The organism is Nocardia exalbida NBRC 100660 (assembly GCF_000308575.1).
In the GTDB taxonomy this organism is placed as follows: domain Bacteria; phylum Actinomycetota; class Actinomycetes; order Mycobacteriales; family Mycobacteriaceae; genus Nocardia; species Nocardia exalbida.
This window is the reverse complement of the sequence record NZ_BAFZ01000099.1, coordinates 1-56,892: the sequence shown is the minus strand read 5'-3', so window position 1 is coordinate 56,892 and position 56,892 is coordinate 1. Positions and strand designations below refer to the sequence as shown.

The following is a 56,892-nucleotide window of genomic DNA, read 5'->3' as shown; positions in this document are numbered from 1 at the left end:
CGCCATCGCGGTCCACACCATGCCGTGCTCGGCGAGGTCGGCGTCCCGCACCGCCTCGAACTGGCCGATCTCGTCGGGCACCGGCTTCTCGTTGCCGAGGTAGTTGATCCAGCCGGTGCCGGTGTATTCGTAGGCGATGTCGATCTGCCCGTGCAGCTGGGCGTCGCGCACACTATTGGAGCCCTGGATGTTGGTCAGGTCGCGGACCTCGGCGCCTGCCGCGGTCAGGGCGAACTCGATGAGATATCCGAGGATGTTCTGTTCGGTGAAGTCTTTAGAGCCCACCGTGACCGGCACACCGTCCAGTGCGGGGATCGGGCGGATGCTGCCGGGTCCCACCCGCAGCGGCACCGCGCCCCCGGATTGCAGCCCGCAGGCGGCCACCAGCGCCAACCCCAGCCCGAGAGCGAGCGCGCGCCACACCCGCGTCATTTCAGCCCCCTGGGCCCGAGGAATTCTTCGGCGAGCGCGCCGAGCCAATCCACCAGCAGGGCCAGCGCCACCGCGAGCACCGCGCCGACCACCAGGGTGACGTTGTCGCGCAATTTGTAGCCGGTGTCGATCAGAATGCCGAGCCCGCCCGCGCTCACCAGGAACGAGAGCGTCGCGGTGCCGACGGCGAGCACCAGCGAGGTGCGCAACCCGGCGAGGATGTAGGGCACCGCGAGCGGGAATTCGATGCGGCGCAACACCGTCACGGCCGACATCCCCTGACCTCGGCCCGCGTCGATGAGCGTCCGGTCGACCTGCTGGTAGCCCAGGATGGTGTTGCGCAGCACCGGAAGCAGCGAGTAGAACGCGATCGGCGCCACGCCGATCCAGAAGCCGGTGGTCCGGGTGGCCAGATAGAACAGCACGATCAGTCCGATGGCAGGAGCGGCCGCGCCGATGTTCGCGATGCCCACGAAGATCGGTGTGAGGCGCCGGAATCCCGGTCTCGTGAGCAGGGTGCCCAGCGGGACGGCCACCGCGAGCACGATCAGCACCACGGTCCCTGTGATCAGCACGTGCTGCCAGGTGACGGTCGCGACGTTGCCCGCGTTCAGGCTCGCACGCTGCGTGACGGTGAGTTCGCGGGCGAACGCCCACACCAGCACACCGGCGGTGAGCACGAGCACGAGCACGGGCTGCACGAGCAAACGGATGCGCTCGGCCCTGCGCTGCGCGGCGGGTGACGCGACGGCGGTGGTCATGGCGCCTCGTCCCGCGCTGCGCCGTCCGCTCCGTGTTCGGCGCGCAGGGCCGACAGGTGGCCGATCAGCGTGTCGATGGTGATCAGGCCGACGTACTCGCCGCGCGGTCCGGTCACCACCGCGGTCGCGTTCTGATGCGTCAGCAGGGCTTCCAGCGCGTCCTGCAGCGTCGATTTCAGCGACAACGTCTCCGGCACCGGTGATCCGAGGCCGCGCAGCGAGGCGGCGTGCGCCAGGTGCTCGGCCGAGACCCAGCGGAGCGGACGGCCCTGACCGTCCAGCACCAGCGCCCACGGCCGGTGCGGGTCCGCGAGGGCGGCGCGCAGCGTGCCGGCCGGGTCCTGCTCGGTGGCGGTGGGGCAGTCGCCGAGTTCGACGTCCCCGACCCGGGTCAAGGTGAGCTGTTTGAGCGAGGCGTCCGCGCCGACGAAGCCGGCCACCGTCTCGTCGGCGGGGTCGGCCAGGATCGCCGCGGGCGTGTCGTATTGCAGGATCCGGGACTTGTCACCGAGTACGGCGATGCGATCGCCGAGCTTGACCGCCTCGGTGAAATCGTGGGTGACGAAGACGATCGTCTTGCCGAGTTCGCCTTGCAGGCGCAGCAGCTCGTTCTGCAGCGAGCCGCGGGTGATCGGATCGACCGCGCCGAACGGCTCGTCCATCAGCAGCACGGGCGGGTCGGCCGCCAGCGCCCTGGCCACACCGACGCGCTGCTGCTGGCCGCCGGACAACCGGCGGGGATAGCGGTCGCGGAAGGTGTCCGGGTCGAGGCCGACCAGTTCCAGCATCTCGTCGACCCGTGCCGCGATGCGCCGCCGGTCCCAGCCGATCAGGCCCGGCACGGTCGCGACGTTCTTCGCGACGGTCAGATGCGGGAACAGTCCCGCCTGCTGGATCGAATAGCCGATGCCGCGGCGCAATCGGTCGGGATGGATCGTGGCCGCGTCGCGCCCATCGATCGTGATGGTGCCCGAGGTGGGTTCGATCAACCGGTTGATCATCCGCATGGTGGTGGTCTTGCCGCAGCCGGACGGTCCCACCAGGACCACGATCTCGCCGGCCGGGATGGTGAGCGAGACGTTGTCCACGGCCGGATCACGCTGTCCCGGATAGTGTTTGGTCACCGAACGCAGCACGATCTCGACGCCGGAGACGACGGATCTCGCGGAGCTGTCGTGGGTTTCGGTCTCAGTCACGGATTCCCCTCGAGGTGGTGAGCCGTCCGATCAGGACGTAGATCGCGTCGAGCACGAGTGCGAGCACGACGACGAGGAGCGTGCCGACCAGGGCCTGCGGCACCGCGTTCGGGCTGCCGAGGCGCGCGAGACCGGAGAAGATCAGGTTGCCGAGCCCGGGACCCTTGGCGTACGCGGCGAGGGCAAGAATTCCCATGATCAGTTGCGTGCTCACCCGCATTCCGGTCAGGATCGCCGGCCAGGCCAGCGGCAATTCGATCCGGGCGAGCACCCGGAGCCGGTTCATCCCGACCCCGCGGGCCGCATCGGTCACGGCCGGGTCCACCGAGGCGAGCCCGATGATGGTGTTGCGCAGAATCGGCAGCAGTGCGTACACCACGAGCGCGGTGATCGTCGGCGCGACGCCCAGGCCCAGGATCGGGATCAGCAGGCCGAGCAGCGCGAACGACGGAACGGTGAGCACCGCGCCCGCCAGCGCGGAGGCGATCGAGGAGCCGAACGGGCTGCGATAGACCAGCACCCCGATCAGCACCGAGACCACCGTGGCCAGCAGCACCGATTGCACCACGGCCGAGACGTGCAGGTAGGAGTCGACCAGCAACTGATGCCGCCGGTGCACGATGAATGTCCACAGCGTGTCCAGGGCGGTACCTCCCCATCGGCCGGCCTCCCGGGAGACTAGCGCGGTTTCGCCGGTGCCGTACGCGATTTCGGCTCGTACGGGTTGCCTCCGGCTCGGTCACCGAAAACCGGACGGATGGCGCCGGAACTGTCGCGCACCCTCGCGCGTCGAATTCCATAGGCTCGACAACAGCATCACACAAATGAACGGGGGAGCGATGGCACAGCGGCCAGAAGGGCGATCAGGGCGGTGGATCGCGCTCGCATTGGTGCTGCTCGGTGTGGTCGGCGCCGGGATCACCGGGGCCCTCTGGTGGCAGGACCGCGCCGACCGCCGAGCGGTCGTGGGTGAGCGTCTCACCGAGTTCCCCGCGCTGGACCGTTCGGCGCTGGACGCCACCCAGGCCGGAATCGTCGCGATCGCCGAGCGCGAGTTCGCCGATCCGGGCGCGGGCACGAAATACGCGGAAGGTGTCGAGGAGGCGTGGTGCGCCGATTTCGTCAGCTGGGTGCTGCGCGAGGCGGGTGTGGCACTGGCCAACCCCAATTCGGGCTCCTGGCGGATTCCGGGTGTCTACACGTTGCAGGAGTACTACGAGAGCGTCGGCCGGTTCGAACCGATCGGCTCGGGCTATCGACCGCGGACCGGTGACGTGCTGCTGTACCGGGATTCCAGTCCGTTCGGGCAGCATACGAACATCGTCCTGCGGGCCGATGGCGGCGAGGTGACCACGATCGGTGGCAACGAGTACGGCGGGATCCGGATCCACCGCTTCACGCTGGAGGACGTGACGGGAGTGGTCGGTCTCGGGCGATTGTGAAGATCACTCCCGCGGAGCGGAATCTGTCCGATATGCGGGTGAAACGGCGTGCCCGATGGTCCTACGATGGAGACGGTGGCGCCCGGCAGCGCCGCCGCCGGTCCCCGCCCTGCTTCCCCCTCATCGGCAGGACGGGGATCCCGGGCTGGCCAGCGCGTTCCGGGGCGGGACAAGATCGGTCGCGTACCGTGTCGGGTGTCCATCGAGAGGTGAGGGTTCCGGAACTACTGATGCATCCGACCGACGAATCGAGTAGTGCGCCAGCCTGGATCGACTACGCCGAGTTCGGCGAGCGTTTCGTCACGCACGCCGTGAACGCCGCTCGCATCGAATCCGCCATCTCCGGTATGACGGGCCGCGGCTTGACCATCGGCCCGGTCTCGATCGGCCCGGCCGGACTCGCGGGTTTCGTCGCCGAGGGCAAGGTCGGCGCCCCGCGCGTCCTGCACAGCGGTCCCCCGGTGACCTTCGCCGTGACCGTCCCGGTGTCGCTCACCCTCAAAGTGCTGCTCGGTGGCCGGAAACTGCGGCTGGAGGCCAGGGCCGAGATCGATCTGACGCTGCACGCCCGCACCGCCGAGCCCGTGCTCATCGTCATCGACATCCCGCCGATCACCCAGCGTGACATCAGCTTCGTCCTGCGCGCCCAAGCGGTGGAGTCGGCATGGGAATGGCTGCTCGACCCCATCGCGGGGGTGGTGCAGCGGGAGGTCGCGTCCCGGGTGAACGCCATGCTGGCCGATCCGCAGACCCGCCGGAACCTGGTGTTCGACGTCGAGGCCATGGTGGCCGGTGCACGCTCGCCGCACCGGGACCGGATCGCGTTCGACTGGATCGGTTACGGCGAGTTCGGGCATCGGTTCTTCTCCCGCATCGTGACGCGCGAACGGGTGTCCGACGTGGTCGAACGGTTGGCGGGCAGGCCGATCGAAGTCGGGCCGCTGCGGACGGGGCCGCGCGCCGGTGCCGTCGTGACCGTCCGGGGAGCGGTCCGCATGCCGCGGCTGGCTGACCGGTCGGCGGATCCGGTCGCGTTCGACCTGACGCTGCCGGTAAGCCTGGACATCACGGTGGACGTGCTGAAAGCGAATCGCTATCGCGCCGACGTCGAGGTGCCGTTGGCGCTCACCGCCCGCGCCGCCGACCCCTTGCGCGTGGTGATCGACGTGCCGCCGCCGGACCCCGCCGACATCCGGATGGAGTTCACCGCGCAAGGTGTGCGGGCGGCCGCCCTCGGTGCGCTCGCCGGGATAAAGAAACAGGTCGTCGCACAGGTGGCGGCGGTGATCCGCAGAGAACTGGCCGATCCCGCGATGCGCACCATCGACGTGGCCGCGCGGATCGACGGCGTCGCCTGACCCGATGACCTGCGGCCAGTGTGGCGAATGTGAAACGTGTTTCTCCTGGGTCTAGCGGTTCTAATGTGAATGTGGTGAAATGAGTTCACGTTCGAGGCTCCCGGCGCACGGTGATTTGGGGAAGGTGCGCCGGGCACGCTGCTCTTCCAGGTCGGGATTGCGCGAAGGAGTCGACGATGCGTTCCATTCCGGTGTCCCGGCGTGATCTGTTCGCCTACGCGGCCGCGGCGGCCGTGGTCGGCGTCACCGCGGCGGCAGCTCCCGCCGCCGCGCGGCCCTCGCTCGGCACCCTGATCGATTACGCGGGTGGCGTCCCCTCGGCCGCGGCGATCCGCGACGCCGGACATGTCGGCGTGATCCGTTACGTGTCCGACCGCAGGCCGGGCGCGGAGTGGATGGCGGGAAAACCGCTGCGATCCGCCGAAGTCGACGATCTCAAAGCGGTCGGTCTGCAGATCGTCTCGTGCTACCAGTTCGGCAAGGGCCCGACCGCGGACTGGCGCGGCGGGCTGGAGGCGGGCAAGCGGCACGCCGAGCGCGGGCTCGCGTTGCATCGCGCCGCCGGTGGTCCGGACAACGTGCCCATCTACGCGTCCATCGACGACAACCCCTCCGCGGTCGACTTCGCCACCATGATCGCGCCGTACCTGCTGGGCTGGCAGGCCGTGCTCGGTCAGGGGAACACCGGCGTCTACGCGAACGCCCCGACCATCGAGCTGGCCCGCACCGCGGGCTTGGGCGCCTGGTACTGGCAGCACAACTGGGGCACACCCAAAGGTTTCGTGCACCCGGCCGCCCACCTGCACCAGTTCGAGATCGACAAGCAGTCCATCGACGGGGTGGGGATCGATGTGAACAACGTGCTCACACCCGAGTACGGGCAGTGGTGACGCGACCGAGCGCCGCTACGTCTGGCAGTGGCTTATCGGGGTGACGCGCAGGTCGGGTTCGTCGTCCGGGACGACGCGCAGGGTAGGGCGGCTGTCCGGGGCTTCGTGGTTGCCGAGCCAGGAGAACAGCGACCACCGGGACAGGCCGGAGAACGCGGAACCGAGGCTGGCGAGCGAGAACGAGGAGATCGCCGACCCGACCGAGCCGACGGACCCGATCGACAGCACCGAACCCACGCTGCCGATGGACAGGACCGAGTAGGCCGACCCGATGGACAGGATCGACCCCTCCGAGCGGAAAGACAGGATCGAGCGATGCGAGCGTCTGCTGCGGATCGAATGTGCCGTGCGTATCGAATGATCGATGGTCGCCATACTTAGCGGTCTACCACAGTCCGGACGGCTCGTGGGGCGGCGCGGCGGATCCGTTCGAGGTTGTCGCGGGCTTCCCCGGAACGACCGCGGGCGGCGACCCCGATGGAGTCGCCGCCCGCGATCGAAAGCTCAGCCTACGGTGAAGAATCCGAGCGTCGGCAGGAACGAGCAGGTCCGCGCCTCGGCGTCACCGGACTTCGTGGTCAGCGAGCCGGAGACGACCGCGACGACGCGGCCGAAGCCCGTGTCGGCGATCGCCGACAGCGTGGCGGGGCCGTCCGGGTTGATCTTGGCCTCGTCGGTCAGCGGCAGGACGCCGGACTGACGGGTGTCCAGGTTCAGCCACTGCACCGTCATCGGCGGATTCTGCACCGGCGTCGGCGACTTGGTGCCGAGGGCGGTGAAGACGAACCCGGTCTGACCGGCGCTCGGGCCGGGCGGCGGCAGCGTGGCCGGGCCGGGGACGGCCAGGGCGGTGCCCACCGAGTCGGCGCCCGGGCCGATGCAGCCCTTGCCGATGGTCGGGTACAGGAACTGCGCGATCGCCGGGCCGTCCTGCGGCACCTCGGGACCACCGCCGCCGCTGCCGTCGAGGAAGGTGATGATCCGTTCCAGTGTCGACTTGATCTGCGGCGGCAGGTTCAAGGTGGCCAGCAGCTTGCGGGCCTGATCCAGGATGGCCGACTGCGGGCCTGCGATCCCGCCGGGGCCGGCGATATCCGCCGGGCCCGCGACGGCGCCGACGATTGCTGGGGCGAGCGCGGCCAGCGCATCCACCGGAACACCTTCGGGAACCATGGGAACGCTGTTCGTGAGCGCCGCGGGGGCGGTCGCGGGGGCCGCGATTGCTGTCGTCGGCGCGGCGAGCGTGGCGCTCGCCGCGATGGCGAGCGCGGACAATGCGATCCGCGATCCTCGGGTGCGAAGCACTGGTCTGGCCGTCCTTACCTCGGGTACATCTGGGTTCGATTGCTAAAAGCCATCGTTTCGGGGGTCACTCTAGGGACATTGCGGCTATGTGTACAGCCGCGGCGTCCGGAAGGCGCCGTGGACGATCAGTGTTAGCAGAACATACCGCGCCCTGATGTTACTGGTGTGAAATTTGATGCGAATGTTACCGATGGTTCGAGGGTGGAGCCGACCGGAAGCGCGCTGCGGTTAATCTAATCGTTGCCGTCCGCGCTGTCGCCAGAACATCCAAGTCCGGGCGTGCCGACCGACGCACCGCACTCGAACCGAAAGCCAGCGATTTGAATCGTCACCTCCGATGGGCTTTGTCGGTGCTGGGCCTGTCCGTGCTGGCCCGGTTGCTCTGGATGCTGCTGTCTCCGAACGGGATGAACCTCGTCGACCTGCACGTCTACGTCGGTGGGTCGGCCGCGCTGCTGACCGATCAGCTCTACGACTTCACCTACGCGGAGAAGACCCCGGACTTCCCGTTGCCGTTCACCTATCCGCCGTTCGCGGCGCTGGTGTTCTTCCCGCTGCACTATCTGCCGTTCACCATGGTCGCGGTGGCCTGGCTGCTGGCCATCGCCGCGGCGCTGTACGCGGTGGTGCACATCAGTCTCGAGCTGATCTTCGGTGCGCAGCGGCTGCGGACGCCGCAGTGGCGGGCCGCGACCGTCGGCTGGACCGCGCTGGGGCTGTGGCTGGAACCGGTGCGAACCACGATGGACTACGGCCAGGTCAATGTCTTCCTGGTGCTGGGTGGGATGCTCGCGGTGCGCAGTTCGCGGTGGTGGATCTCCGGCGGACTGGTCGGGATCGTCGCGGGCATCAAGTTGACGCCCGCGATCACCGGCCTCTACTTCGTCGCGCGCGGGCGCTGGGCAACCGTGGTGTGGTCGGCGGTGGTCTTCGGCGCGACGGTGGGGCTGAGCTTCTTGATCGCGCCCGCCGAGGCGCGCCGGTACTTCGGCACGCTGCTCGGGGACGCCGACCGGATCGGCCCGGTGGGTTCGGTGTGGAATCAGTCGCTGCGCGGCACACTCAGCCGGATCCTCGGCTACGACGTGGAGTCCGGTCCGTGGTGGATCGCGGCCGTGCTCGTGGTCGCGGTGCTGGCGTTGCTGGCTTGGCGCGCGCTCGGCCGGGACGACCGGCTCGGCACGCTGATCGTGGTGCAGCTGTTCGGGCTGATGGTCTCGCCGATCTCCTGGTCGCATCACTGGGTGTGGCTGCTGCCCGCGGTGCTCTGGCTGGTCTACGGGCCGCTGCGCCGGGCGCCCGGCGCGCGGATCCTGGCGGGGTACTGGCTGGTGACGATGTTGGTCGGTGTGCCGTGGGTGCTGTCGTTCTTCCAGGATTCGATCTGGACCATCTCGCGCCCCGGGGTACTCGCCTGGCTCGGCGCCGTCGACGTACTCGGCGTCGTGGTGTTCTACCTCTGGATCATCCGCTTCGGGCCCCGGCATGCCGAATCGGACGTGGATGAGGAAACGCGCGTGACAACCGAGGGCTCCGCGCGGACTACGTAGGCGCCACCGCGCGGTAGTGGCTCGGGCAAGGCCCATCCTCAACGCGACGATGGGCCGAGACTCCCGGTTTCGAGCGAAGCGAGACCGAGCATGTTCTGTTCGCGGCCCGGCTCGTGTCCGAGTGGCCGTCGCGTAGGCGACGAAGGAGCAAGCGGCGGTCGCTCGGACACGAGCCATGAGGGGGGCCGCGAACACGCAGCGCCGCAGGCGCTGCAAATTCAGCAGAGCCGATCTATCTGGTGCGCCAAGGCGACGTCCAGCGCGGTGAGCCCGCCCGCGGAGTGGGTGGACAGGCTGAAGGTGACGTTGCGCCAGCGGATATCGATGTCCGGATGGTGGTCGGCCTCCTCCGCGACTTCGGCGACCCGGCGCACGAGGTCGATGCCCGCGGGAAAGGTGGGCGCCTCGACCGTGCGGACCAGTGCGTCCCCTGATCTGGTCCAGTCCGGCAGTTCGGTGAGGGCCTCGGCGATCTCGATATCGGAGAGCAGTGTCTGCTGGGCCATAACACTCCTTACTACTCGCCTCGGGCCGCCCCGGAAAGGTGGCGGCGATGGTCAGGCCGCGCGTGCCTGCTTGAGTGCCTTCTTCAGATCCTTGCCGGTGACTCCGGCCGCTTCGCACTTCTTCATCCGCATGATGACCACGGGGCACTTCAGGCAGCGCGTCTTCTTCCGACAGCACTTCTTCTTGGGTTTCAGGCTCGAAACCTTCTTTGCTTTGACCTTGCCCACGGGGGTTAGCGTACCCTAAGTGCAAAGCCTGAAACGTTGCGCGAACGGACTGCCGGTAGGGTGTAGCTGGCCGCTATGCCCGGTGAGTTTCGATTCTCCACCTGTCTGCAAGGAGCCCGGCGTGAGCGTCAGGACCCGGAGGCGGCAACCTGCGTAACCGCGCAGGGGTCCCGCTCTCGCAGGACACCGAGCACCATCGGCTCCCACACCGAAACAGCAGGAGGATTCAGGCGTGTCGTCTGCACGCGATTTTCGCAACGTCGCCATCGTGGCCCACGTCGACCACGGCAAGACGACCCTGGTCGACGCCATGCTGCGCCAGTCCGGCGCCTTCGCCGAGCGGGCCGAGCCCGTCGATCGGGTGATGGACTCCGGCGACCTGGAGCGCGAGAAGGGCATCACCATTCTCGCCAAGAACACGGCGGTGCACCGCCACCACCCGGACGGCTCGGTCACCGTCATCAATGTCATCGATACCCCGGGTCACGCCGACTTCGGTGGTGAGGTCGAGCGCGGCCTCTCCATGGTGGACGGTGTCGTGCTGCTGGTGGACGCCTCCGAGGGCCCGCTGCCGCAGACCCGGTTCGTGCTGCGCAAGGCGCTGGCCGCGTCGTTGCCGGTGATCCTGGTCGTGAACAAGACCGACCGCCCCGACGCCCGCATCGAGGAGGTCGTCGAGGAAAGCCACGACCTGCTGCTCGATCTGGCCTCCGATCTGGACGACGCCGCCGCCGAAGCCGCCGAGCTCGCGCTCGACCTTCCGGTGCTGTACGCCTCCGGTCGAGAGGGCAAGGCGTCCAAGGAACGTCCGGAGAACGGCAACGCCCCGGCCGCGGAGAACCTCGACGCGCTGTTCGACGTGCTGCTGGAGTACATCCCGGCGCCGAAGGGTGATCCGACCGCGCCGCTGCAGGCGCACGTCACCAACCTGGACGCCTCGGCCTTCCTCGGCCGGCTGGCGCTGGTCCGCATCCACAACGGCGAACTGCGCAAGGGGCAGAACGTCGCGTGGATGCACGCCGACGGCGTCAAGCAGGTGAAGATCACCGAGCTGCTGCAGACGATCGGCGTGGAGCGTCAGCCGGGTGAGGTCGCCGTGGCCGGCGACATCGTCGCCATCGCGGGCATCCCGGAGATCATGATCGGCGACACCCTCGCCGACATCGACGATCCGGTCGCGCTGCCGCGCATCACCGTCGACGAGCCCGCCATCTCGGTCACCATCGGCACCAACACCTCGCCGCTGGTCGGCCGGGTGCAGGGCCACAAGCTGACCGCCCGCATGGTGAAATCGCGCCTGGACCAGGAACTGGTCGGCAACGTGTCGCTGCGCGTGCTCGACATCGGCCGCCCGGACGCCTGGGAGGTGCAGGGCCGCGGTGAGCTGGCGCTGGCCATCCTGGTCGAGACCATGCGCCGCGAGGGCTTCGAGCTGACCGTCGGCAAGCCGCAGGTGGTCACCAAGCAGGTCGACGGCAAGGTGCACGAGCCGTACGAAGAGCTGACCATCGACTGCCCCGACGAGTACCTGGGTGCGATCACCCAGTTGCTGGCCGCGCGCAAGGGCAAGATGGTGCAGATGAGCAACCACGCCGCGGGCTGGGTGCGGATGGAGTTCATCGTTCCCTCGCGTGGCCTGATCGGCTTCCGCACCGACTTCCTCACCGAGACCCGGGGCACCGGCATCGCCAACGCCGTGTCGCACGGTTACGCGCCATGGGCGGGCGAGATCCGCGCCCGGCACACCGGCTCGCTGGTCTCCGACCGGTCGGGCACGGTGACGCCGTTCGCCATGATCCAGCTCGCCGACCGCGGGCAGTTCTTCGTGGAGCCCGGCGCGGACACCTACGAGGGACACGTCGTCGGCCTGAACCCGCGCGCGGAGGATCTCGACATCAACGTCACGCGGGAGAAGAAGCTGACCAACATGCGCAGCTCGACCGCCGACGTGATCGAGACCCTGGCCAAGCCGTTGCAACTGGATCTCGAAGCCGCCATGGAGTTCTGCGCCGCCGACGAGTGCGTGGAGGTCACCCCGGAAGTGGTCCGGATCCGCAAGGTGACCCTCGGGCAGAACGAGCGTGCGCGGGAACTGTCCCGGCGCAAGGCGCGGGACCGCGCGGCCCTGTAATCAGCTCCGATGGAACGGGATTCGGTGTCCGCGGGACGCCGGATCCCGTTCCGGTCGGTGCGAGCCGGAAGGTGTTCGCGCTGGAGCCGCGGATTCGGCTCGCGTACACCCGAGGATTGTCGGCAATTCATCCGTGATGCAATTCGGGGTGTGCGCGGCAATCGGAATATCCTCGATACGGCTTTGTGATTGGGTTTGCGGACCGGCTCTGTTGCCGCATCTGCCTTCCGAAGGACGTCGATTATTTCTACGTCGTTCTCGGCCATTTCTCTGTGCCGTGAGAACGTGGAACGAAGTATTCGCATTCTCCGTGTAGAGAATCGCTGGCCGGCGCGCGTGTTCTGCGTGGGGGACTGGACAGAATTCAGGACGCGACTCGGATGCAGAACGTTTTGTGCCATCCAATGGAAACCGCAGACTTACGGCGTGTTCTGATTCGTCCGCGCCTCACGCTTGTGGTCACCCGGGCGGTCGAGGAGATGCCGTTCTCGGCGACCGGAGGGCTTGACGTGCAGCTCTGCCAAGCATGCGCCTCGAGCGGGCGCACCTGATCATTGCTTCGCGTAGGCGGTTTTCTTCTCCTGGTCGGTGTTTCGGTGCGATTGTTGACTTACGCGAACGAGTGAAATCAGCTCGTGCTTTCGCGAACATGGACAATCGGCAGGAGAATTGTCGGAATTCGGTGCGTCGGTACAACCCCGAGTATCGCTCCGTAGCGGGTGCGCCGAATATTTGCCGAGGCTCGGCCCGGTATGGACGGGTCGTATCATCGGCGCTGCGAAGCACTCGCGTTCGCATGTCCGCGGATATCCGATCGACCGCGTTGTTTCCCCGCTCGGCAGCAGGAATCTGGGAACGGCCTCGACCGTACGGTAGAGTTCCCGAGCGTGAAAGTGGGCGCAGGAAAACGCGCAGCGTGGCGCACGTTGTTGCCGGCCGTGGCAGTGCTGACCTTGATCAGCAGCTGTGCCGCGAATCCGCCGCCGCCCATCGAGAGCACCGACAGCCCGAAGACCACACCGGTCAAGCCTGCGGAGACGACCGTGGTCGTCGCCCTGGACACCATCGGTACCGCCTTCAATCCGCATCTGCGCTCGGACCAGTCCGCCGCCACCTCGGCGATCGCCTCCCTGGTGCTGCCGAGCCCGTTCCGGCCGGTACCCGATCCGGCGCGGCCCGGTGCGACGGCTTGGGTGCCGGATTCGTCGTTGCTGGTCTCCGCCGAAGTGACCGCGCAGGAACCCTTCACGATCACCTACAAGCTGCGCAACGAGGCGTCCTGGTCGGACGGAGCGCCGATCGCGGCCGAGGACTTCCGCTACCTGTGGCAGGAGATGATCTCCGAACCGGGAGTTGTCGATCCGGCCGGATACCGCATGATCTCGGATGTGAGCTCCTCGGCGGGGGGCAAGACGGTCACCGTCGTGATGGCGCAGCCCTACCCCGGCTGGCGCGAGTTGTTCACCGATCTGCTGCCGTCCCATCTGCTCAAGGACGCGCCCGGCGGGTTCGCCAGGGGGATGAACGGCCAGGTCAACGGGGTCCGGGTGTCCGGCGGCCCGTTCGGGATCCGTTCGGCGGACCCCGGCCGCGACGAGATGCTGCTGGAACGCAACGACCGCTTCTGGGGCACCCCGGCGATGCCGGGCCAGATCCTGCTGCGCCGCGGCGGCACGCCCGCGCAGCTGGCGGGCTCGCTGCGCACCGGAGACATCCAGATGGCGCTGGTGCATGGCGGCGTGGCGACCCAGGCGCAATTGGGGGCGATTCCCTCCGTGCGGACCGCGATCATGCCGCAGTCGCGGGTGCTGCAAATGGCGCTCAACGGGCGCAAAGGCGAACTGAGCGATCCCAGGGTCCGCTCGGGTGTGCTGGCGCTGCTCGACCCCGCCCTGCTGGCGACGGTCGGCGCCCAGACCGGCAACTGGGTGGAACCGGCTCGCGCGCAGGTGCTCGCGCCGTCCGATCCCGGTTACGCCCCGACCGCTCCGCCGCGTCCGTCGGCGGAGGAGGCTTTCGCCCTGCTCGCCGCCGCGGGTTACGGCCGGGCGCCGGAGCCGCCGCCCGCGATCTCCCCGACCTCGCCCGCCCCGCAGCCGCGCAGCCTCGGCAAGGACGGCAAGCCGCTGGCCGTGCGCATCGGCGCGGTGGATCGGGACGCCACCGCCTTGGCCGTGGCCAATACCGCTGCCGACCAGCTGCGTAGCGCGGGCATCGACGCCACTGTGCGCAGCGTCGCCGCCGACGAGCTCTACGGCAAGGAACTGATCGAGGGCACGGTCGACGCCATCGTCGGCTGGGAGGTGGCCGGATCCGATCCGGCCACCGTGCTGGCGTCCCGCTACGGATGCCCGCCCCCCGCGCTGCCGGGGGTCACCGGTCCTGCGCAGGCCATCGCCGAGGCGGCGCAACGCGCGCCCAGCAACCTGTCCGGGATATGTGATCCGACCCTGCAACCCGCGATCGACGAGGCTCTGCGGGGCGGCGACGTGGGGCGGGTGCTCGCCGAAGCGGAGCCCAAACTGTGGGCCATGGCGACGGTGCTGCCGATCGTGCAGGACAACGCCGTCGCGGCGTCCGGTCCCCGGCTGGACGGCGCCTCGCTCAGCGGCGCGATCCAGGTCGGCATCTTCGGCGACGCGTCCATGTGGCGCAGGATTCCGTGACCGCGGGGACGGGCGGGCTGCTGCTGGTGCACGCCCACCCGGACGACGAGTCCATCACCACCGGAGGCACGATCGCGCATTACCGCCGCCGCGGCGTGCCGGTCACCGTGCTCACCTGCACGCTCGGCGAGGAGGGCGAGGTGATCGGCGACGAGTGGGCGCTGCTCGCCGCGCAGCACGCCGACCAGCTCGGCGGCTATCGCGTCCTCGAGCTGACCCGTGCGCTGGCAGCGCTGAACGCGGGCTCGCCGCGCTTCCTCGGCGGCGCGGGACGATGGCGCGATTCCGGAATGGCGGGCACGCCCGCCGCGCACAAGCCCCGGGTATTCGTGCGCTCCGGGGACGAAGCGGTGCGGGCACTCACCGACGCGGTGCTCGAGCTACGGCCGCGCGTCGTGGTCGGTTACGACCCGAACGGCGGCTACGGCCACCCGGACCACATCCGAGCACACGAGATCACCACGGCCGCCGTGCAGGTGGCGGCGGGCGAGGGCTGGGACACCCCGAAGTACTACTGGACCGTCACCGACGCCGACATGCTGCGCCTGCACACCGCCGCGCTGGCCCGGCGCACGGCCGCGGGCCTGCCCGGCGCGCTGCCACCCGGTTGGCGGCTGCCCGCCGAAGGCGAGCTCGCGAGCGTGCCCAGTGACGCGGTGACCACCACGATCGACGTGTCCGACGTGCTGACGGCCAAGCGCGCCGCGCTGCGGGCACACGCCACCCAGGTCACCGTCGCGCCGTCCGGCCGGGAATTCGCCCTGTCGAACAGAGTCGCCCAGCCGGTTCTGCCCGAAGAGCACTTCATCCTGGTGCGGGGGCGGCGTGGTCCGCTCGGGCCGGACGGGCGGGAGCACGATCTGTTCGCCGGACTGGAGTGACCGGACTCCGCCGATGTTGTCGCCGGAGGGTTGCCATCCAGCGGTGTCCGCGCGGCGGGTACCGTTCGGCGTGATCTCGGGACATCGAAATGGAGGAACCGGCGTTTCATGACCGCGCGCGGCGACGAAGCTCACCTCAGCATCGAGGACCACGGTTACCACAAGAGTCTGAAGCCGCGGCAGCTGCAGATGATCGCGATCGGCGGCGCCATCGGCACCGGTCTGTTCCTCGGGGCGGGCGGACGACTGGCCAGCGCCGGACCCGGGTTGTTCCTGGTCTACGGCGTGTGCGGGTTCTTCGCGTTCCTGATCCTGCGCGCGCTGGGTGAACTCGTCCTGCACCGGCCCTCGTCGGGGTCGTTCGTCTCCTACGCGCGCGAGTTCTTCGGCGAGAAGGCCGCCTTCGTCGCGGGCTGGATGTACTTCCTGAACTGGTCGATGACCGGTATCGCCGACACCACCGCGATAGCGCAGTACTTCCACTACTGGTCCGGGTTCGCCGCCGTCCCGCAGTGGGTTCTCGCGTTGGTCGCGCTGGTCCTCGTGCTGAGCGTCAACCTGATCTCGGTGAAGTGGTTCGGCGAGATGGAATTCTGGGCCGCGCTGGTCAAGGTGTTCGCGCTCAGCGCGTTCCTGATCGTCGGCACGATCTTCCTGCTCGGTCGCTTCACCGTGCACGGTGAAGCGACCGGCCCGAGCGTGGTCGCCGATCACGGCGGCCTGTTCCCGACCGGCATCATGCCGCTGGTCGTGGTGGTGTCCGGTGTCGTTTTCGCCTACGCCGCGGTCGAATTGGTCGGCACCGCGGCGGGCGAGACGGAGCACCCGGAGAAGATCATGCCGCGGGCGATCAATTCGGTGATCGCCCGGATCGCCGTCTTCTACGTCGGTTCGCTGGTGTTGCTCGGGCTGTTGCTGCCGTACACGCGGTACACCGCCGACGAGAGCCCCTTCGTCACGTTCTTCACCATGCTCGGCGTCCCCGGGATCGGCAGCGTGATGAATCTCGTGGTGCTCACCGCGGCGTTCTCCAGCTTGAACGCAGGCCTGTACTCGACCGGCCGCATCCTGCGCTCGATGTCGATGAACGGCAGCGCGCCGAAATTCACCGGGGTGATGGGCGGCAACGGCGTCCCCTACGGCGGCATCCTGCTCACCAGCCTGATCGCGCTCGTCGGTATCGCGCTCAACGGCATCGTCCCGAATCGGGCGTTCGAGATCGTGCTGAACATGGCGTCGCTGGGCATCGTCGCCTCGTGGGCCACCATCGTGCTGTGCCAGCTGCAATTGTGGCGCTGGTCCATTCAGGGACGCATCCAGCGGCCCGCGTTCCGCATGTTCGGTGCGCCCTACACCGGCCTGCTCACGCTGGTGTTCCTGTTCTTCGTCGTCGTGCTCACCGGGTTCGACTATCCGGTGGGAACCTGGACCGTCGCGACCCTCGCCCTGATCGTCCCCGCGCTGATCGTCGGCTGGTTTGCCGCGCGGAAGCGGGTGCTGGCCATCGCGGCGGAGCGTAGCGGTCCGACCGGCGAGTTCCCCGTGGTCGCCGCGCTGCCTGCCGACCGGGAGAACTGATCATGCATCTCGCAGCGCCGGAATAGACTCGGCAGTATGTACAACTGGGAGCTCCAGAACGCGATCGCGGCGTTCGTCGAAAGCATGCGGCCGCACTGGCCCGAACAGCACGACATGTATATGACGGTGCTGTACGCGTTCGCCGATATGCAGAGCCACCTGTTGACCCTCCTCGGCTACCCGCCGGTGCCGTGACGACGAAGCTCGATGACCACGCGGGCGATCGGGCTCCTGTGGCAGCCGCGGATGCCCGCCGTCCCATGGGGGTCGTCGGCTCGGTGATTCTGCTGCTCCTGGTCCTGAACGCCCTGCTCACGCTGGCACTCGAGGCGCTGTACCTGCCGACCTACCTGGGCTCCGTCGCCTTCCCGGCGTCCGCCGTGGTGGCGGGGGTGGTGAACGTCCTGCTCGTCGTGGGCGCGCGATCGGTCACCCGGCGTCCCGCCGTGCTGGGTCTTCCGGTGGTGGCCTGGGCGTTCGGCTTCCTGGTCTGCGCGAGCGCCGGTCCGGGCGGGGACATTCTGCTGGGCAGTGATTGGCGGACGGCGCTGTTGCTGTTCGGCGGGCTGCTGCCGCCGCTGGGGTACCTCTACATCCAGGCGAACGCGAGCCTGTTCCGTCATCACTGATCTCGGTGGCCGGACCGCCGAGGGCGCGTTGCCGGCGTACGTGCCGCTGGCGTCCGATGCCGCGGCTCGGCAACCGACCAGCGACACCCGCCCGGTGGGTCAGCGCGCACCCGGTAGCCCCGGTGTGACCGCTTCGATGAGACCCCACGCGTCCTCGGCGGGCAGGTCGACCACGGCGTAGCGCTTCTTGCCCGCCGCGGTGGCCGCGACCACCGTGGCGACTCCCGCACGCCGCTGGAAGAAGGTCCGGCGCACCGTCCAGCCGATCACGCCGGGGGCCTCCAGGCAGTCGCGGTCCCGGTCCAGCGACCCGGACCGGGTGATCAGCCAGGCCGGGCCGGTGGGCGTGCGGGGCAGCACCGCGTGGCCGAGGCCGCGATAGCGGTCCTCCGCGAGCGCGAGCGCGATCGGTAGCGCGAGGCCGGGCACCAGCCACCACCACGGTGAATAGTGCTCTCCGGCAAGGGAGAAGGAGACCGGTACGGCGGCGATCAGGACGACCGGCGCGAGCACGCGGGTATGCCTGCGGCGCCGCGCGGCGGGCCCATGCGCGATAAGCGGAGCGCTGCCCGGCTCCGGGACGGTGTGCGAGTCCGATGCCCCCGCGCCGGTGGGCCTCGCGTCCGGACGGAGCGGAGTGTCGTTGTCGTGCACCTCCTCCGGGGCCAGGAGATGGCCGAGGGTGTGTTCGACGGCCTCGCGCGGGGCCTGCGGCAGGATCTTCTGGCGCGGGTTCTCCCCGGTCATGATCGCTTCGAGTTCGGCGCCGCCGGCAAGGCGCAGCAGCAAGGGTTCGTTGACCGTCGCCCCGCGCAGCCGCGCCCGGTCGAGCGTGATCTGACGGGTGGTGAACAGGCCGTGGCGCAGCTGCAAGGTCTTGCCGTCGTCGCGCACACGCAACCCGAAATACGTGGTCAGATAGTGCGCGCACGCGGCAGCGCTGACCACGAGGACGATGGCGCACAGCAGCGCCCCCGCGGCGAGCGCGAGGACGAGCACGCCGCCGTCTTCCACGTCGTGTACCGCGTCCGACCGGAACACGATCTCGCCGAGCCCGTACTGCAGCGCGAAGCCGACGATCGGGGCGATGATCGCGAACCCGGTCAGCGACAGCGGGGCGTAGCGCACCCACGCCGGGCTCCAGTGCCCGATCTCGCGCGCCCGCGTGCGCGGGGCGGTGAAGCCACCGGATTCGTTCTGCCCCGACTCTTTCCGGTCCTCGGACTGCTCCGCCCGCGCGGCCGTGTGGGCGAGCAGCGCGGCCCGTAACGGCGGCACGACCCGCGTGTCCAGGGCGTCGAGCTTGAACTTCTCACCCGAATCGGCCTGCTGGCCGGTGCCGATCGCCAGCACCGCGAGTCCGAGAGCCCGGTGCAGCAGGTCGGCTTCGACGTCCACCGAGCGGATGCGTGAGCGCGGCACCGACAGCTTCTTGCGTTGCAGCAGGCCGGTGCGCAGCTCGACGTGCGTCGGCCCGACCCGATACGTCGTGGTGAACCAGCGGGTCAGCGCGAACCCGACGATCAGCACGAGCGGAATGATGCTCCACACGTGGTTGCCGCTGCTGGTGCCGAGGATCACCGAACCGATCAGCACCGGGATGAACTTCACCAGCTCGGTGATCGGGTGGACCAGCAGCATCCGCTTGTCCAGCCGCTGCCACGGCTGTTCGGCCTGCGCGGCGTCCGCCGCCGGTTCGCCACTCATGTCGCGTCCCCGCGATGCTGGGCGGCGATCCTGGTCAGCCGCGTCACGGTTTCCTCGGCGACCGGGAGATCGAGCGCGCTGATCTGGACCGCGCCCGCGGAGGACGCGGTGGTCACGGTGACCGTCGCCAGTCCGAGCAGGCGCTCGAGCGGCCCGCGTTCCGTATCGACGGTCTGTACGCGCGAGATCGGTGCGACCCGGCTCTCCTGGGTGAGCCAGCCGACCCGGGTGTAGACCGCCTCGTCGGTGACCTCCCAGCGGTGCACGGCGTAGCGCCACCACGGGGCCACCCCGATGTTCAGCACGGCCGGCACGAGCGCGACCAGGAAGAAGCCGAGCTGCCATCCACGATGCGCGGAGTCGAGCAGCGACCACACCAGCAGAGCCGCGAACGGAATCACCCAGCTCAGCGCGGCCTGCGCGGTCCACAGGAGCCTCGCCTTGGGACTGGGGCGCCAGGCCGGATCGGCCATGATCGTGCGCGGCTGCGACATGCTGCCAATGTTTGCACGACCAGGTGTGCGCTGTCGTCGGCGAGCGTCGGCGGTGCCGCGCGGGCAGACGGGTGGGCGCGGGACTGCGCAGTGTCCATGGGCGCACGAATGCTTCTGTGCTGCAAAGGATTCGGACGCGGATCAGATACGTGAGGGCGGTCGGCCTCCTGCGTCATCTCGCAGGCTCGGCCTCGGTGTAGTCGCGACAGCGGTGATCGTTCCCGGCGCGGCGCCGACGTGGGTGCTTTTCCGAGGAGTCGGCACGCCCGGCCTGCACGGCGAAGGCTTCGTCTGGCGCAACGACCCGAAGGCCACCGTCGAAGGTGAACGCGGGTCCTGTGGTGCCCTGGAATAGCCTCGGGCACCCCGCAGTTGTCAACGCTCAACGGCGCTCCACGTTCCTGCGCGGGCGCCGTGGCGGGTGGAGCCGTAGCCCCGGGTGGCTTGTCCGCTCCGCCGCAACCAGCACTGGAGGGAGACAGTTCCGGATGTGTAGCGCATGATCGAGGGCGTGACCGACCTACCGAACCCGAGCGTCCCGTCCGCGCCGCCCAGTCCATCGGCCATGCGCCGGGCGCTGCGCAGGGCCCGCGACGGTGTCACGTTGAACGTGGACGAGGCCGCGGTGCTGCTGCACGCGACCGGTGACGACCTCGCCGACCTCTGTCGCAGCGCCGCGCGGGTGCGCGACGCCGGGCTGGCATCGGCCGGGCGTCCGAAGACGATCAGTTATTCCCGCAACGTCTTCATCCCGCTGACCCGCCTGTGCCGGGACAAGTGCCACTACTGCACCTTCGTCACGGTGCCCGGCAAGCTGCGCGCCGAGGGCGAGGGCATGTTCCTCGAACCCGACGAAGTGCTCGACATCGCCCGCCGAGGTGCGGCGCTGGGCTGCAAGGAGGCGCTGTTCACGCTGGGTGACCGGCCCGAGGATCGCTGGCCGGAGGCCGCGCAGTGGCTGGACGAACGCGGCTACGACTCCACGCTGGACTACCTGCGCGCCGTGTCGATCATGGTGCTGGAGGAGACCGGCCTGCTGCCGCACCTGAACCCAGGCGTGATGTCCTGGGCGGAGATCGCGCGGCTCAAGCCGGTGGCGCAGTCCATGGGCATGATGCTGGAGACCACCTCCGCCCGGCTGTTCACCGAGAAGGGCAACTGCCACTACGGCAGTCCGGACAAGGACCCGGCCGTGCGGCTGCGGGCCATCACCGACGCGGGCCGGCTGTCGGTGCCCTACACCACCGGCATCCTGGTCGGCATCGGCGAGACGATGGCGGAGCGCGCCGATTCGATCATGGCGATCCGCAAGCAGCACAAGGCTTTCGGGCATATCCAGGAAGTCATCATCCAGAATTTCCGCGCCAAGGACGACACCGCGATGCGGGACGTGCCGGACGCGGGCCTGGAGGAATTCCTCGCCACCATCGCCGTCACCCGCGTGCTGCTCGGGCCCGACGTGCCGGTGCAAGCGCCGCCGAACCTGGTGTCGCACGAGGAGTGCCGCGCGCTGATCGAGGCGGGCATCGATGACTGGGGCGGCGTCTCGCCGGTGACGCCCGACCACGTGAATCCGGAGCGGCCGTGGCCGAACCTGGACACGTTGCGGGAGATCACCGAGGCGGCGGGCTATCAGTTGGTCGAGCGGACCTCCGCGCACCCGAAGTACGTGCGCGCGGGCAATCCGTGGGTCGATCCGCGCATCGGCGCGCACGTCGCGGCGCTCACCGACCCGGCGACGGGGCTGGCGAAGCCGGACGCGATCCCGGTCGGCCTGCCCTGGCAGGAACCCGAGGAGTCGTGGGAATCGGCCGGGCGCGTCGACCTCAACACCGCCATCGACACCGAGGGCCGCAACACCGAGACCCGCAGCGACGCGGCGCTCGGGCAGGACCTCGTCGGCGCTTTCGGCGACTGGGAAACCATTCGTGAACAGGCGCGCGACCTCGCCGTCAGCACGCCGCAGCGGCTGGATGCCGACGTGCTCGCCGCGCTGCGCGCCGCCGAGCGCGATCCGGCCGGGCTCAGCGACGCCGAGTATCTCGCGCTGGCCACGGCGGACGGCGCGGACCTGGAGGCGGTCGCCGCGCTGGCCGATCAGTTGCGCCGCGACACCGTCGGCGACGACGTCACCTACGTCGTGAACCGGAACATCAACTTCACCAATATCTGCTACACCGGGTGCCGCTTCTGCGCGTTCGCCCAGCGCAAGGGGGACGCGGACGCGTTCACGCTGAGCATGGACGAGGTCGCCGACCGGGCCTGGGAGGCGCATGTCGACGGCGCCACCGAGGTGTGCATGCAGGGCGGCATCGACCCAGACCTGCCGGTCACCGGGTATGCCGACCTGGTGCGGGCGGTCAAGCGGCGGGTGCCGTCGCTGCACGTGCACGCGTTCAGCCCGATGGAGATCGTGAACGGCGCCTCGCGCGGCGGACAGAGCATCCGGGACTGGCTGGTCGCGCTGAAGGAAGCGGGCCTGGACACCATTCCGGGGACCGCCGCGGAGATCCTGGACGACGAGGTGCGCTGGGTGCTCACCAAGGGCAAACTGCCCACCTCGGCGTGGATCGAGGTGATCACCACGGCCCATCAGGTGGGCATCCGGTCCAGCTCGACCATGATGTACGGCCACGTGGACAATCCGAAGCACTGGGTCGGGCATCTGCGCGTGCTGCGCGGTATCCAGGACGAGACCGGCGGTTTCACCGAATTCGTGCTGCTGCCGTTCGTGCACCAGAGCGCGCCGCTGTACCTCGCGGGCGCTGCGCGGCCGGGGCCGACCAACCGGGACAACCGCGCCGCGCACGCGCTGGCCAGGATCATGCTGCACGGCCGGATCCACAACATCCAGACCAGCTGGGTCAAGCTCGGCACCACCGGTACCCGGGTGATGCTCAACAGCGGCGCCAACGATCTCGGCGGTACATTGATGGAGGAGACCATCTCCCGGATGGCGGGCTCGCAGCACGGCTCGGCGAAGACCGTCGCGGAACTGGTGGAGATCGCCGCGGGCATCGGACGGCCGGCCAGGGAGCGGACGACCATCTACGGTGTGCCGGAACGCAAGGTGTCGGCATTGCCGCTGACGGTGGGGTAGGGAATCGGCAGCACTCCGCGGTAACTTCGGCGAGAAACGTCTCGCGGTCACTGATGCCCGAACCCGATTTCGAGAGCACGTATGGGTGCGGCCCGTCTCACCGACGGGCCACCCCGGAGAACACAGATTCCGTACCATCCGACCGCGGCGGCCGGAAGACCCGCGTAGGCGGGACATACCACCCGAAGTTAGGGCAGGCTGACCAGTAGTAACGTGGGGTGCCGGGATAGGGTTTCGCCGGGCGGACTATCCCGCAGGCGAGGACAGACTAGGAGAGCGGCAGTGCCGTACATCATCGCTGAACCGTGCGTTGACGTGAAGGACAAGGCATGCATCGAGGAATGCCCCGTGGACTGCATCTACGAGGGTGGCCGCATGCTGTACATCCATCCCGACGAGTGCGTGGACTGTGGTGCATGTGAGCCGGTGTGCCCGGTGGAGGCGATCTTCTACGAAGACGACACCCCGGACCAGTGGAGCGGATACGTGAACGCCAACGTCGATTTCTTCGATGAGCTGGGCTCGCCCGGCGGCGCCACCAAGGTCGGCAAGGTCGACTACGACCCGCCGTTCATCAAGGAACTGCCCCCGATGGCGAGTGAGTGAGACCTGACGTGTCGCCGCGTGGCCGGGTCAGCAGCCTGCTACCCGATTTTCCCTGGGACACCATCGCTTCGGTGAAGGTGCGGGCGGCTGCCCATCCAGGCGGGATCGTCGACCTGTCCGTCGGCACTCCGGTCGACCCGGTCGACCCGCTGATCCGGACCGCGCTGAACTCCGTCGCCGCCGTGCCCGGCTATCCCACCACGCACGGCACCCCCGAACTCCGTGCGGCCGCGGTCGACGCGCTGAAGCGGCGCTACGGGATCACCGGACTCGAGCCCGCGGCCGTGCTGCCCGCCATCGGCACCAAAGAGCTGATCGCGGGACTGCCCCGGCTGCTCGGCCTCGGCGCGGGCGACCTGGTCGTCATCCCGGAGGTCGCGTATCCCACCTACGAGGTGGGCGCGCTGCTGGCGGGCGCGCAGGTGCTGCGCGCCGATGGACTGACCCGGCTCGGCCCGCAGACGCCCGCGCTGATCTACGTGAACTCGCCGTCCAACCCGACCGGCCGGGTACTCGGCGTCGAGCATCTGCGCAAGGTGGTCGCCTTCGCCCGGGAACGCGGCGCGATCGTCGCCTCCGACGAGTGCTACCTGGGACTGACCTGGGAGGGCCGCGCCCTCTCCTTGCTCGACCCCGAGGTGTGCGACGGCGACCACACCAACCTGCTGGCCGTGCATTCGCTGTCGAAGACCTCCAACCTGGCCAGTTACCGCGCCGGGTTCGTGGCGGGCGATCCGGCGCTGGTCGCGGAGCTGCTCGAAGTGCGCAAGCACGCGGGCATGATGGTGCCGTTCCCGATCCAGGCCGCGATGACGGCCGCGCTCAGCGACGACGCGCACGAGGCGCGTCAGCGCGAGCGGTACCGCGCCCGCCGTGACGTGCTGCGAAAAGCGCTGGAGGCGGCGGGTTTCCGGATCGACCACTCCGAGGCGGGCCTGTATCTGTGGTCCACGCGCGGTGAGCCGTGCCGGACCACCTTGGACTGGCTCGCCGACCGCGGCATCCTCGCCGCGCCCGGCGACTTCTACGGCCCCGGCGCGAGCGAGCACGTACGGATCGCGCTGACCGCGACCGATGAGCGGATCGCCGCGGCGGCCGAACGACTGGCCGCGGGCTGACGCCGGAAGCGCTTTCCTGCTCCGTGCGAGCGCAGCAATTTCGATAGGGGCCGTTCCGATCCCGGTGTGTCGGCGTCCACGCGCGCGGGGCAAGGCGAGCTAGCCTGAGGTATGGACGCTGTCACGGTTGTCCCCACGCCCGCCAACGAGCCGGTGCACTCCTATGCGCCCGGTAGTCCCGAACGTGAGCTATTGCTTGGCAAACTCGCCGAGTTGTCCGCCGCGCCCGTCGACGTGCCACTGGTGATCGGCGGCAAGCACCGTCCCGGTATCGGTGAACGGCACGACATCGTCGCACCGCACCGGCACCGGCAAGTGCTGGGGACCTACACCGACATCACCCAGTCGGAAGCGCACGGAGCCATCGATGCCGCGGTGGCGGCCGCCCCGGGGTGGCGGGCACTGCCCTTCGAGGACCGCGCCGCGGTGCTGCTGCGCGCCGCCGACCTGCTGGCCGGGCCGTGGCGGGAGACTCTCGCGGCGGCCACCATGCTCGGGCAGTCGAAATCGGCCCAGCAGGCCGAGATCGACGCCCCGTGTGAGCTGGTCGACTTCTGGCGTTTCAACGTCGCGTTCGCGCGCGACATCCTGGCGCAACAGCCCGCGTCCAGTGCCGGGGTGTGGAACCGGATGGACTATCGGCCGCTGGAAGGGTTCGTCTACGCCATCACGCCGTTCAACTTCACCGCGATCGCCGGGAACCTGCCGACCGCGCCCGCGCTGATGGGCAACACGGTGGTGTGGAAGCCCTCGCCGACGCAGACGTTGGCGGCGTTCCACACGATGCGGCTGCTGGAGGCGGCGGGCCTGCCGCCCGGCGTGATCAACATGGTCACCGGAAACGGCGTGCAGCTGTCGGAGGTGGCGCTGACCGATCCGAGGCTGGCTGGAATCCATTTCACCGGTTCCACCAGGACATTTCAATATCTGTGGCAGCAGGTGGGCGCGAATATCGACCGCTACCACGGCTATCCGCGCCTGGTGGGGGAGACGGGTGGCAAGGACTTCATCGTCGCGCACTACTCGGCCGACCCGGACGCGCTGCGCACCGCCCTGATTCGCGGAGCGTTCGAGTATCAGGGCCAGAAGTGCTCGGCGGCCTCGCGCGCCTACATCGCGCGGTCGGTCTGGCGCGCGATGGGCGACGAGTTCCTGCACGAGACCGAAGAGCTGAGCTACGGCGACGTCGCGGATCTGTCCAATTTCGGTGGGGCGTTGATCGATCGGCGCGCCTACGACAAGAACGTGACGGCCATCCGCCGCGCCGTGGAAGCGGGCATCGCCATCCCGGTCGGCGGAACCTACGACGACAGCGAAGGCTGGTTCGTCCGGCCCACCGTGTTCCTGGCGGACAACCCGCACGACGAATCGTTCGCCACCGAGTACTTCGGACCGATCCTGTCGGTGTACGTCTACGACGACACCGAACCCGGCGCCTACAGCGCGATCCTCGCCGAAGTGGAGTCGGCGGCGCCCTACGCGCTCACCGGCGCGGTGTTCGCGCAGGACCGGTACGCGATCGAAGAGGCCGACGCCGCGCTGCGATTCGCGGCGGGCAACTTCTACGTCAACGACAAGCCCACCGGCGCGGTGGTGGGTCAGCAGCCGTTCGGCGGGGCGCGCGCCTCCGGCACCGACGACAAGGCGGGCTCGCCGTTGAACCTGCTGCGCTGGGTCGCGCCACGGACGATCAAGGAGACGTTCGTGCCTGCCGTCGATTACCGCTATCCGCACATGGGGAGCTGAGGCGCGCGGTTACACCAGCGGTTTCCCCTGCCGCAGCCGCCTGCGCAGGTCGTAGTGGTAGGCGTTGAGCGGGAACATTCGTGCGGATTTCGGCAGTCGCCGGTGCACGGCCCCGATGGCCCGCAGCAGCCGGTCCAGGCGCCGCTGGTCGCGGTCGGTCCAGGTCATGCCCATCTCGTCGCGCAGGTGCTGCGGGAGCAGGCCGGTGACGATGAAGCGTTGCAGCCCGGCGAAGGCCACCTGCACCGGTCGCGGCATCATCTTCAGGTCGATCAGACCGTCGAAGTAGTCCCGCAGCTCGGGTTCGATGCCGTGCTTCTTCAAGTTCTCGTCCCAATACCGCTGGAATGCCGCGCGATTCGCCGGCCACATCTCCGGCCGCATCTGCAAGGTGGTGCCCAGGCGCGCGGCGTAGTCGTAGAAGGCGTCGGCGGTGGCGTCGTCCATGGGGCCGTGCATCCGGGTGTAGAGGTCATCGATGCCCCAGTACAGGCAGGCCGCGACCCACAGCTGCAGGTTCGGGTCGAAAGCGTTGTACTTCACCGGGCTCGCGGCGGTGGAGCGCACCGACCGGTGCGACACGTTGACGGCCTCGCGGTACGCCTCGCGCTCGGCATCCGACCCGAGCAGCGCGACGGCGATATAGGTGAGTGTGGTGCGCAGCCGCTTGATCGGATGCAGCGTGACCTTGCCGCTGTCGACGGTGCTCTCCAGGACGCCGCGGCCGACCGGGCGCAAACTCAGCTGCATGATGACATTGGCCGCGCCGCCGAGAAAGGCGGCGATGCCGTCCACGTACTCTTCGACCGTCTCCGGCGTGAGGGTTCGGCTGGGGTCGGGCTCGTGCTCGGCGGTGCGCAGCGGCGCGGTCATCGTCGACCTCGTCTTTCGTGTCGGCCCGATCCAGGGAGAATCGGTCGATGAGAAGATTATGCCCTAATTTTCTCATCGACTCGCGGCCGGTGTCAATCATGCGAGAAGACGGTGACGGTGTGCGATGCTGAAAGTGTCATCGTTTCGGTCTCGCGGATAGGGTTGAGGTATGGCCAGGTTGACCAGGCTGCTGCCGCTGGTGCGCAGCGCTGCCCCCGAGGATCGCAACCAGGCGCGAGTGCTGGACGCGGCGCTGCTGGCGTTCCTCGACTTCGGTATCAAGCGGACCAGCATGGTCGAAGTCGCGCGCCGCGGCGGATTGTCGCTGGCCACGCTCTATCGCCGCTTCGCGAGCAAAACCGATCTGATCAGGGCCGTCGGGCTGCGGCAGACGCGCGATTTCATCGAGGAGGTCGACGCCGCGCTCCAGCGCCAGGTAGACCGGAACGCGAGCGCGGAAGATCAGATCGTCGAACTGTTCGCCGCGTTCATCAACGGCCTGCGCGGAAATCAGCTGATCCACCGGCTGCTGGCCACCGAACCCGAACTCGTGCTGCCCTACCTGACCACCCAGGGCGCTCCGGTCATCGAGCTCGGGCGGGACTACCTGGCCGAATTCATCACCCGCTTGCAGCGCGAAGGCAAGTTGCCGGAATACGATCCGGAGCCGTTGGCCGAGATGATCGCCCGCACCGCGCTGTCACTGGCGCTGACGCCGCAGACCGTCATCCCGCTCGGTGACGACGCGTCGATCCGGCAGTTCGCGCGCGACCACGTGGCGGTGTCGTTCCGGGTGCGCTGACCGGCTCAGCGGTGCAGCGGGACCCCGGTGATCATCGCCCAGAGCGCGGCCGTCACGTCCGCGGTCTGCTCGGCCGAGGTGCCGCGAGTGTGCGCGGTCACCGCGAAACCGGGGCCGTAGGAGGCCGAGGCGACCTCCGGCTCGCCGAGATCCGACCAGCCCCATTTGGTGCCGAGCACGAACGGCCACCGTGCGGTGCCCCAGTCCTGTTCGGTGCCGTCTTGGGCCGTCGATCCCGCCGCCGCCATCCATTCGAAGATCGGTGATCCGGGATCGGTGCGCAGTTTCGTGGCCAGAAAGTCGGAGACGTCGGCGGCGCTGGTCGTCCCCGCGCCCCAATTGGGTCCGGGCGTCGTCTCGGCGAGCCCGTATTCGGCGGCGATGGCGGCGATGGCCTGGGGGTACTTGGCCTCCATCACGCTCGCCGCGCCGTCATCTGAATAGCGGATCATTTGCTCGCCTAGGAATCGATCCTCGGCCGAGCCGTCGCCGTGGCGCAGGGCGTAGTCGGCCAAGAAGAGTTTGGACAGCGACAGGCTCGACCGCGACTCGTGTTCGTTCGCCGTGCCCCAGCCGATGCCCACCGAGGTGCGCACGGAAATCGCCGTGCGCGGCGCTACCGCGGCCACCTCGGTCTCCGCGGTCTCGTCGGCGCAGGCTACCGGGGCGGACAGCGCCAGGAGCGCACCGGCGACGAGCGCGGTCATGGTCAATCGGTGGCCCATGTTCTCCTCCTGGCTCGCGTCGTCGGACCGCCGATCGGGACTACACGATCGGTAGGTACGTGATGCGATTGCCCAGTAGTAGCTATACGAAACGGAGTTCGCCGTCAGACCAGGCGCAGGCCGAGTCGGCGCCGGACGCGCATATCGAGGAGATAGGCGTTCAAGGGAAACAGGCGGATCGGTCGCGGGAGCCAGGATTGCGTGGCCCCGACCGCGTGCAGGATGTGGGCGAGGGCGCGCTCGTCGCGGTCGGTCCAGGTCATGCCCATCTCGGCGCGCAGATGCTCGGGCAGCAGGCCGGTCACGAAGAAGCGATGCAGGCGCCCGAACGCCAACTGCGCGGGCCGGGGCAGCATGCGCAGGTCGACGAGGTCGTCGAAATAGGCACGGACGACCGGGTCGATGCTGGTCTTCGCGAGATTCGTGGCCCAGTACTCCGCGAAGGCGCGCCGGTCGGTCGGCCACATCGATTCGGGCATCTGAAGGGTGGTGCCGAGCCGGGCGGCCAGATGGTAGAACGCGTCGGCCGTCGTCTCGTCCATCGGGCCGTGCATGCGCTCGTACAGATCCTGCGCTCCCCAATGCAGGCAGGCCGCGACCCAGAGTTGCAGCGCGGGGTCGAAGGCGTTGTAGCGCACCGGGCTCGACGCGGTCGAGTGGACCGGGCGGTGTGAGACGTCGACCGCCTCGCGGTAGGCGGTGCGTTCCTCGTCGGTGCCGAGCATCGCCACCGAGAGGTAGGTCAAGGTGGTGCGCAGTCGTTTGATCGGATGCAACATCACGTTGCCGCTGTGCACGGTGCTCTCCAGCACGCCGTATCCGACCGGCGGAGTGCTCAGCTGCATGATGACGTTCGCGACGCCGCCGAACAAGCCGGCTATGCCGTCGATGTATTGCCCGATGTCGAAGGAGTCCGGCGATTCGGGGGAACGCGTGGCGGGAAGTGGCCTGGTCATCATCGACCTCGCAGTACTGAGAAAGCTATGCAACAACGTTCTCACCACGTCAGCGGGAGTGTCAACCGTCACAGCCCGCACCGGTCGCCACGCGCCGCGGTGGACCCGGCGAAGTAGCGTGGGCGGATGTCGTTCGGTCCTCCGCTGCTGCTCAGTTCGCTGAACCCCCTCGCCGTCGCAGGTGGAGCGGACATCCCCGACGCCGTCACGATCGACGGGACCACCCTGTCCCGCAGTGACCTGCTGGGAGCGGCCACTTCGGTGGCCGAACGCGTCGCGCGCGCCGAGCGGGTGGCGGTGCTGGCAGGCCCGACCGTGGAGACCGTGCTCGCGGTGGTCGGCTGCCTCATCGCGGGTGTCACCGTGGTGCCCGTGCCCCCGGATTCCGGAACCGCGGAGCGGGCGCACATCCTGGCCGATTCGGGTGCTCAGGCGTGGCTGGGGAAAGCGCCGCAGGACGCGGAACTGCCCGTGGTGCCGGTGCGGCGGCACGCCAGGTCATGGCACACCTATCCCGAACCCGACCCGGCCGCTACGGCATTCGTGCTGTACACCTCGGGAACCACCGGGTTGCCCAAAGGCGTGATGCTCAGCAGGGGCGCGATCGCCGCCGGTCTGGACGCCCTCGCCGACGCATGGGCTTGGACCGCGAGCGACACGCTGGTGCACGGGCTTCCGCTGTTCCACGTGCACGGGCTGATTCTCGGACTGCTCGGCCCGCTGCGCGTGGGCAGTCCGCTGATCCACACCGGCAAGCCCACGCCGCAGGCGTACGCGGCGGCCGGAGGTTCGCTGTACTTCGGCGTGCCGACCGTGTGGTCGCGGGTGGTCGAGGACCGCGACTCGGCGAAGCGATTGTCCGGCGCGCGGCTGCTGGTCTCCGGCAGTGCGCCACTGCCCGTGCCGGTGTTCGAGCGACTGCGCGAGCTGACCGGGCACGCGCCGGTCGAGCGCTACGGCATGAGCGAGACCATGATCACGCTGTCCACCCGGGCCGACGGCGAGCGCAGGCCGGGCTGGGTCGGCACGCCGGTGCGTGGCGTGCGCACCCGGCTCCGGGACGAGTCCGGCTCCCCGGTCCCGCACGACGGCGAGAGCATCGGCGGCCTTCAAGTGTCCGGGCCCATGCTCTTCGACGGTTATCTGAACCGACCGGAGGCGACCGCGCAGAACTGGACCGAGGACGGATGGTTCCGGACCGGCGACGTCGCCGCGATCGACGCGGAGGGTTTCCACCGCATCGTCGGCCGGGAATCGGTGGACCTGATCAAATCCGGTGGCTACCGGGTCGGCGCGGGGGAGGTCGAGACGGTGCTGCTCGGTCATCCGGCGGTCGCGGAGGTCGCGGTGGTCGGCCTGCCCGACGACGACCTCGGTCAGCGCATCACCGCCTTCGTCGTGCTGCGCGATGCCGCGACCGAACGCGAACTGATCGACCATGTCGCCGGTGAACTCTCGGTGCACAAGCGTCCGCGCGAGGTCCGCGTGGTCGACACATTGCCGCGCAACGCGATGGGCAAGGTACAGAAGAACAAGCTGGGTTGACCTCGAGTTCGGTAGAGGTTCTACGGTCGGCCCATGACTTCGACCCTGACCCCCGAACAGATCGACTACCTGCACACCCAGCGCCTGGGCCGGCTGGCCACCGTCCGGCCCGACGGCACCCCGCAGAACAACCCCGTCGGCTTCCGCTACAACGCCGACCTGGGCACCATCGACATCGCGGGCTGGAACATGGGCGCCTCGTGGAAATTCCGCAACCTCGCCACCAACGACCACGTCGCATTCGTCGTCGACGACGTCGCGTCGGTCCAGCCATGGCGGGTCCGCTGCCTCGAAATCCGCGGCACCGCCGAAGCGCTCACCGACATCGACCCGTACATCTCCGGGGTCTCCCGCGAAATGATCCGCATCCATCCCCGACGCGTCATCGCATTCGGGCTCTCCGGTGAGTCTCCCGACACCGCCTGATCCGGCCGAGCCTCCACGAGTGGCACTTGGTTGCGCCACTCGTGGAGGTTCTAGTCGTTGGCGTGGAGGTCGGCGTTGAGTTCGATGCCGGTGCCCTTGCGGGGGACTACCTCGACGGCGCCGGTGGTGGAGTTGCGGCGGAACAGCAGGTTGTCGCGGCCGGCCAGGTCGGCCGCCTTGACGAGGGTGCCGTCGGGGGTGGTGACCTTGGTGCCCGCGGTCAGGTAGAGGCCCGCCTCGACCACGCAGTCGTTGCCGAGCGGGATGCCGAGGCCGGAGTTCGCGCCGAGCAGCGAGCGCTCGCCGATGGAGATGACCTTGGTGCCACCGCCGGAGAGCGTGCCCATGGTGGACGCGCCGCCGCCGATATCGGAGCCGTCACCGACCACGACGCCCGCGGAGATACGGCCCTCGATCATCGAGGCGCCGAGGGTGCCCGCGTTGAAGTTCACGAAGCCTTCGTGCATGACGGTGGTGCCGGAGGCCAGGTGCGCGCCGAGGCGGACGCGGTCGGCGTCGCCGATGCGGACGCCGGAGGGCAGCACGTAGTCGACCATGCGCGGGAACTTGTCCACGCTGTACACGGTGACGGGGCCGCGGGCGCGCAGCTTGGCACGGGTGGCCTCGAAGCCCTCCACCGCGGCGGGGCCGTGGTTGGTCCACACCACGTTGGTCAGCAGGCCGAACTGGCCGTCCAGACTCACCTCGTGCGGCTTGACCAGGCGGTGCGAGAGCAGGTGCAAGCGCAGGTAGACGTCGTGCGCGTCGACCGGGGCGGCGGACAGGTCGGCGATCGTGGTGCGCACCGCGATCACGTCGACCCCGCGCGCGTCGTCGAAGCCCAGCAGCGCCGCGTACTCGGCGGGCGCCTCGTCCAGCCGCTTGGTGCCGGTCTCGGCGAACTCGCCCAGCTGCGGGGCCGGGTACCACGTGTCCAGTACGGTCCCGTCCGCGGTCACATTGGCGATACCGACTGCTGCTGCTCCCTGGATGCTCACGGCCTAGAGGTTACCGACCCGCGCCGGACAACGGTGCGGCTGCTCCGGCGACCGCCATTACCGCCGCGACCGCTCCCGGAAGAGACGGCCGCGACCCGAGGCGGCGTGCGGGCCGGGGCGGGTGAGCGGGTCGTAGGGTGAAGCGCGTGACCATCGACCTGCATGCCGACCCGATCGCACTGACCGCCGCACTCGTCGACATCCCGAGCGTCTCGCGCGACGAGGCGGCCATCACCGACGTGGTGGAGCGGGCGTTGCGCGAGCAGACGACGGGGTTCGAGATCCTCCGGCACGGAAACGTCGTGCTGGCGCGCACCCGACGCGGGCTGCCCACCCGGGTGATCCTGGCCGGGCACCTGGACACCGTGCCGATCGCCGACAACGTGCCCGGCCGGTTCGAGGTGAGCCCGGTGGGCGAGCGGGTCCTCTACGGCTGCGGCTCGGTGGACATGAAGTCGGGCGACGCGGTCTTTCTGCACCTCGCCGCGACCGTCGCCGACCTGGTGCACGACCTGACCTTGATCTTCTACGACGGGGAGGAGATCGCCGCCGAGTTCAACGGGCTCGGGCACATCGAGCGGGATCTGCCCGACTGGCTCACCGGCGACCTCGCCGTCCTCGGCGAACCGTCCGGCGGCTGGATCGAGGCCGGTTGCCAGGGCGCGCTGCGCGCTCGGCTGCGCACCTCCGGCGTTCGCGCGCATGCGGCGCGGGCGTGGCTGGGCGATAACGCGATTCACCGGCTGGCCCCGATACTGCAGCGGCTGGCCGACTATCGCGCGCGGGAAGTGGACATCGACGGCTGCGTCTATCGCGAGGGCCTGTCCGCCGTGCAGGTCGAGGCCGGAGTCGCGGGCAATGTCGTGCCGGACGCCGCCGAGCTGGAGGTCAACTTCCGTTTCGCTCCCGACCGCACGATCGACCAAGCCGTCGAGCACGTGCGCGAGGTCTTCGCCGGACTCGAGCTGTCCTTCGAGGTGATCGACGCGGCGCCGGGCGCGCTGCCCGGCCTGACGGCGCCGGCGGCCAAGGACCTGATCGACTCGGTGCAGCGCCACGGCGGCGGCGGTGTCCGCGCGAAGTACGGCTGGACCGACGTCTCGCGTTTCGCGGCCCGCGGCATCCCCGCCGTCAACTTCGGTCCCGGCGATCCCAACCTCGCGCACAAGCGCGACGAGCACGTCCCCGTCGACCAGATCACCGCCGTCACCGCCATGTTGCGCAGCTACCTGAGCAGCGCACCGGACTGAACGCTGCGCGCGGGTCGTTCTCTGGAATCGGATTTTCGGACCTGTCGTGTCGCTGCCCGCAGAGATCTACGGTGGAGATATGACCGCCTTGGAGTATCGGCATCTGCTGGTCGCGCGGGACGGCGACACGGTGCGCATCACCATGAACCGGCCGGAGCGGCGCAACGCGCTGTCGGGTGAGCATCTGGCCGAACTGCTCGCCTCGTTCCGGGCTGCCGGGGAGACCGATGCCACCGGGATAGTGCTCGGGGCGCGCGGCCCGGTGTTCTGCGCGGGTCATGATTTCGCCGACGTGGCCGCGCGCGACCTGCTCGGCGTGCGGGAACTGCTCGCACTCTGCACCGAGCTCATGTCGGCCATCCAGTCGGTGCCGCAGGTGGTGATCGCCCGGGTGCACGGTCTGGCCACGGCCGCAGGCTGCCAGCTGGTGGCCTCCTGCGATCTGGCCGTCGCCGCCGAATCCGCCGGGTTCGCGCTCCCCGGCGGCAAGGGTGGCTGGTTCTGCCACACCCCCGCGGTGCCGGTGGCCCGCGCCGTCGGACGGAAACGGCTGATGGAAATGGCCCTCACCGGCGACCCGATCGATGCCCGCACCGCCGAACAGTGGGGCCTGATCAACCGAGTGGTGCCGGACGCCGAACTGGACACCGCCGTGGGTGCGTTGCTCGCCCGCGCGACCCGGGGCAGCCGGGCCAGCAAGGCACTCGGCAAACGCACTCTCTACAGCCAGCTCGACCGTCCCGAAGCAGACGCCTACGCCCTCGCCCTGGAGGTCATGGCCGCCGCCGCTCAACTTCCCGGCGCCCGCGAAGGAATGGCGGCCTTCCTGGCGAAGCGCCCGCCCGCCTGGCCCGATTAGCGCAGCCCAGGGACCTTTCTCTGGGTCCGCCTTGCCGGGCGGTAGCGTGGAACGCATGTCCACCGACGCCGCGGACCGTGAGGTCGCCCCCCAACCCAAGTCGACACCGAAATTCCGCGGCCCGATCATGTTTCGCCGCGAGCGGGCCGACGGCGTGGGCACCGCCGACCGGCACCTGCTGGACAAGCGTGGCGACACGGATTGGGTACACACCGATCCGTGGCGCGTGCTGCGCATCCAAGCCGAGTTCGTGGAGGGCTTCGGCGCGCTCGCCGAGGTGCCGAGGGCGGTGACCGTCTTCGGTTCCGCGCGCACGTCCGCCGACCACCCGGAATACCAGGCCGGGCGGGCCATCGGCGCCGCGCTGGCGCGGGCCGGTTTCGCGGTGATCACCGGCGGCGGCCCCGGCGCGATGGAGGCGGCGAACCGGGGCGCATGCGAGGCGGGCGGCTACTCGATCGGCCTCGGCATCGAGCTGCCGTTCGAGCAGAGCCTCAACGACTGGGTCGACCTGGGCATCAATTTCCGGTACTTCTTCGTCCGCAAGACGATGTTCGTGAAGTACTCGCAGGCGTTCATCTGCCTGCCCGGCGGTTTCGGCACGCTCGACGAGTTGTTCGAGGCGCTGACGCTGGTGCAGACGCACAAGATCACCCGGTTCCCCATCATCCTGTTCGGCACCAGGTACTGGGCGGGGCTGGTCGATTGGCTGCGCGATTCGCTCGGAGGTTCGGGCAAGATCTCCCCCGGCGACCTCGGTCTGCTGCACGTGACCGACAGCGTCGAGGAGGTCGTGCACATCATCCAGGCCGCCGCGGAGGCGGGTGGCGCCGAGGACGCGATCGGGACGGAGGATCAGTGGTGAGCGATCGGCCTTTCGCCGTCTGTGTCTACTGCTCGGCGAGCACCACCGACCAGGACTACCTCTCGCTGGCCGCCCGGGTGGGCACCGAGATCGCCCGGCGCGGTTGGCAACTGGTGTCCGGCGGCGGGCACGTCTCGATGATGGGCGCGGTCGCCACCGCGGCGCGCGCGGGCGGCGCGAACACCATCGGCGTGATCCCGAAACACCTGGTGCACCGGGAGGTCGCCGACGTCGACGCCGACGAGCTGGTGGTCACCGACACCATGCGCCAGCGCAAGCAGGTGATGGAGGACCGTGCCGACGCCTTCCTCACCCTGCCCGGCGGCATCGGCACGCTGGAGGAGTTCTTCGAGGCCTGGACCGGCGGCTATCTGGGACAGCACGAGAAGTCCGTTGTTGTGCTGGATCCCAATGGTTTCTTCCGCGGGTTGTTTTCCTGGCTGGACGAGTTGTACGAGCGAAAGTTCGTGCCCCAGACGGCATTGGACCGGATTACCGTGGTGACCGATCTCCCGTCCGCGTTCGCGGCACTGGAGGCGGCGCGGACCCAGTGAGGAGAGCTGAAGACGTGAGCACCGACACCCGCTCGACGGTGAGTTTGTTCGACCTCGCCCGCAATCTTCCCGGGATGGCCCTGGACGCGCCGGGCATGCTGCGCAACGCGCTGAGCATGCTGGTGACGGCGGATTCCAAGTCCTCGGTGGGGCTGTATTTCCAGCGCGACGCCCACCGGCATCCGGATCGGTTGTTCCTGCGGTTCGAGGGGGCGACCTTCACCTACGGTCAGGCCAACGCGCAGGTGAACCGGTATGCGAGCGTGCTCGCGGACCGGGGGGTGCGGCGCGGCGACGTGGTCGGCGTGCTGATGACCAACCGGCCGGAGACACTGTTCGTCGTGCTGGCCACGGTCAAGCTCGGTGCCACCGTGGGGTTGCTCAACCACCATCAGCGCGACAACGTGCTGGCGCACAGCTTCGGCCTGCTCGGCAGCGTGCTGAACGTGGTGGGCGCGGAATGCGCCGACGCGATCGACTCGCTGCCCGAGCCACCCGCCGGCGTCCTCGCCGCCGACGAACTCCACGAGGCGGCCCGCGACGCCGACGACGCCGACCCACCGAGCTGTGCGGAGATCACCGCGCGGGAGCGGGCGTTCCTCATCTTCACCTCCGGCACCACCGGACTGCCGAAGGCCAGCGTGATGACCCATCTGCGCTGGACCAAGAGCATGGCGGGCCTGGGCGGCCTGGGAATTCGCCTGCGCGGCAACGACACTCTGTACTGCTGCCTGCCGCTGTACCACAACAACGCGCTCACCGTCGCGTTGTCCGCGGTGCTGGCCTCCGGCGGCACACTCGCGCTCGGCCGGGGTTTCTCCGCGTCCCGGTTCTGGGACGAGGTCATCCGCGAGCAGGCCACGGCGTTCATCTATATCGGCGAGCTATGCCGCTACCTGGTCAACCAGCCCGCCAAGCCGACCGATCGGCAGCACCTGGTCCGGCTCGCCGTCGGCAACGGGCTGCGCCCGGAACTGTGGGACGAGTTCAAATCGCGGTTCGGCATCGAGCGGATCGTGGAGTTCTACGGCGCGAGCGAGGCGAACATCGCGTTCGTCAACGCCTTCGGCGTGGATCGCACGGCGGGCTTCGGTCCGCTGCCGTACGCCGTCGTGGAGTACGACGAGGAGACCGGAAAAGCCAGGCGGGACAACAAGGGCCGTTTGCGCCGGGTCGGCACCGGCGAGGTCGGGCTGCTGCTGGCCAAGGTGACCGACCGCTCGCCGTTCGACGGTTACACCGACAAGGACGCCACCGAGGCCAAGCTGGTGCGCGACGGCTTCCAGCCCGGGGACGTCTGGTTCGACACCGGCGACCTGGTCCGGGAGCAGGGCTGGCATCACATCGCGTTCGTCGACCGGCTCGGCGACACCTTCCGCTGGAAGGGTGAGAACGTGGCCACCACCGAGGTGGAGGGCGCGCTGAGCAAGGCGGAGCCGATCGCGCAAGCGGTGGTCTACGGCGTGGACATCCCCGGGACGGACGGCAAGGCGGGCATGGCCGCGGTGACGCTGCGTCCCGGCGCGGAATTCGACGGTGCGGCGGTGGCGAAGCTGGTCTACCAGCAATTGCCGGGGTATGCCGTGCCGCTGTTCATTCGTATAGTCCACGAACTGGAGCAGACCTCCACGTTCAAAAGCCGCAAGGTCGAACTGCGCAAGCAGGGGTACGCCCCGGACTCCGACAGCACGCTGTACGTCCTCGCGGGCCGCACCGAGGGCTATGTCCCCGCCTACGACGACTATGCCGCCGAGGTGGCGGCGGGACGGGCGCCCAAGAGCTGACGGGCAAGATCAGCACGGCCTGAAGACCCGGAGTGACGGACTGGCTACAGTCGTTGACATGTTCAGCTCGACCGCGGTGCCGCTTCCCACGCTGTGCGGCAGGCCGGTGGCGACGGATCGAGCGCTGGTGATGGCGATCGTGAATCGCACGCCGGACTCGTTCTACGACCGCGGCGCCACGTTCACCGACGCGGCGGCGATGGAGGCCGTGGCGCGCGCGGTGGACGAAGGCGCCGACCTCGTCGACATCGGCGGGGTGAAAGCCGGGCCGGGCGATTCGGTGGACGCGGCCGAGGAGGCCCGCCGGGTGGTGCCGTTCGTCGCGGCCATTCGCGCGAAGTACCCGCAGCTACTGATCAGCGTCGACACCTGGCGGGCCGAGGTGGCGCTGGCGGCGGTGGGCGAGGGGGCGGATCTGATCAACGACACCTGGGCGGGCGCCGATCCCGATCTCGTTCCGGTGGCCGCCGCGCACGGCGCCGGTGTGGTGTGCAGCCACACCGGTGGCGCGGTGCCGCGCACCCGGCCGCATCGGGTCCGCTACGCGGACGTGGTGGGTGAGGTCACCGAAACCGTGGTGCAGGCGGCGGAGAACGCGCTCGCGGCGGGGGTGCGCCGGGATTCGATTCTGATCGATCCGACGCACGATTTCGGCAAGAACACCTATCACGGGCTCGAACTGTTGCGCCGAGTCGACGTTCTTGTAAAAACCGGATGGCCAGTCTTGATGGCGCTGAGCAACAAGGATTTCATCGGGGAGACTTTAGGTGTCGGTCTTTCCGAACGGCTGGAGGGCACATTGGCGGCAACAGCATGGTCGGCGGCGGCCGGCGCCCGAGTCTTCCGTGTCCACGAAGTCGCCGCGACCCGGCGGGTCGTGGACATGATCGCCGCGATCCAGGGCATCCGGCCCCCCGCACGAACCTTGCGAGGTCTGGCATGACATTTCAACACCGTGAGCCCGCCTGGGCGACGACCCATACTTGGGACACCCCGAACTGGCGAGTGGACGAACTCGTCCGCGCCAAAGCCGGGCGCACCGTGTCGGTGGTGCTGCCCGCGCTGAACGAAGAACGGACCGTGGCCGACGTGGTGGCCAGCATCCGGCCGCTGCTCGGCACGCTGGTCGACGAGCTGATCGTGCTGGACTCCGGGTCGACCGACGCCACCGCGGAGCGCGCCCGTGCGGCGGGCGCCGAGGTGATCAGCCGCGAGCAGGCGGTGCCGGAGCTCGAGCCGGTGCCGGGCAAGGGGGAGGTGCTGTGGCGCTCCCTGGCGGTGACCAGCGGTGATCTCATCGCTTTCGTCGACTCCGACCTGATCGACCCGGATCCCGCCTTCGTCCCGAAGTTGCTCGGTCCATTGCTCACGGTCGGCGACATGCATCTGGCCAAGGCCTATTACCGCAGGCCGCTGCGGCAAGGCGGCGCGGTGGACGCGGCCGGCGGTGGCCGTGTCACCGAACTGGTCGCCCGGCCGCTGCTGGCCGCGCTGCGACCGGAACTGTCCCAGGTTCTGCAGCCGCTCGGCGGTGAATACGCGGGCACCCGCGAACTGCTCACCTCGGTGCCGTTCGCGCCGGGCTATGGCGTCGAGATCGGGCTGCTGCTGGACACCTACGACCGGCTCGGCATGTCCGCGATCGGCCAGGTCAATTTGGGCGTGCGCACGCACCGCAACCGGCCGCTGGCCGACCTGGGCGTGATGAGCCGCCAGATCCTGGGCACCGTGCTCGGGCGCAGCGGCATCCAGGACTCGGGTGCGGCGCTGACCCAGTTCCCGCTGATCGGCGACGAGTTCACGGCGCACCGCACCGAGGTCTCCCTGCTGGACCGCCCGCCGATGAACACCTTGCGGCCCGCGTGGGCGGCGGCCTGAACCGCTCCACCACCGTGGCGGCGCCGGGATGCGGTCAGGCCCCTTCGGCGTGTGGGTCCCGCATGTATCCCGCCTCGATCAGGGTGCGGAAGGCCGCGAGTTTGTAGACGCACTCGGCCGGTTCACAGATCCGGTGGCGTTGCATGAGTTCGTGTGCCTCCGCCACGGTCAACGGCTCGACGGGCATCTGCTGCGGCCTGCCGATCGGGCAGGTCGGTAGCAGGCGCGCGGGCCGTTGTTCCGCGATCACGTGCTGGGCGACGCCGACCCGGCGCCGCCGGTTCGCCGGTCCGTACATCAATCCGATGGTGGCGACCAGGCCGGCGGCGCCGGCGAGTGAGCAGAGGACGGCGATCTGGGTGGCGGTCACGGCGCTTTCTCCTCTCGGTGGGGCGGGCCGGGCAGAGCGTGGCGGGGCCGAAGCGCGAACGCACCGTCACCTACTAGTAGTTAACTTTCAGCAAATTAAGTGTGAGCCGAGGCGGCGCGCCGTGCAAGAGGGAAATGGGACGCGCAACCGACGTAATGTGCGACTTTATGGCCGGGTATGCCCACTGGCCAGGTGTCCAACCGCCCTGGAGACAACTTTGAGCAATCAGCGGTGGATGGGCCCGTCGATGCGGTCCAGCGGCAGAGCGGAGGCCCCACCGCGTTCGGCCAGGATCTGGGCGGCGATCGAGACGGCCGTCTCGTCCGGTGTTCGCGCGCCGAGATCGAGCCCGACCGGACTGTGCAGCCGGCCGAGCTGATCGTCGGTGACGCCCGCGGCCCGCAGGCGCTCGACGCGCTCGGCGTGCGTGCGGCGGGATCCGAGTGCGCCGACGAAGCCGACGCGCGGGCACGACAGCGCCGCCACCAGCATCGGCACATCGAATTTCGCGTCGTGGGTGAGCACGCAGACCACGGTGCGCTGGTCGATCCGCCCCGCCTCCTGTTCCTCACCCAGATACCGGTGCGGCCAATCCACGACGACCTCGTGGGCGGCGGGAAACCTCGCGGCGGTGGCGAAGGTCTCGCGGGCGTCCACCACTGTCACCCGGTAGCCGAGTTGACGGCCGGTGCGGCTGAGCGCGCGCACGAAGTCGTTGGCGCCGGCCAGGATCATCCGCGCGGGGGCCGCGAAGACCTGGACGAACGTCCGGGGTCGTGGCGCGCCGTGTGCCGCGCACTCGTCGGCGCCCACCACCCCGCAGCGGCCCGCGGCCAGCAGCGCCCGCGCGTCGCGGTCGACGCCGTGCCACGGTTCGGTATCGGCGGTCGTCAGCAGCTTCCATTCCGGTGCGGCGTCCATGGTGGTCGCCACGGCGACGGAGGAGCCGTCCACGATCCGCTGCCGTAGCGCGGTGAGCAGCGGGAGTCGTTCGGTACAGACGCGCTCGACGAACACCTCGATCTCTCCGCCGCAGCTCAAGCCCACCGCCGGTCCATCGGAGTCGGCATAGCCGAACCGGTCGGTCACCGCATGGCCGCTGCTCAGGACCTCCTGCGCCGACGCCACGACGGCGGCCTCGACGCAGCCGACGGACAGCGAGCCGTGCACGTCGCCGGAGCCGGTGACGATCATCGCCGCTCCGAGCTCGCGAGGCCCGGCGCCGGTCGTGTCCACCACGCGGGCCAGCGCGACCGGCCCGAGCGGCAGCAGGGTGAGCAGTTGCCCGAGTATCGCGCGCACCGGAATCCGGTCCTTTCGGCGAGCGGGTCCAGCGCATCGGGCCCGAGTCAGCCGGCGAATATCCGCCGTACCGTAAGCCTAGTTACCGGAGAACTATCCGTCGCGGCGACGACGACGTGGTAACAGCACCTGGTCCGCGCGTGCTTCGGGTCGGTCCTCGTCCTGATCCCCGGCCCCGTTCCGGGAATCGTCGCCGGTGCGGGGTCGGTCTCGTTCCGCGCGCTCGGCGTCGGGCCGATCGGCTCGCGGGTCCTCGCCCGCCGGGTCGTCCGCTTCGGGCGAGGTGGCCGACTCGTTCGCCAGCCGGGCCTGAAGGTCGGCGACGGTCACGTGAGCCTTCGCACCCGCGGGCCGCAGCAGGACACTGACGATCAGGCCGAGCAGGCCCACCGCCAGGACGGCGCCGCCGATCAGCAGTAACGGATTCACGATTCCTCCTTGCCGGACACCTCAGGCGTCCGTTTCGCGGAGCTGTAGCTGGGACGGGACGGCGCCGGTCTCGAAGTACGCCGTGAAGATCTCGGCCGCCTGCTCGGCGGTGAACACCTCGTCCGGATAGACCCGCGGCGTGGGCACGCAGGCCGGGACCGGCACGTCCACCCGGGGCAGTCCGAGCCGCTGACCGGGTAAGCCCACGGTGAAGCGATGCGGCATGCCCTCGACGGTGGTGCGCACCTCGAGGGTGAGCGCGTCCGCCGAGCCGGTGCATTGCAGGTACTCCCGCCCGGGAGCGGAACTGGTCGCCGGGTCGATGTCCGCGGGCCGCATCGGCTCGGCGAGCCGGGTCATGTTCACCGAGTAGCGGTGGAAGCCGTCCAGCCTGTCCAGCGGGCGCAGAAAGCTGTCGATGGGCTCATCCGGGCGCAGGAAGACTCGCAACCGGTCGCTGTAGGTCACCCGGTGGGTGGTCACCGCCGGATCGCCCGACCGGGCGGGGGCCGCGGCGCCGTGCCGCGGGCGCCGCAGCACGGAGAGGAGGGACACGGAACTCGCAGACATCGACTTTCGATCACGCATCAGAGTTCACCTATCACATGCGGTTATCGTCCAGCTATTCAATCATCTCTGTATGAACGCGCTCGGACGAGGGTTGGTGACCTGTGCCACACGAGAGAATTGTGGCCGGCGTAATGCTCCTGAGTCGTCACGACCAGGTGATCGGTGGAGTGGTTCGCGGCCTGTTCGGAGTGTCCACTCGACGTCCACCGTCCGGATTTCCGGCCGGGGATGCGCTCAGCTGCGATGTCCACATATTTGCTGAATGTTGTTGGGCGCGTGGAGCCGACGCGCGGGTGATCACAACCGCCGGTAGGGGCGGGTCCGACGCCGATCTCCGGCAACGGAGGTCGAGCGAGATAGGTGAGTCAGCGGCGCACACCCGTTGCGGGCGATCTGTTTTCGGGGTCGTGGCGGTAGACCGGAGTGAGCAGGTCGGCTTCCAGGGGTTCCCCCGTGGCACGGTCGAAGCGACAGGCGATCAGCACCGAGAACAGGTGATTGCTCGCTCGTTCGTGCAGCGTGGCCAGCCGGGTGGCGAGCAACCGGATGGCGCCGAGCGAGCCGGGGGGATGCATGCCGTCGATCATCAATACACTGCCCCGCCCGTCGGGCCGGGGAAGCCTGCCCAGGTAAGCGATGTCGTGCGGTTCCGGTCCGCCCGGCCGGTACACCCGCCGAGCCGCCCGGTCCTCGATGCCCCGGCGCGCGTCCCCCACTCTCGCCACCGCGCGGCGCAAGCGCGGATCGGCGGCCACCAACTGGCGCAGGCTCGGGGACAGTTCCGGACCGCCCAACACGATCAGGCCGTCACGCCGCAGGTCGATCGGGCGGCCCGGTAGGAAATGCTCGACCGCTACGCTGAAGCCGAGTTCGCGCAGGAGCTCGGCCAATCGCTGCGGTGCGGCGGGATCGGGCGCGCCGATCACGCGCCCGGCGCGCACCTCGGGGACGAGCACGGTGAGCGAACCGTGCCCGAAGAACAATCCTTCCGGAGCGGGGCCTTGGGTACTCACCTGGTGAATCCGGGCACGGGAAAGGCCCGCCGCCGCACCGATTCTGGCGAAGGTCCAGCCTTCGGCATGGAGCTCCCGGATCACGGCACGCCGAATCCTGGTCAGTTCGTTGATGGTCTGCTGGGCTGCCGCCACCCCGTCGGTGGCCGCTTTCAGTCGCTCGACCTTGTCCTCGATCGCGAACACGCGCGCCACGTCATCGGCCGACATGTGCGAAGTCTAGACAGCTGAACAGCGCTATGCGTCTAGTCTGCTTGACGAATCAGGTGGCGTCGGTGTCGATCGGCGGACGTTCGTTGCGCTCCAACGGCTTAGCCAACTTGGGCATCGGGTAGTCCGGCATCCCGCTGTTCGTGCTGTACAGGTCCTTCGGATCGGGCAGCGCGCTGTCGAAATCCTTGAACAGCGAATCGTCGCCGTTGAGAAGGTGTTTGGTCACCATCGCCCGCGGAGTCATACCGCGCAGTTCGTTCAGGTCGGCCAGCGGCTTGCGTAAATCGTCGAACTCCGGCCCCAGTTCCTGTCGCAACTGGGACGTGGCGCCGCTCGCGTAATCTCGCACCTGCCGCAGGCTGCGCGTGGTCCAGCGCACGGCACCGGGCAAGCGCTCCGGGCCGAGGATGACGAGGGCGGCGACGAGCAGGATGACCATCTCGCTCCAGCCGATGTTGCTGAACACGTAACCAGGCTACCCGGCGATCCGGCCGCCGGGTCAGTCGGATTCCAGCGTCACCGGCACGTCCACCTGCCTGCCGTCGCGGATCAACTGCACGTTCACCGTTTCGCCGATCTTGCGCGACTGCACCGCGACGACCAGTTCGTCCGGACCTGTGACCTCTCGATCGCCGACCTTCACGATCACGTCACCCTCCACGATCCCGGCCTTCGCCGCGGGGCCGCCCGCCGCGACGTCCGCCACCGCCGCACCGCTCATGACTTCGTTGGCCACCTGCTTGGTGCGCGCGCTCAGGCCGATCGTCGGGTGGTGCACGACGCCGTCGCGGATCAAGGTCTGGGCGACTTCGATGACCTTGTCCACCGGGATCGCGAAGCCGAGGCCGACCGAGCCGCCGGTCTCGCTGCGGATGGCGGTGTTGATGCCGATCACCCGGCCGTCCATGTCCACCAGCGCGCCGCCGGAGTTACCCGGGTTGATCGACGCGTCGGTCTGCACGGCGTCGATCACGGCCTTCGTGTCGCTGCCCTCGCCCTCCAGCTTCACCGGGCGGTGCAGGGCGCTGACGATGCCGGAGGTCACCGTCTTGCTCAGGCCGAGCGGCGAACCGATGGCCAGCACATCGTCACCGACCTGGACGTTGCCGGATTTGCCGAGCTGGGCGACGGTGAGATTCTTCACATCGACCTTCAGCACGGCCAGGTCGGTCTTCGGATCGCGGCCGACGATCTGGGCGGGCACCCGGGTGCCGTCGGAGAACTGCACCTGGATCGCGGACCGGTTGGACTTGTCCTGCGCGGCCATCGAGACGACGTGGTTGTTGGTGACCACGTAGCCGCCGCCGTCGATCACCACGCCGGAGCCGGTGGCGCCGTTGTCGCCGACGGTCACCCGGATGGAGACGACCGAGGGCAACACGGCGTTGGCGACCTGGGCGATCATGCCGTGCGGGCGGGTGCCGTCACCGGTCTGTTCGAGGGTCACCTTCCGCGAGGTGAGCGTCGAGGCCGTTTCCGCGGTCAGCCGTCCGACCAGCCCACCGACCAGGCCGATGACGACCGCGACGAGCGCGAGCAGGGCCAGCGCCTTGGGCGCGACCCGCGAACCGAACAGCACTTCGCGGGCGCTGAGCTTCTCGGCCTGCGGCAGCGTCTGCGGCTTGGGGGTGGGCACCGCGGGGGCGCCCAGGCGTGCGACCGCTTCGGGATCACGCCACGGATCGGCCGGTCCGGCCACGGCCGACGGGCCGTCGGCGGCGTCGGGGTCGCGCTGCAGGATCTCGGTGGAGCCTTCCGGGCGCCCGAACGCCTCGGCCAGCACCGCGTCGGGCGGACGGTTCTGCAGTTCGGGACCGGATTGCGGCGCCGAACCCGCCTTGCGGAGCGGCAGGGGCTCGGCGAACGAACCGGATAGGCCGGACGGCCTGCGGAAAGCACGTGCGGTATGCGTGTCGACATGGGGCCGGTAGACCGGGCGCGGACCGAGAACGGGTGCGTCCGGCGGACGGAGATTCCCGCGGTCGGCCGCCGAATCCGAGGTGTCGGCCGATCCGGAATTCGTCGATTCGGTGGTCACTCGGGAAACTCTACTTGCGCCACCAGGTAGTCCACCGGGTCGCGGTGAACGAATCGGTCAGAAAGCCGAAAACCGCCTCGTTACGCCCGGACTGGCCGGAAGCCGACGAGGGCGTCCGGCCGCTGGACGCGCCGCCCGGCAGCTCCGCGAGCGGAATCCTGGTCAAGCTGTCGTGCAGGCCGGTCGGAATCGCGACCTGGCCCGCGTGCCGCAACGCGATGCGCGCCTGCTGCTGGGCATCGACCTCCGCCGCGCACTCGGGACACAGCGACAGGTGTTGAGCGGCACGCAGGTAGGCGTTCATCCGTAGCTCCCCGTCCACGTACGCCGCGACCGCCTCACTCGCCAGATGCTCGGTGGGGCGGAAACGGGGCGGACCGGACGTGCTGGAGTCGCCACTCATTCGGTGCTCACCCTTTCAACCGAACTCGACCGAGGTTCGGGCGATGTCGGCGTCCGACGAATCACCCTATGTTCGCTTCAGCGGCGAACCGCTGCTCACTTCCATTATGCGCAAGGTAGTCGCGCAGGGCTTGACGTCCACGATGGATCCGACTGCGCACAGTGCCCAGTTTCACGCCGAGCGTAGCGCCGATCTCCTCGTAGGACAGCCCCTCGATGTCACACAGCACCACGGCCGCGCGGAACTCCGGCGCGAGCGAATCCAAGGCCGATTGCAGGTCGGGATCGAGCCGGGCGTCGTGATACGCCTGCTCCGGCCCCGGGCCCTCGGCGGGCACCCGGTCGTAGTCCTCGGGCAGCGCTTCCATCCTGATCCGGTTGCGGCGGCGCACCATGTCCAGGAACAGGTTGGTGGTGATGCGGTGTAGCCACCCCTCGAAGGTGCCCGGCTGGTAGTTCGACAGCGAACGGAACACCCGGATGAACGTCTCCTGGGTGAGGTCGTCCGCGTCCTGTGCGTCGCCGGAGAGGCGGTAGGCCAACCGGTAGACCCGGTCGGCGTGCTCCCGGACCAGTTCGTCCCACGTCGGCATCGCCGACCGGTCACCGGTGGCATCGAAGGCAGCAGTCCCGCTCAGCTCGACCGCGTCCTCGACGGAGTCCGCTTCGACCGGCAGGATCTGCTCGGGCAGGGTGGCGTATTCGCGCGCCGCATCGACCATGTGGATGGGGCTACCTCCTACTAGGGACCGCAAACGTGGGCACTCGCTCCGATCCGGGTCTTCGGACCGTCACGTACGGATACAACAGACAACCGGTATGTCGTTGTTCCCGCGTCCCGTGTTAATACACGGTCGGTTGCTCATACTCTTTCTGGTCCTGATATGGCCGGGATATGGAGATCCTGAGGGTCACCTGAGAAAACCGGCGGCGGAAATGACGGGCGGCGCGTGTTGTCCGGAACGCCGAGATCACCCGCCCGGCGTTAGCCTCATACCCGTGGCATCGAATCTGGAGCGGAATCTCGCCTACGTGGAGGAATCCGTCGTAGAGGACGAAATCCTCATCAGCGCGCGGGAACGGGCCACCGAACTCGGCGCTGTCCCCGTGCCGCCCTCGGTAGGGGCGCTGCTGAGCATGTACGCGCAGCTGCTCGGAGCGCGCGCGGTGGTCGAGGTCGGCACCGGCGCGGGCATCAGCGGATTGTGGCTGCTCGACGGCATGCGCGAGGACGGCACGCTGACCACCATCGATTCGGAGCCGGAACATCAGCGCGCGGCCAAGGAGGCGTTCCGCGCCGCCGACATCCCCCCGGCGCGCACCCGGCTGATCAACGGACGGGCGCTGGATGTGCTGCCCCGGCTGGCCGACGGCGCCTACGACCTGGTCTTCATCGACGCGGCGCCGCTCGAGCACCCGGAGTACGTCGCCCAAGCGGTGCGTCTGCTGCGCGAGGGCGGCGCCATTCTGTTGCACAACGCGCTGCTGGGCGGGCGCGTACCCGATCCGGCGCAACGGGATCCGGCTACTCAGGCGGTGCGCGCCGCCACCCGCGCCATCGCGGAGAATCCGGAACTCACCTGTGTACTGATTCCGGTCGGAGACGGATTGCTCTGTGCCTCACGGGGTTAGTGATTCGCGCGTGGTCTGATTCCTTCCCGGAATCCGGGGTATGCGCTGAGAAAGAACCCAGTGAGGAAAACAGTTATGCGTGAACTAACTCCCATCGAAGTAGCGGTCATGGGGGATGTCGTGACCGAACGGCGAACGAGTTGGCTGCGGCCGACTCTGTTGGCCCTGCTGTTCGTGATTCTGGGAGCCGTGCTCGTGATGGTGGTGGTGAGCAACACCGATTTCGACACCGGCCCCGAGAAAACCACGCCGCCCCCTGGACCCTGCGAGCCGTTCTGCACCCAGAACGTCGCCCCGCCCGCACAGTAATACCTCCGTCGACGGCGGCTCTCGCTCCGGCCGAATAGGCTTGCCGCCGAAGTTTTTCCGGAATTCCTGGCCAGCGCGCCCTCTTCTCCTGGCGAACGCGCCACCCGCAGGTTATCGGCGGAGTTCGCGAAAAAGCGACCGTACCGCCACGATCCGGCTCGAGCCGCAGCGCGATGCCGATGACCGACCGATACTGGTGGAGGTCAGGTTCCGAACGGATCCGGAAGAGGTGCGGCGTGGTGATGATGATGTTCCTTTGGGACGAAGACGAGCGTCGTCCCAAAGCGATCCATTGGGGCCGGACCATGATCGCTTTCGGCGCGGTGCTTTTGTTCGCTGTGCTGATGGTCTATTTGGTGTGCACCGCCGATTTCGGTGACGCCTCGAAATCGACCGTGCCGCGCACACCGGGGCCGTGCGCGCCGTTCTGCCTCGGCCCGCAGGTGCCCGAGCCGGGCGGACCCTAGTACCGCTCGCCGCGGCTACACCCACACGCCCTTGCCGACCGTGACGACCCCGCCGTTGCTCACGGCGAAACGGCTGCGATCGCGCGCAAGGTCCACTCCGATGATCTCGCCTTCGCCGACGACCACGTTCTTGTCCAGGATGGCGTGCCGCACCACCGCACCGCGTCCGATCCGCACGCCGGGCATGAGCACACACCCTTCTACGGTGGCGCCGTCGTCGACCATGACATTGGCGCTGAGCACCGAGTTGCGCACGGTCGCCGCGGACAGGATGCTGCCCGCGCCCACGATGCATTCCTGTGCCAGCCCGCCCTGGGCGAACTTGGCCGGCGGCAGGTTCTCGGCCGCCCCGCGGATGGGCCAGTGACGGTTGTAGAGGTTGAACACCGGGTGCACCGACACCAGGTCCATGTGCGCGTCGTAGAACGCGTCGATGGTGCCGACATCGCGCCAGTAGCCGCGGTCACGGTCGGTGGCGCCGGGCACGTCGTTGTCGGCGAAGTCGTAGACGCTCGCCTGTCCGGCCGCGACGAGGGCCGGAATGATGTCGCCGCCCATGTCGTGGTCGGAGTCGGCGTTGTCCGCGTCCGCCCGGATCGAGTCGACCAGCACCTTGGTGGTGAAGACGTAGTTGCCCATGGACGCGAACGTGACGTTCGGATCATCCGGGGTGCCGGGCGGATGCGCGGGTTTCTCCAGGAACTGCGTGATGCGGCCGGCCTCGTCACTGTCGATGCAGCCGAACGCGCTCGCCTCGCTGCGCGGCACCCGGATACCCGCCACGGTCACGCCCGCGCCGGAATCGATGTGGTGGCGCACCATCTGCTCCGGATCCATCCGGTAGACGTGATCGGCGCCGAACACCGCGATGTATTCCGGGTCCTCGTCGTAGATCAGGTTCAGCGACTGCAGGATCGCGTCCGCGCTGCCGGTGTACCAGCGTGGTCCCAGCCGCTGCTGCGCAGGCACCGGGGTGATGTACTCGCCCGCGAAACCGGACAGCCGCCAGGTCTGCGAGATGTGCCGGTCGAGCGAGTGCGACTTGTACTGGGTGAGTACGCACAGCCGCAGGAAACCCGCGTTGACCAGATTGCTGAGGACGAAGTCGATGAGGCGGTAGGCGCCGCCGAACGGGACGGCTGGCTTGGCGCGGTCGGCCGTGAGTGGAAAGAGTCGCTTGCCCTCGCCACCGGCGAGCACGATCCCGAGTACGTGCGGCTGGCTCCTCACACCTGCCAAACTACCGGGTGGATCGCCCGTGAGTGGCCGCCGCGGACCCGAACGTCTACTTTGGATCGGTGAGTTTCGGCACGGAAGGCGGACGTTCGGCGGTGGATTCCGACGAGCGGGACCGGCTTCGCGTCGCGATGCTGACCCGCGAATATCCACCCGAGGTGTACGGCGGGGCGGGGGTGCACGTCACCCAGTTGACGGCGCATTTGCGTCACCTGTGCGAGGTGACCGTGCACTGTATGGGCATCGAGCGCCCGGATGCCGTGGTTCATCAACCGGATCCGTCGCTACACGCCGCCAACGCCGCGCTGCGGATGATGTCCGCCCAGCTACGGATGGCCGACGCCGTGGGCGAGGTGGACGTGGTGCACTCGCACACCTGGTACAGCGGCTTGGCCGGGCATCTGGCCGCGACCCTCTACGGCATCCCGCACGTGCTGACCGCGCATTCGCTGGAGCCGCGCAGGCCGTGGAAGGCCGAGCAGCTCGGCGGCGGCTACCGGCTGTCCTCCTGGTCGGAGCGCAACGCCGTCGAGCACGCCGACGCCGTCATCGCGGTGAGCGAGGGCATGCGCCGCGACGTGCTCGACGCCTATCCCGCCGTCGACCCGGCCCGGGTCCACGTGGTGCACAACGGCATCGACGGGACCGTCTGGCATCCCGGTCCGGCGACCGGTGACGAGCCGTCGGTGCTCGCCGAACTCGGCGTGCGTACCGACCTTCCCATCGTCGCCTTCGTCGGCCGCATCACGCGCCAGAAGGGTGTCGGCCACCTGCTGGCCGCCGCCCGCGACTTCGATCCCGACATCCAGCTCGTGCTGTGCGCGGGCGCGCCGGACACGCCCGAGCTGGCGCAAGAGGTCACCGCGGCGGTGCACGAGCTGCGGCAGCGTCGCGGCAACGTGTTCTGGGTTCGCGAGATGTTGCCGACCGAGCAGATCCGGCAGATTCTCGCCGCCGCGTCGGTGTTCGTGTGCCCGTCGGTGTACGAGCCGCTCGGCATCGTCAACCTGGAGGCGATGGCCTGCGCGACCGCGGTGGTCGCCTCGGACGTCGGCGGCATCCCCGAGGTGGTCGACAGCCGCAACGGGCGGCTGGTGCACTACGACGCGGGTGCGGCCGGGGACTACGAGCACGGGCTCGCCGCCGCCGTGAACGAGGTGGCCGGCGATCGAGAGCTGGCCGTCCGCCTCGGGGCCGCCGGGCGGGAGCGGGCGATCTCCGAATTCGACTGGTCGCGCATCGCGGCGCGCACGGTGGCGGTCTACGACGAGATCAGGAAGGGCTGAGCCGGGCGATTATGCCGCCGGGCGGTAGGTGCCCACGACGACCGAAGCGGTCACCTCGACGGTCTCCGGTAGCCGCGCCGGATCCGCCGCCGCGGCGGCGTGGTGCGCGGACGGGCCCATCCCCACCACGTGCGCGACATCGGCTCTGGCGAGCGTCATCGGGTACTCCACCAGCGTCCGTTCGACCGGTTCGAAATGTCCCGCCATGGCGGCATCGAGCCTGCGGTCCTTGTCGGGGTCGACCCGGACCATGTCCAGTGGCTCGATCAGCTCGCGAAGATGACGTTCGGTGGGTGTGGCGACGACGAAGCGGCCGTCCTCGGCGAGCACCCGGGCGATCTCGCCGGGATTGCGCGGGGCGAAGACGGAGAGTACGCAGGCCAGCGCGCCGTCGCGGATCGGCAACCCGCGCCAGGCGTCGGCCAGCACCGCCGCGGCGCGTGGGTGGGCGCGGGCGCAGCGCCGCACGGCGGGTTTGGCCACGTCCAGTCCGATGCCGACGGCCGGGGGAGCGGCGTCGAGCGCCCGGGCGAGGTAGTAGCCGGTGCCCGCGCCGATCTCCAGGACCGGGCGGTCCGTCGGGCGCGTCGTGACGGCGTGCGTCACCGCGTCGGAGATCGGCGCGAAGTGCCCTCCGCTCTGGAAAGCGGCACGAGCGTCGAGCATGGCCGCGGTGTCCCCGGTCATCTTGGTCGACGCACCGGTCAGCAAACTGACGTAGCCCTGTCTGGCGACGTCGAAGCTGTGGCCGCGACCGCAGCGCAGTGCTCGATCCCGTGGTTCGAGCGCGAGCGGCGCGGCGTCCTGGTGCGCCCGAATGCATTCCGGGCAGGCCAGGACGCCGGCCGCGTCGGCGAGGGCCGAGTGCTCAGCCGGGCCCACTCAGCTCGTGACGCTCTTCAGTTCGTCACCGAGCGCCGCTGCCTCGTCCGGCGTGAGTTCGACGACCAGACGCCCGCCACCCTCGAGTGGAACCCGCATAACGATTCCACGCCCTTCCTTGGTTGCCTCGAGGGGACCGTCCCCGGTGCGGGGCTTCATGGCCGCCATCCTCTGCTCCCTCCAGATCTGCGCGGTCTGCTGCGCACTTTCTTGGAACTCCAGTTGTCACCAACCAGTGAGCTCGCCGGCGTTTGGCGAGCTACACCCGTCCCATTCTTCCCTATCGCGGATGTGGACGGATAGCTGAGTTCAAAAAGTGACCGGTCGGCCCGTGCCGGGCCGGTCGTTGCCCACCCAGCAATCGGCCAGGTGGTCATCCACCATTCCGGTCGCCTGCATCAGCGCGTACGCCGTGGTCGGTCCGACGAACCGGAATCCGCGCCGTTTCAATTCTTTTGCCAGCGCGATGGATTCGGGTGTGGTCGCGGGCACGTCGGCGCCGCGGCGCGGGCGCGGGCGCGGCGGTGGGGCGAACGACCAGAGCAACTCGTCCAGGCCGATGTCGAGGTCGCGGGCAACCCGTGCGTTGGCGATGGCCGCGTCGATCTTGCTGCGGTTGCGGACGATGCCCGCGTCGGCCATCAGCCGGGCGACGTCGTCGTCGCCGAACTCCGCGACGCGCTCGATGGCGAACCCGGCGAACGCCGCACGAAAGGCCGGGCGTTTGCGCAGGATGGTCAGCCAGGACAGGCCGGATTGAAACGCCTCCAGGCAGAGCCGCTCGAACAAGGCGTCATCGCCGTGCAGGGGCTTGCCCCACTCGTGGTCGTGATAGTCCCGATAGAGCTGGGACTCCAGCGGCCAGGCACAGCGAACCAGCCCGTCGTCGGCCAGGGCGCTCACTTCGACTCCGGCGCGATCGGCGTCTGCCACCGCGCGGCCTGCGCTTCGGCCAGCTGGTGCTGGAGCTCATCGATCCGCGCGGCCAGCCGGGTCAGCGCCCAATCCACCTCGCCGGCTTTGTAGCCGCGCACCACCTGCTGGAAGCGCAACGCGCGCACGTCCGCCCCGGTGATCCCTTCCACCGGCAGCACGGTGGCCGTCGTCCCCTCCGGCAGCGGCCCCAGCTCCTCCGACCGCCCGAACACCGCACTGGCCAGTAAGAACAGCACCGCGGCGACCAAGCCGACGATCAGCACGTACAACAGCATGGTGAGCATGAGGTGAGCTTATTAGGGCACACCGACAGGCGGTCTCGCGCGTCGTGCTCGCTACAGATGCCGGGTGGTGTCGATGCCGAGGGACATGCCCGCGAGGCCGCGACGGCGGACGGCGAGCTTGTCCGCCACCTCCAGCAGAGCCTTGGCGGCGGGGTTCTCCGGATCGCGCAGCACGATCGGGGTTCCCTCGTCGCCCGCTTCCCGCAGCGCCTGTTCGATGGGAATCTGACCGAGCAGCGGCACGGTCGCACCCACCGCGCGGGTGAGCCGGTCGGCGACGGCTTGGCCGCCACCGGAGCCGTACAGGTCCATCCGGGTGCCGTCCGGCAGGTCCAGCCAGGACATGTTCTCCACCACGCCCGCGATGCGCTGGCGTGTTTGCAGCGCGATCGCGCCCGCCCGCTCGGCCACCTCGGCGGCGGCCGGCTGCGGGGTGGTGACGACCAGGATCTCGGCCCCGGGGATCAGCTGCGCGATGGAGATGGCGACGTCACCGGTGCCGGGCGGCAGGTCGAGCAGCAGGATGTCGAGGTCACCCCAGAACACGTCGGCGAGGAACTGCTGCAACGCCCGGTGCAGCATCGGGCCGCGCCACACCACGGGCGTGTTGCCCTGCGTGAACTGGGCGATCGAGATCATTTTCACGTCGTGCGCGACCGGCGGCATGATCATCCGCTCGACCTGGGTGGGCCTGGCATCGGTGCCGAGCATGCGCGGGACGGAATGACCGTAGATGTCCGCGTCCAGCACGCCGACCGACAGACCGCGCGCGGCCATGGCGGCGGCCAGGTTCACCGTGACGCTGGACTTACCGACGCCGCCTTTCCCGGAGGCGACCGCGTAGACGCGGGTCAGCGAGCCGGGCTGGGCGAACGGGATGACCGGATCGGCCGAGTCGCCGCGCAACTGTTTGCGCAGTGCGGTGCGCTGCTCGTCGTCCATCACGTCGAGCTCGACGGAGATGGCGCCCACACCGGGCACGTCGGCGATGGCCTTGGTGACCCGCTGCTGGATCTCCGTCCGCAGGGGGCAGCCCGCCGTCGTCAGGTAGATCTCCACGTGGACATCGCTGCCGGCGCCGATGACGACGCTTTTCACCATGCCCAGTTCGGTGATCGGCTTGCGGATCTCCGGGTCGTCGACCTTTGCGAGGGCACCCCGCACGTCCGATTCCGTAACTACTGGCATGGCAGGAATTTTAGGCGTGTCAAATTTTCGGCAGCTCCGCGGGCCGGGGTGCGACCCCCGTGCTGTAGGAGGTCTCCCAGGCCATGACGTTCGCGACGTAGGCCATGGAGTGGTTGTAGCGCAGGATCGCTTTGGACTGTTGTGCCAGGTCACGCATGTTCAGGCCGCCTTCGCACAGGTATTTCCCGGCGGTCAGGGCGGCGTCGAACAGATTCTGCGGATCGGCGATGCCGTCGCCGTTGCCGTCGCCCGCGTAACGCTTCCAGGTGTCGGGCAGGAACTGCATCGGACCGATCGCGCGGTCGTAGCCGTCCAGGCCGTCCAGTGCGCCGTTGTCGGAATCGCGAACGACGTGGTTGCCCGTGAGCGAGCCGTCCAGCACGGGGCCGTAGACGGGGCTGAGCGGGTTGCCGTCGGCGTCGGCCTTACCGCCGAAGGCGTGGGTGGACTCGACCCGGCCGATACCGGCCAGCAGCGACCACGGCATGCCGCACACGGGGTTCTCGGCGGCCAGCACTCGTTCCGCGTTCTGATAGGCCGCGACGGCCACGCCGGGGACGCCCAGCGGCCCGGCGGGCATCGCGGCGGGTTGCCGCCCACTCGGCAGCGCAACGGTTTTCACCACGGGCGTCGCGGTGGGCGCGGCCTTGGCCATTGCGTGCGCGAGGAATTCGGTGCCTGCGACGGGCTCGACGGCCGACTGCGGCCGGGCGCCCTGCACGTCCTGATCATCCGGTGTCTGGACCGCGGCCGCGAGCGGGACGGCGTCGCCGACCTCGGAGGCGGCGGTGACGGAGACGAGCCCGGCGGGAACCAAGCCGGTCAACGCGATGACGGAACCGCGTCTGACGGTGGCAGGCGGTTGTTTTCGATGACGCCCCACGGTGTGGTGACCCTCCCATGACTCGCTGTGAGCCCTTTGTTACGGACCGAGGGAGAGGCTACCGCATCCGAGATCTTTTTGTTACTGCTTCGTGATCTGATACGGAGTTTGAATCACTGCTGGGGTGCGACCGGTGGCGCGGGCAGGGGGATGACGATGCCGAACGGCAGGGTGATTCCCGGCGGCGGCGTCGGTGCGGATTCGGCACTGGGCGCCGGTTCGGCTTCGGGCGCAGGGGCGGGCGGGGTGGTGGTAGCGGGTTCGCTGTCACCGCGCGGTGCCTTGTCGGGCGCGGGCAGGTCACCGGGGATGGGCGCGGACTCGGTGGTGGCCAGCGTGGTATCGGGCTGAACGCATCCGGCGGCTGCCTGGTCCGGAGTGGCGGACTGCCCGAAGGCTCCGGCGTCGGCGGGCCTGCCCGCCACGGCGGGATCGGCCGGGCGCGCGGGATCGGCGGGGTCGCGGGGTGCGGCCGCCGCGCCGCCGTAGGGCTGCTGCGGTGCGAGCGGTACGCGTGCGGTCCCGGGTAGGTCCGGGAACGGCATCGGGGCGGGCACCGATTGGCCCGCACACGGATTCACCGGCGGTGGCGGCGGGCAGAAGATCCCGCAGGGAATGGGTGGCAGACCCGGGAGCGTGATCATCACCTGGGTCGGCTGCTGTCGTGGCCGCGGGGCGGGCGCCTGGCCCGCCGCCCGCGCCTGTTCGGCCGGATCGGTGGTCGGGGTGGTCGTGCGCACCGCGGACATCTCCGAACCCGGCGACAATGCTCCCGGCGGTATCAGGTCCGGCGAGATGCGCACCTGCGTAGGCGAACCCCCGGTCCGATACGCCGCCGCCCAACTCAGCACATTCGCCGCATACGCCATCGAGTTGTTGTACCGCAACACCGCACGCAACTCCTGCGACGGCTCCCGCAGATCCAAACCCCCCGAACACAAATACTTCCCCGCCGCCAACGCCGCGTCGAACACATTATGCGGATCGGCCACCCCGTCCCCATTACCGTCCGCCCCATACACACCCCACGTCCCCGGCAAGAACTGCATCGGACCCAACGCCCGCACAAACCCCCCATCCCCAGCCCTGATCACCTCATTACCCGGCAAACTCCCATCCAACGCCGGACCGAAAATCGGCGACACCGTCGTACCCGCCGCATCCGTACGCCCACCCCGCGCATGCCCCGACTCGATCCGCCCGATCCCCGCCAGCAAACTCCACGACAACCCACACCCCGGCACCGAGGACCCCAACGCCAACTCCGCATTCCGATACGCCGCCAACACCACCTCCGGAATACCCAGCGCACCCCCCGCCGCCGGCAACGTAACCTCCTGCAACGGAACCACACCCGCGAACGGCGCCACCCCCGGCGTCACCGCACGCAACCGCCGCGGCCCCTCCGCCGCCACCGGCAACAACCCCACCTCCCGCGACGCCGCGCCCTGCACACCCGACGCCGCCGCCAACACCTCCGGCGCCCGCGGCGCCGACACCCCCACCGGCGACTGCACGCCCGAACCACTCACCACCACACCAGCAACAACCAAAGCCGAGACCGTTATCGGAGCAGATACACGCATTCGGCCACACCCAATCCTCGACGTCGT

General features: G+C 69.1%; 59 protein-coding genes (1 of these 59 only partly in view). 28 read left to right on the top strand and 31 right to left on the bottom strand.

Annotated elements, in window-relative coordinates:
• The 4 genes in view from ON29_RS23485 to ON29_RS23470 are tightly spaced (each overlapping or abutting the next) and all read right to left on the bottom strand, a layout consistent with a single transcriptional unit that may run on beyond the window.
• Nucleotides 1-432 carry the 5' portion of a glycine betaine ABC transporter substrate-binding protein gene (locus tag ON29_RS23485; protein ID WP_040869539.1) on the bottom strand. The gene continues 543 nt to the left of window position 1, outside the view, so only the first 432 of its 975 coding nucleotides appear in the window; its start codon is at nt 430-432; its stop codon lies beyond the left edge, outside the window.
• Nucleotides 429-1,193: an ABC transporter permease gene (locus ON29_RS23480; protein ID WP_040869538.1), complete on the bottom strand. Its 765-nt coding sequence runs from the start codon at nt 1,191-1,193 to the stop codon at nt 429-431. The genes ON29_RS23485 and ON29_RS23480 overlap by 4 nt, the downstream gene beginning before the upstream one ends.
• Nucleotides 1,190-2,389 (bottom strand): ABC transporter ATP-binding protein, encoded by a 1,200-nt coding sequence (locus ON29_RS23475; protein ID WP_051175516.1) that lies wholly within the window; start codon nt 2,387-2,389, stop codon nt 1,190-1,192. The genes ON29_RS23480 and ON29_RS23475 overlap by 4 nt, the downstream gene beginning before the upstream one ends.
• Nucleotides 2,382-3,032: an ABC transporter permease gene (locus ON29_RS23470; RefSeq protein WP_040869536.1), complete on the bottom strand. Its 651-nt coding sequence runs from the start codon at nt 3,030-3,032 to the stop codon at nt 2,382-2,384. The genes ON29_RS23475 and ON29_RS23470 overlap by 8 nt, the downstream gene beginning before the upstream one ends.
• 196 nt (nt 3,033-3,228) lie before the next feature.
• Here ON29_RS23470 and ON29_RS23465 point away from each other — a divergent pair, with 196 nt between their 5' ends.
• The 3 genes from ON29_RS23465 (at nt 3,229) to ON29_RS23455 (ending at nt 6,079) form a co-directional block, all read left to right on the top strand.
• Nucleotides 3,229-3,831, top strand: a complete 603-nt coding sequence (locus tag ON29_RS23465; protein ID WP_051175536.1) for a CHAP domain-containing protein — start codon at nt 3,229-3,231, stop codon at nt 3,829-3,831.
• Between the two features lie 230 nt (nt 3,832-4,061).
• Nucleotides 4,062-5,189, top strand: a complete 1,128-nt coding sequence (locus ON29_RS23460; protein WP_040869534.1) for a hypothetical protein — start codon at nt 4,062-4,064, stop codon at nt 5,187-5,189.
• A 176-nt stretch (nt 5,190-5,365) separates the two neighbouring features.
• A complete protein-coding gene (locus ON29_RS23455) occupies nt 5,366-6,079 on the top strand; it encodes a DUF1906 domain-containing protein (protein WP_040869533.1) in 714 nt (237 codons plus the stop codon).
• A 15-nt stretch (nt 6,080-6,094) separates the two neighbouring features.
• On the opposite strand, the gene ON29_RS23450 is transcribed toward ON29_RS23455, so the two are convergent.
• Both ON29_RS23450 and ON29_RS23445 read right to left on the bottom strand, forming a co-directional pair.
• Entirely contained in the window at nt 6,095-6,454 is a 360-nt protein-coding gene (locus ON29_RS23450) for a hypothetical protein (RefSeq protein ID WP_040869532.1), read from the bottom strand.
• Between the two features lie 129 nt (nt 6,455-6,583).
• Nucleotides 6,584-7,384, bottom strand: coding sequence for an Rv1157c family protein (locus ON29_RS23445; RefSeq protein ID WP_040869528.1), 801 nt, complete (start codon nt 7,382-7,384; stop codon nt 6,584-6,586).
• Nucleotides 7,385-7,620: 236 nt separating this feature from the next.
• Here ON29_RS23445 and ON29_RS23440 point away from each other — a divergent pair, with 236 nt between their 5' ends.
• Complete coding sequence (locus ON29_RS23440; RefSeq protein WP_083864023.1) at nt 7,621-8,934, top strand: mannosyltransferase; 1,314 nt, start codon at nt 7,621-7,623, stop codon at nt 8,932-8,934.
• 218 nt (nt 8,935-9,152) lie between these two features.
• Here ON29_RS23440 and ON29_RS23435 read toward each other — a convergent pair whose 3' ends face one another.
• Nucleotides 9,153-9,440, bottom strand: coding sequence for a 4a-hydroxytetrahydrobiopterin dehydratase (locus ON29_RS23435; RefSeq protein WP_040869527.1), 288 nt, complete (start codon nt 9,438-9,440; stop codon nt 9,153-9,155).
• Nucleotides 9,441-9,491: 51 nt separating this feature from the next.
• Nucleotides 9,492-9,668, bottom strand: a complete 177-nt coding sequence (locus ON29_RS36495) for a hypothetical protein (protein ID WP_085994939.1) — start codon at nt 9,666-9,668, stop codon at nt 9,492-9,494.
• A gap of 232 nt (nt 9,669-9,900) precedes the next feature.
• Here ON29_RS36495 and typA point away from each other — a divergent pair, with 232 nt between their 5' ends.
• The 6 genes from typA (at nt 9,901) to ON29_RS23410 (ending at nt 17,553) form a co-directional block, all read left to right on the top strand.
• Nucleotides 9,901-11,799, top strand: a complete 1,899-nt coding sequence (typA, locus tag ON29_RS23430; protein ID WP_040869525.1) for a translational GTPase TypA — start codon at nt 9,901-9,903, stop codon at nt 11,797-11,799.
• A 938-nt stretch (nt 11,800-12,737) separates the two neighbouring features.
• On the top strand, nt 12,738-14,465 hold the full coding sequence (locus ON29_RS23425; protein ID WP_281032562.1) for an ABC transporter family substrate-binding protein: 1,728 nt from the start codon (nt 12,738-12,740) through the stop codon (nt 14,463-14,465).
• The gene (gene mshB / locus ON29_RS23420) at nt 14,462-15,346 is read left to right on the top strand and encodes an N-acetyl-1-D-myo-inositol-2-amino-2-deoxy-alpha-D-glucopyranoside deacetylase (protein WP_040869695.1); all 885 of its coding nucleotides are present in this window, start codon (nt 14,462-14,464) and stop codon (nt 15,344-15,346) included. Before ON29_RS23425 ends, mshB begins: the two co-directional genes overlap by 4 nt.
• A 108-nt stretch (nt 15,347-15,454) precedes the next feature.
• On the top strand, nt 15,455-16,924 hold the full coding sequence (locus ON29_RS23415; RefSeq protein ID WP_040869524.1) for an amino acid permease: 1,470 nt from the start codon (nt 15,455-15,457) through the stop codon (nt 16,922-16,924).
• Nucleotides 16,925-16,960: 36 nt separating this feature from the next.
• The gene (locus ON29_RS36490) at nt 16,961-17,119 is read left to right on the top strand and encodes a hypothetical protein (protein WP_168434053.1); all 159 of its coding nucleotides are present in this window, start codon (nt 16,961-16,963) and stop codon (nt 17,117-17,119) included.
• Nucleotides 17,116-17,553 (top strand): hypothetical protein, encoded by a 438-nt coding sequence (locus tag ON29_RS23410; RefSeq protein WP_051175513.1) that lies wholly within the window; start codon nt 17,116-17,118, stop codon nt 17,551-17,553. The genes ON29_RS36490 and ON29_RS23410 overlap by 4 nt, the downstream gene beginning before the upstream one ends.
• A gap of 99 nt (nt 17,554-17,652) precedes the next feature.
• Here ON29_RS23410 and ON29_RS23405 read toward each other — a convergent pair whose 3' ends face one another.
• Both ON29_RS23405 and ON29_RS23400 read right to left on the bottom strand, forming a co-directional pair.
• Entirely contained in the window at nt 17,653-19,260 is a 1,608-nt protein-coding gene (locus ON29_RS23405; protein WP_040869522.1) for a PH domain-containing protein, read from the bottom strand.
• Complete coding sequence (locus ON29_RS23400) at nt 19,257-19,754, bottom strand: PH domain-containing protein (RefSeq protein ID WP_051175512.1); 498 nt, start codon at nt 19,752-19,754, stop codon at nt 19,257-19,259. Before ON29_RS23400 ends, ON29_RS23405 begins: the two co-directional genes overlap by 4 nt.
• 499 nt (nt 19,755-20,253) lie before the next feature.
• Between ON29_RS23400 and ON29_RS23395 the strand changes: the two genes are divergently transcribed.
• The 4 genes from ON29_RS23395 to pruA all read left to right on the top strand — a co-directional run bounded on the left by ON29_RS23395 (nt 20,254) and on the right by pruA (nt 26,324).
• Nucleotides 20,254-22,854: a bifunctional FO biosynthesis protein CofGH gene (locus tag ON29_RS23395; RefSeq protein ID WP_040869520.1), complete on the top strand. Its 2,601-nt coding sequence runs from the start codon at nt 20,254-20,256 to the stop codon at nt 22,852-22,854.
• A 282-nt stretch (nt 22,855-23,136) separates the two neighbouring features.
• Entirely contained in the window at nt 23,137-23,460 is a 324-nt protein-coding gene (fdxA, locus tag ON29_RS23390; protein ID WP_014987978.1) for a ferredoxin, read from the top strand.
• Complete coding sequence (gene dapC, locus ON29_RS23385; protein ID WP_281032561.1) at nt 23,457-24,578, top strand: succinyldiaminopimelate transaminase; 1,122 nt, start codon at nt 23,457-23,459, stop codon at nt 24,576-24,578. The genes fdxA and dapC overlap by 4 nt, the downstream gene beginning before the upstream one ends.
• 111 nt (nt 24,579-24,689) lie before the next feature.
• On the top strand, nt 24,690-26,324 hold the full coding sequence (pruA, locus tag ON29_RS23380; RefSeq protein ID WP_040869516.1) for an L-glutamate gamma-semialdehyde dehydrogenase: 1,635 nt from the start codon (nt 24,690-24,692) through the stop codon (nt 26,322-26,324).
• A 9-nt stretch (nt 26,325-26,333) separates the two neighbouring features.
• On the opposite strand, the gene ON29_RS23375 is transcribed toward pruA, so the two are convergent.
• Complete coding sequence (locus tag ON29_RS23375) at nt 26,334-27,197, bottom strand: oxygenase MpaB family protein (RefSeq protein WP_051175511.1); 864 nt, start codon at nt 27,195-27,197, stop codon at nt 26,334-26,336.
• Nucleotides 27,198-27,366: 169 nt separating this feature from the next.
• On the opposite strand from ON29_RS23375, the gene ON29_RS23370 reads away from it, so the two are divergent.
• Entirely contained in the window at nt 27,367-27,999 is a 633-nt protein-coding gene (locus tag ON29_RS23370) for a TetR/AcrR family transcriptional regulator (protein ID WP_040869514.1), read from the top strand.
• A gap of 5 nt (nt 28,000-28,004) precedes the next feature.
• Here ON29_RS23370 and ON29_RS23365 read toward each other — a convergent pair whose 3' ends face one another.
• Nucleotides 28,005-28,724, bottom strand: coding sequence for a hypothetical protein (locus ON29_RS23365; RefSeq protein ID WP_085994938.1), 720 nt, complete (start codon nt 28,722-28,724; stop codon nt 28,005-28,007).
• Between the two features lie 104 nt (nt 28,725-28,828).
• The gene (locus tag ON29_RS23360) at nt 28,829-29,680 is read right to left on the bottom strand and encodes an oxygenase MpaB family protein (RefSeq protein ID WP_040869513.1); all 852 of its coding nucleotides are present in this window, start codon (nt 29,678-29,680) and stop codon (nt 28,829-28,831) included.
• 126 nt (nt 29,681-29,806) lie between these two features.
• Here ON29_RS23360 and ON29_RS23355 point away from each other — a divergent pair, with 126 nt between their 5' ends.
• Both ON29_RS23355 and ON29_RS23350 read left to right on the top strand, forming a co-directional pair.
• A complete protein-coding gene (locus tag ON29_RS23355; protein WP_040869511.1) occupies nt 29,807-31,225 on the top strand; it encodes an acyl-CoA synthetase in 1,419 nt (472 codons plus the stop codon).
• Between the two features lie 33 nt (nt 31,226-31,258).
• Nucleotides 31,259-31,651 carry a PPOX class F420-dependent oxidoreductase gene (locus ON29_RS23350; protein ID WP_040869510.1) on the top strand — a complete coding sequence of 131 codons (393 nt, stop codon included), beginning with the start codon at nt 31,259-31,261 and terminating at the stop codon, nt 31,649-31,651.
• Between the two features lie 50 nt (nt 31,652-31,701).
• On the opposite strand, the gene dapD is transcribed toward ON29_RS23350, so the two are convergent.
• A complete protein-coding gene (dapD, locus tag ON29_RS23345) occupies nt 31,702-32,649 on the bottom strand; it encodes a 2,3,4,5-tetrahydropyridine-2,6-dicarboxylate N-succinyltransferase (RefSeq protein ID WP_040869509.1) in 948 nt (315 codons plus the stop codon).
• A gap of 146 nt (nt 32,650-32,795) precedes the next feature.
• On the opposite strand from dapD, the gene dapE reads away from it, so the two are divergent.
• From dapE to ON29_RS23310, 7 genes are all read left to right on the top strand, one after another.
• Nucleotides 32,796-33,899, top strand: coding sequence for a succinyl-diaminopimelate desuccinylase (dapE, locus tag ON29_RS23340; RefSeq protein WP_040869691.1), 1,104 nt, complete (start codon nt 32,796-32,798; stop codon nt 33,897-33,899).
• A 79-nt stretch (nt 33,900-33,978) separates the two neighbouring features.
• Nucleotides 33,979-34,758 carry an enoyl-CoA hydratase-related protein gene (locus ON29_RS23335; RefSeq protein ID WP_040869689.1) on the top strand — a complete coding sequence of 260 codons (780 nt, stop codon included), beginning with the start codon at nt 33,979-33,981 and terminating at the stop codon, nt 34,756-34,758.
• Nucleotides 34,759-34,813: 55 nt separating this feature from the next.
• Nucleotides 34,814-35,623, top strand: a complete 810-nt coding sequence (locus ON29_RS23330; protein ID WP_040869687.1) for an LOG family protein — start codon at nt 34,814-34,816, stop codon at nt 35,621-35,623.
• Nucleotides 35,617-36,177, top strand: a complete 561-nt coding sequence (locus ON29_RS23325; RefSeq protein WP_040869508.1) for an LOG family protein — start codon at nt 35,617-35,619, stop codon at nt 36,175-36,177. Before ON29_RS23330 ends, ON29_RS23325 begins: the two co-directional genes overlap by 7 nt.
• Nucleotides 36,178-36,191: 14 nt before the next feature.
• Complete coding sequence (locus tag ON29_RS23320; RefSeq protein ID WP_083864021.1) at nt 36,192-37,961, top strand: long-chain-acyl-CoA synthetase; 1,770 nt, start codon at nt 36,192-36,194, stop codon at nt 37,959-37,961.
• 58 nt (nt 37,962-38,019) lie between these two features.
• Nucleotides 38,020-38,904: a dihydropteroate synthase gene (gene folP / locus ON29_RS23315; RefSeq protein WP_040869506.1), complete on the top strand. Its 885-nt coding sequence runs from the start codon at nt 38,020-38,022 to the stop codon at nt 38,902-38,904.
• Nucleotides 38,901-39,839 carry a glucosyl-3-phosphoglycerate synthase gene (locus tag ON29_RS23310; RefSeq protein WP_040869504.1) on the top strand — a complete coding sequence of 313 codons (939 nt, stop codon included), beginning with the start codon at nt 38,901-38,903 and terminating at the stop codon, nt 39,837-39,839. The genes folP and ON29_RS23310 overlap by 4 nt, the downstream gene beginning before the upstream one ends.
• Before the next feature lie 34 nt (nt 39,840-39,873).
• Here ON29_RS23310 and ON29_RS23305 read toward each other — a convergent pair whose 3' ends face one another.
• The 9 genes from ON29_RS23305 to sigE all read right to left on the bottom strand — a co-directional run bounded on the left by ON29_RS23305 (nt 39,874) and on the right by sigE (nt 46,898).
• Nucleotides 39,874-40,209 carry a hypothetical protein gene (locus ON29_RS23305; protein ID WP_040869502.1) on the bottom strand — a complete coding sequence of 112 codons (336 nt, stop codon included), beginning with the start codon at nt 40,207-40,209 and terminating at the stop codon, nt 39,874-39,876.
• A 225-nt stretch (nt 40,210-40,434) separates the two neighbouring features.
• Nucleotides 40,435-41,511 carry an XdhC family protein gene (locus tag ON29_RS23300; RefSeq protein ID WP_040869500.1) on the bottom strand — a complete coding sequence of 359 codons (1,077 nt, stop codon included), beginning with the start codon at nt 41,509-41,511 and terminating at the stop codon, nt 40,435-40,437.
• A gap of 93 nt (nt 41,512-41,604) precedes the next feature.
• The gene (locus ON29_RS23295) at nt 41,605-41,940 is read right to left on the bottom strand and encodes a hypothetical protein (RefSeq protein WP_040869497.1); all 336 of its coding nucleotides are present in this window, start codon (nt 41,938-41,940) and stop codon (nt 41,605-41,607) included.
• Nucleotides 41,941-41,961: 21 nt separating this feature from the next.
• Nucleotides 41,962-42,510 carry a hypothetical protein gene (locus ON29_RS33985; protein ID WP_157172874.1) on the bottom strand — a complete coding sequence of 183 codons (549 nt, stop codon included), beginning with the start codon at nt 42,508-42,510 and terminating at the stop codon, nt 41,962-41,964.
• Nucleotides 42,511-42,875: 365 nt separating this feature from the next.
• Complete coding sequence (locus ON29_RS23285; protein WP_040869495.1) at nt 42,876-43,733, bottom strand: hypothetical protein; 858 nt, start codon at nt 43,731-43,733, stop codon at nt 42,876-42,878.
• 52 nt (nt 43,734-43,785) lie between these two features.
• Nucleotides 43,786-44,202 carry a Sec-independent protein translocase protein TatB gene (tatB, locus tag ON29_RS23280; protein WP_040869494.1) on the bottom strand — a complete coding sequence of 139 codons (417 nt, stop codon included), beginning with the start codon at nt 44,200-44,202 and terminating at the stop codon, nt 43,786-43,788.
• A gap of 33 nt (nt 44,203-44,235) precedes the next feature.
• A complete protein-coding gene (locus ON29_RS23275; protein ID WP_040869493.1) occupies nt 44,236-45,774 on the bottom strand; it encodes a S1C family serine protease in 1,539 nt (512 codons plus the stop codon).
• Between the two features lie 10 nt (nt 45,775-45,784).
• The gene (locus ON29_RS23270; protein WP_040869491.1) at nt 45,785-46,177 is read right to left on the bottom strand and encodes a hypothetical protein; all 393 of its coding nucleotides are present in this window, start codon (nt 46,175-46,177) and stop codon (nt 45,785-45,787) included.
• 61 nt (nt 46,178-46,238) lie between these two features.
• Complete coding sequence (gene sigE, locus ON29_RS23265; protein ID WP_051175509.1) at nt 46,239-46,898, bottom strand: RNA polymerase sigma factor SigE; 660 nt, start codon at nt 46,896-46,898, stop codon at nt 46,239-46,241.
• Nucleotides 46,899-47,175: 277 nt separating this feature from the next.
• Here sigE and ON29_RS23260 point away from each other — a divergent pair, with 277 nt between their 5' ends.
• From ON29_RS23260 to ON29_RS23250, 3 genes are all read left to right on the top strand, one after another.
• Nucleotides 47,176-47,808, top strand: a complete 633-nt coding sequence (locus tag ON29_RS23260; RefSeq protein WP_373283906.1) for an O-methyltransferase — start codon at nt 47,176-47,178, stop codon at nt 47,806-47,808.
• A gap of 75 nt (nt 47,809-47,883) precedes the next feature.
• Complete coding sequence (locus tag ON29_RS23255) at nt 47,884-48,117, top strand: hypothetical protein (RefSeq protein WP_157172873.1); 234 nt, start codon at nt 47,884-47,886, stop codon at nt 48,115-48,117.
• A 242-nt stretch (nt 48,118-48,359) separates the two neighbouring features.
• Complete coding sequence (locus ON29_RS23250; protein WP_157172872.1) at nt 48,360-48,584, top strand: hypothetical protein; 225 nt, start codon at nt 48,360-48,362, stop codon at nt 48,582-48,584.
• Nucleotides 48,585-48,599: 15 nt separating this feature from the next.
• On the opposite strand, the gene glgC is transcribed toward ON29_RS23250, so the two are convergent.
• Nucleotides 48,600-49,814, bottom strand: a complete 1,215-nt coding sequence (gene glgC / locus ON29_RS23245) for a glucose-1-phosphate adenylyltransferase (protein WP_040869486.1) — start codon at nt 49,812-49,814, stop codon at nt 48,600-48,602.
• 137 nt (nt 49,815-49,951) lie between these two features.
• Here glgC and glgA point away from each other — a divergent pair, with 137 nt between their 5' ends.
• Nucleotides 49,952-51,106: a glycogen synthase gene (gene glgA / locus ON29_RS23240; RefSeq protein WP_040869677.1), complete on the top strand. Its 1,155-nt coding sequence runs from the start codon at nt 49,952-49,954 to the stop codon at nt 51,104-51,106.
• A gap of 9 nt (nt 51,107-51,115) precedes the next feature.
• On the opposite strand, the gene ON29_RS23235 is transcribed toward glgA, so the two are convergent.
• From ON29_RS23235 to ON29_RS37250, 7 genes are all read right to left on the bottom strand, one after another.
• On the bottom strand, nt 51,116-51,988 hold the full coding sequence (locus ON29_RS23235; RefSeq protein ID WP_040869484.1) for a putative RNA methyltransferase: 873 nt from the start codon (nt 51,986-51,988) through the stop codon (nt 51,116-51,118).
• Nucleotides 51,989-52,156, bottom strand: coding sequence for a DUF3117 domain-containing protein (locus ON29_RS34995; RefSeq protein ID WP_011211259.1), 168 nt, complete (start codon nt 52,154-52,156; stop codon nt 51,989-51,991).
• A 141-nt stretch (nt 52,157-52,297) separates the two neighbouring features.
• Entirely contained in the window at nt 52,298-52,891 is a 594-nt protein-coding gene (locus ON29_RS23230) for a DNA-3-methyladenine glycosylase I (protein ID WP_040869482.1), read from the bottom strand.
• On the bottom strand, nt 52,888-53,208 hold the full coding sequence (locus ON29_RS23225; RefSeq protein ID WP_040869480.1) for a DivIVA domain-containing protein: 321 nt from the start codon (nt 53,206-53,208) through the stop codon (nt 52,888-52,890). The genes ON29_RS23230 and ON29_RS23225 overlap by 4 nt, the downstream gene beginning before the upstream one ends.
• A 51-nt stretch (nt 53,209-53,259) precedes the next feature.
• Complete coding sequence (locus ON29_RS23220) at nt 53,260-54,396, bottom strand: Mrp/NBP35 family ATP-binding protein (RefSeq protein ID WP_040869478.1); 1,137 nt, start codon at nt 54,394-54,396, stop codon at nt 53,260-53,262.
• 19 nt (nt 54,397-54,415) lie between these two features.
• Nucleotides 54,416-55,279, bottom strand: coding sequence for a lytic transglycosylase domain-containing protein (locus tag ON29_RS23215; protein WP_040869476.1), 864 nt, complete (start codon nt 55,277-55,279; stop codon nt 54,416-54,418).
• Nucleotides 55,280-55,392: 113 nt separating this feature from the next.
• Complete coding sequence (locus ON29_RS37250) at nt 55,393-56,271, bottom strand: lysozyme family protein (RefSeq protein ID WP_245549077.1); 879 nt, start codon at nt 56,269-56,271, stop codon at nt 55,393-55,395.
• Nucleotides 56,272-56,892: the final 621 nt, after the last annotated feature.

Coding starts and splice junctions, on each gene's coding strand:
- ON29_RS23350 (WP_040869510.1), top strand. CDS start 31,259: ATGACTTCGACCCTGACCCCCGAACAGATCGACTACCTGCACACCCAG.
- ON29_RS23405 (WP_040869522.1), bottom strand. CDS start 19,260: ATGAGTGGCGAACCGGCGGCGGACGCCGCGCAGGCCGAACAGCCGTGG.
- ON29_RS23285 (WP_040869495.1), bottom strand. CDS start 43,733: ATGTCGGCCGATGACGTGGCGCGCGTGTTCGCGATCGAGGACAAGGTC.
- ON29_RS33985 (WP_157172874.1), bottom strand. CDS start 42,510: ATGTCTGCGAGTTCCGTGTCCCTCCTCTCCGTGCTGCGGCGCCCGCGG.
- ON29_RS23415 (WP_040869524.1), top strand. CDS start 15,455: ATGACCGCGCGCGGCGACGAAGCTCACCTCAGCATCGAGGACCACGGT.
- ON29_RS34995 (WP_011211259.1), bottom strand. CDS start 52,156: ATGGCGGCCATGAAGCCCCGCACCGGGGACGGTCCCCTCGAGGCAACC.
- ON29_RS23395 (WP_040869520.1), top strand. CDS start 20,254: ATGATCGAGGGCGTGACCGACCTACCGAACCCGAGCGTCCCGTCCGCG.
- ON29_RS23465 (WP_051175536.1), top strand. CDS start 3,229: ATGGCACAGCGGCCAGAAGGGCGATCAGGGCGGTGGATCGCGCTCGCA.
- ON29_RS23365 (WP_085994938.1), bottom strand. CDS start 28,724: ATGGGCCACCGATTGACCATGACCGCGCTCGTCGCCGGTGCGCTCCTG.
- ON29_RS23330 (WP_040869687.1), top strand. CDS start 34,814: ATGTCCACCGACGCCGCGGACCGTGAGGTCGCCCCCCAACCCAAGTCG.
- ON29_RS36490 (WP_168434053.1), top strand. CDS start 16,961: ATGTACAACTGGGAGCTCCAGAACGCGATCGCGGCGTTCGTCGAAAGC.
- ON29_RS23460 (WP_040869534.1), top strand. CDS start 4,062: ATGCATCCGACCGACGAATCGAGTAGTGCGCCAGCCTGGATCGACTAC.
- ON29_RS23480 (WP_040869538.1), bottom strand. CDS start 1,193: ATGACCACCGCCGTCGCGTCACCCGCCGCGCAGCGCAGGGCCGAGCGC.
- sigE (WP_051175509.1), bottom strand. CDS start 46,898: ATGGTCGATGCGGCGCGCGAATACGCCACCCTGCCCGAGCAGATCCTG.
- pruA (WP_040869516.1), top strand. CDS start 24,690: ATGGACGCTGTCACGGTTGTCCCCACGCCCGCCAACGAGCCGGTGCAC.
- ON29_RS23435 (WP_040869527.1), bottom strand. CDS start 9,440: ATGGCCCAGCAGACACTGCTCTCCGATATCGAGATCGCCGAGGCCCTC.
- glgA (WP_040869677.1), top strand. CDS start 49,952: ATGCTGACCCGCGAATATCCACCCGAGGTGTACGGCGGGGCGGGGGTG.
- ON29_RS23310 (WP_040869504.1), top strand. CDS start 38,901: ATGACATTTCAACACCGTGAGCCCGCCTGGGCGACGACCCATACTTGG.
- ON29_RS23255 (WP_157172873.1), top strand. CDS start 47,884: ATGCGTGAACTAACTCCCATCGAAGTAGCGGTCATGGGGGATGTCGTG.
- ON29_RS23375 (WP_051175511.1), bottom strand. CDS start 27,197: ATGACCGCGCCGCTGCGCACCGCCGAGCACGAGCCCGACCCCAGCCGA.
- ON29_RS23250 (WP_157172872.1), top strand. CDS start 48,360: ATGATGATGTTCCTTTGGGACGAAGACGAGCGTCGTCCCAAAGCGATC.
- ON29_RS23455 (WP_040869533.1), top strand. CDS start 5,366: ATGCGTTCCATTCCGGTGTCCCGGCGTGATCTGTTCGCCTACGCGGCC.
- ON29_RS23355 (WP_040869511.1), top strand. CDS start 29,807: ATGTCGTTCGGTCCTCCGCTGCTGCTCAGTTCGCTGAACCCCCTCGCC.
- ON29_RS23370 (WP_040869514.1), top strand. CDS start 27,367: ATGGCCAGGTTGACCAGGCTGCTGCCGCTGGTGCGCAGCGCTGCCCCC.
- folP (WP_040869506.1), top strand. CDS start 38,020: ATGTTCAGCTCGACCGCGGTGCCGCTTCCCACGCTGTGCGGCAGGCCG.
- ON29_RS23220 (WP_040869478.1), bottom strand. CDS start 54,396: ATGCCAGTAGTTACGGAATCGGACGTGCGGGGTGCCCTCGCAAAGGTC.
- ON29_RS23400 (WP_051175512.1), bottom strand. CDS start 19,754: ATGTCGCAGCCGCGCACGATCATGGCCGATCCGGCCTGGCGCCCCAGT.
- ON29_RS23225 (WP_040869480.1), bottom strand. CDS start 53,208: ATGCTCACCATGCTGTTGTACGTGCTGATCGTCGGCTTGGTCGCCGCG.
- ON29_RS23335 (WP_040869689.1), top strand. CDS start 33,979: ATGACCGCCTTGGAGTATCGGCATCTGCTGGTCGCGCGGGACGGCGAC.
- ON29_RS23450 (WP_040869532.1), bottom strand. CDS start 6,454: ATGGCGACCATCGATCATTCGATACGCACGGCACATTCGATCCGCAGC.
- ON29_RS23360 (WP_040869513.1), bottom strand. CDS start 29,680: ATGACCAGGCCACTTCCCGCCACGCGTTCCCCCGAATCGCCGGACTCC.
- ON29_RS23270 (WP_040869491.1), bottom strand. CDS start 46,177: ATGAGTGGCGACTCCAGCACGTCCGGTCCGCCCCGTTTCCGCCCCACC.